This window comes from Pseudarthrobacter sp. NamE2, assembly GCF_005796205.1.
In the GTDB taxonomy this organism is placed as follows: domain Bacteria; phylum Actinomycetota; class Actinomycetes; order Actinomycetales; family Micrococcaceae; genus Arthrobacter.
Genome location: NZ_VAHN01000001.1, coordinates 1 through 57157, shown reverse-complemented (window position 1 = coordinate 57157; position 57157 = coordinate 1). Strand labels below are relative to the sequence as shown.

The following is a 57157-nucleotide window of genomic DNA, read 5'->3' as shown; positions in this document are numbered from 1 at the left end:
CCAGCGACCCCGGGCGGGCCTGCTGCAGCATCTCGTGGCTGGGGTCGCCGGCAGCCCGGTGTACGTACGGAACGCCCAACTGCGAGGCAATCTCCCGCAGCCGCCCTTCATCGATCATGGACAGCGCGTCCCTGCTGCCGTCCTGGACGTAGGGCGTGTCCTGGGCGCCGCCGTTGGACTCCAACCCCGTATTTTCCTTCATCCGTCCTCCGGCCGGGGTGCCGTAGCCCAGCACCGCTCCCCCGTCCACCAGGCCGTTGCCCATGTGCAGAGGTTCGGGCGCTGCGGAACTGGTCTGTTCGCCGTCGCCAAGATAAAAGACGAGCCGCGGCCGGTCCGGATGGCTGGTCCGGGCTGCATTGAGGCGCTCAGCCAACGCCTGCCGCGCGGCTGTAATGCTGCTGCCCTTGGCATAGCCGGTCACCTGGGGTTCCAGGACGGACGTGATGGTTTCCAGGGCCAAGGTGTCTGTGGTCAATGGCATCCGGACATGACCCTTGGTATCGAAGGTGATCACGGAGAAGCGCGCGCCGGGCAACTCTTCCGCAATGGCCATGATGTCGTCCCGCACCCCCTCAAGCCTGGGCCTCCCGTTGCCGTAATCCTCGGCAACCATGCTGGTGGTGGTGTCCACAACGAAGAACACGTTGAGGTCCGACGTCGCCGCCTGCGCCGACCCATCGGGCAGGCCCGGTCGCAGCAGCGCGATGAGGAGGAAGGCAACCAGCAGGCCGCGGCGGAGCCAGGAGAACCCCGGCATGCGGGGCAAGAACTTGCGCCCGGTCACAGCCGCAACCGCCACAGCGAGACGCACAGGGCAAGACCGGACAGCAGGGCAGCACCCAGGGCAAGTCCCGGCTCATCCGAGACCACCGCGCGCGGCGCACCCTTGATGGCTGCGGTTGCCGTTTCCTCCACGGACTCCACGATGCCGGGCACGGCTTCCGGGCTGTCCAGGGCGTGATAGGCGCCGCCCGTAGACTCCGCGGCGATCCGCAACTGTGCTCCCGGCTGGTCAGCCCCGGGTCCATAGTCAAGGTCCCCGGGGTTCAAAGCGTACACGCGCACGGCCCTTTCCTTTGCCAGGGCCGCAGCCTCTTCCAATGCCATGATGGGGTCTCCGGACAGCAGGTTGTCCGTGGCCAGGACCACTGACCGCGAGCGCTGGGGAACGCCCCTATCCCCTTTGGCGCCCCGGCCAGCTTCCGTGGACCGCGGAAAACTGTTCAGGCAGGAGGCCAGGCCGTCCCCGATCAGCGACGAGCCGCGCCCGCTCCACGTCCCGTCGAGGAAACCTGAACTGCCGGGCCTGCCGTCAAAGGCGTCCCGTGCCAGCATCAACTGCTCCTGGGCATAGTCGTAATCGTCGGTCAGTGGAAACACCTGGATGGCGGTGCTGTCGAAGATGGTCAGGCCGATCCGTTCACCATCGAATTCCCGGGCCAGGCCGGCGAAGACGTCCACCACTGCGGAATCTGCACTGCTCATGGACCCGGAGGCGTCCAGGCACAGCATGATGTCCCGGTTGTGTTGCTCCGGCCGGATGGTGGTGAAATCCACCGGGCGGGCTGCGGCCACTGCGGAGGTGGCCAGGAGCGAGGCGCAGGCGAGCGCAGCCGCCGCCAGCCACCTCCTGTGGCGCCGGAGCGCCGCCTGGTACTCAGGCAACGTGGTGAGCCGGTCTGCATGGGCTGCCGGCCGCCGTCGTGCATTGGCGCGGTTGCTGCGACGAAAGGCCACCCACGCGGTCCCTGCCAGGGCAAGGGCGGCGGCGGACAGGATCCACCAGTACATCAGGCCCATGCGCGCACCACCTTCCGTGCAACCTCTGCCGATGCGGAAGCGGAAGGCAGCGGTTCCGGGCCGAACTCCCCCGGATACAGTGCCCCCACGGCTGCCGCGGCGGCAGGAAGCGGGTGCCGCTCAAGGTCCTGCCGGGTCATCCGCAGCGCGTCCACGCCGGTGGCGTCGCGGATGAAGCTGCGCAGGACCAGGCTGATTTCCTGGTGGGCAGCCCGAAGGCTCAGCCGGCCCGCCGCTGCGCTGCGTTCGGCGTTATCGATGCGTTCGAGGTAGGCGGCCTTGAGCGCGGCTAGATCAGTCAAGGCAACAGGGCGCCGGTCCCCGGGCAGGTGACGACGACGGCGGGTGGCGGCAAGAACGGCGGCGTACCACCCTGCCACCAGGGCAAGGAGCGCAACGCCGGCCCACAGCCAGGCCGGACTGTACTGGAACGGGCCATGGAAGCCTAGTTCAGCCTGCACGTCGGTGCCTCTCCAGGAGGGTGAACAGTGCGGCGACCACGTCCCTGCTGCCCTCCACTTCGCCTTCGGTGATGCCCGCCTGCGCGAGCATGGCTTTGCGGCCCGCATCCCTTTCGGCCACAGCTTGGGCGTAGGCGGCCCGGACAGCCGGAGACTGTGCCAGCTGTGCCGGAAGGAAGGTTGAGTCGGCCACGCTGTAGAAGTTCGCGTCCGCACTATCTCCACCGCTGTCTGGCGGTACAAGATCCGCGTCCCGCACCGTGAGCCAGAGGATTTCATGCTGTGCGCGGAGACGCCGGAGGAGCCGGGACATTTCCGGGGCCGCGGCCAGCTCGTCTGCGACGACGAACAGCAGGTTCCGCCCCTTGACGGTCCGCACCACATGGTCCAGCTGGTCCTCAAGCCTGCTGGGTGCGGCGGCGGGGCCTGCTGCATCGTTGACCACCCTGAGGAGCCGCTCGAGGTGGGCTTCTCCCGCTTTGGCCGGGACCGTCCTGGTGGCGGCGGAGTCCCCGCTGACCAGGCCGACCGCGTCGCCGTGCCGGTGGGCAAGGTAGCCCATCACACCCAAGGCCATGACGGCGATGTCCCGCTTGGTGTCTCCCGAGCGGGAAACGGCGGCCATGTTGCGGCCGGTGTCGGTGAGCAGGATCAGGGTCTGCCGCCGCACGGCCACGTACCGTTTGATGAGCGGCGAACCGTGCCGGGCGGAAGCCTTCCAGTCGATATCCCGCACCTCGTCGCCCGGGACGTAGGTGCGGAGGTCGTCGAAGTCCAGGCTGCGGCCGCGGAACACCGAACCGTATTCGCCGTCGAGCGAGCCGCGGGCCTTGCGGTGCGCGAAGATCGCCATTTTCGACTTCACGCGCAGGAGGAGGCCGGCCATGCGGGCGTCAGGGAGTCTGGACGGCGGACACGACGGCGTCGATCACCGATTCCACCGGCACCTGGTCGGCCACCGCATCGAAGTTGAGGATCAGCCGGTGGCGGAGTACCCGGTGGGCCAGGGCCTTGACGTCCTCGGGAATGACATGGTCCCTTCCCCTTACCAGGGCCACCGCCCGGGCTGCCTGGGTGAAGGCGATGCTGGCGCGAGGACTGGCGCCGAATTCGATGTATCCGGCCAGCTGCTGGTCGATGTACTCCCGGGCGTTGCGGGTGACGAAGACCAGTCCCACGATGTAGTTGACGATGGCCGGATCAATGTAGACGCGCCGCACGATGTCCTGGACCTCCTTCACGGAGTCCAGCGACGCCGCGGCAGCAGGTGCCTGCTCGGGGGTGAAGACGCCCGCGTCGATCCGCCGGATGATTTCCACTTCCTCGGCCGGCGACGGATAGTCCAGCACATCCTTGAGCATGAACCGGTCCATTTGGGCTTCCGGCAGCTGGTACGTGCCTTCCTGCTCGATGGGGTTTTGGGTGGCGAGCACCAGGAAGGGCGCCGGCAGCCGGTAGTCCTGGCCGCCAATGGAGGTCTGGCGTTCCTGCATGGCCTCCAGCATGGCGCTTTGGGTTTTTGCGCTGGAGCGGTTGATCTCGTCCAGCAGCACAATGTTCGCGTGCACCGGCCCAAGCCGGGTGATGAACGTGCCCTTGGCCGCGTCGTAGATCTGGGTGCCCACGATGTCGCTCGGCAGCAGGTCCGGGGTGCACTGGATACGGCGGAACTCGGCGCTGACGGCCTCTGCCACCGTCTGCGCTGCGGTGGTCTTGGCCAGCCCCGGAACACTCTCCAGCAAGATGTGGCCGCCCGTCAGCAGCCCGACCAGCAGCGATTCGCGAAGCCGGGTTTGCCCCACTACCTTGGCGTCGAAGCTCCTGGAGATGTTGTCCACCACCCGCTGCGCCCGCGCCAGTTCCGCCGGTTCTATCCTTGCGGACGCACTGGTTTGAAGCACTTCTAATCCCCCTGGTGGCTGTTCATGGCCGCGCTCGCCGGACGGCTGCACTCCGCCGCCATCCTATCCAAGACCATGCCCCTGAACCCGGCAATGGGGACCCCTCCCCATGGAACGCGCGCAGGTCTATCCTTTTGCCATGATCGAGCTTCCAGCCAGTTACAAGGAGTTCCTCGCTGACAAGAACGAGATGTTCGTCAGCACCGTGAGGCCGGTCCTGATGCAGTCCGCGGCGGACAAACTGCATGGGGTCCGGGTCACCTACAACCCCGGCTCCACGGGACACCAGGCCCACCTGGACGACAGCATCCCCTATGGAGTGGTGGTCGAGGACATCGACTAGCAGGGGTTATCCCCGCACCGCTCCGGACAGGGCGAAAGAGCTTCCGGCACCTTTTGACACGATGACGTACAACGCCAGTACCGGAAGTGAATACAGGATGGAGAAGGCGGCCAGCTGGCCGTACGCAACTGCTCCGTGCTGGCCAAAAAAGCTGTAGATGGAGACGGCTGCGGGCTGCCGCGCCTCGGACAGCAGCAGCACGAACGGGACAAAGAAGTTTCCCCACGCCTGGATGAATACGAAGATGAACACCACGCCCAAGCCCTGGCGCATCAGCGGCAGCACGATGGTGCGGAGCGCGGCCATTCTTGAAGCCCCGTCCACCCACGCGGCCTCCTCGAGGGACAGCGGCACGCTGTCCATGAAGTTCCTGGTCATCCAGATGGCCATGGGAAGCGTTGTGGTGGCCATGAAGAAGATCGTGGCCGGCATGGAGTCCAGTAGTTCCAGCTGGACGAAGAGGCCGTACACGGGCACCATGATCGCGGTAACTGGGAGGCAGGTGCCGAACAGGACGGCATAGAGGAACGGGGTGTTGAACCGGGAGCGGTAGCGGGACAGCGGGTAGGCGGCCAGCACGGCGGCCGCCAGCGTGACGGCGCCGGTTCCTGCGGACAGCACCAGGCTGTTCCACAATGGCTGGAACAGCAGTTCCGGGGTCATGATGGCGGCGAAGTTGTCCAGGCCCGGCGTGCGGGGCACCCTAGTTTCGTGGCCCGCTTCCGGATCCAGCGACCCCAGGACAAGCCACAACAGGGGCAGCAGGAAACACGCACCCACCAGCGTCAGCGCGGCATCAGCGGCCGTGCTTCCCTGCTTCCGTTCAGGACGGAGCACCGGTGCCCCGGCAGGCCGCCTTGTCCGAACCGGCGCGGTCATGGCCGGGGCTCCTTCAGCAGGCGGATGTACACCGCGCCAAACACCGCGCCAATCAGGATGAGCACGGACGCCACCGCCGTCCCGTACCCGATGTCGCCGAACTTGAAGGCCTCCGTGTAGGCCAGGACGGGCAGGGTGGCGCTGGCGTTCGCGGGACCGCCGGCGGTCATCACCCACACGAGGGTGAATACGGCCAGGGTCTGCAGGGTGATAAGCATCAGGTTGGTAGCGATGCTGCCTCTAATCATGGGAAGGGTGATGAAAAGCAGCCGTTGCCAGCCCCGCGCGCCGTCCATTTGTGCTGCCTCGGAGATTTCGGCGGGGACGTCGTTGAGTGCGGCCCGGTAGACAAGCATGGAAAAGGCGGTGCCGCGCCAGGTGTTGGCCAGCATCACCGCCACCATCGGGAAGGCGTACAGCCACTCCGGCCGGCCGAGCCCCAGGCTGCCGAGCAGCTGGTTCAAGGTTCCATCCTTGCTGAAGTACGCGTAGGCGGCGAAGGCGGCCACAATCTCCGGCAGAACCCATGCGGCCACCACGGCGGTTCCTGCCAGCGACGATACGGCGGGCCGGGCCCGGCGCATCAGGAGGGCGATCGCAAGGCCCAGCAGGTTCTGGCCGATCACGGCCGAGCCCCCTACGAACAGCACCGTAAGCCCAAGGGAGAGCGGGAAGGCGGGATCAGCCAGCAACCGCTGGTAGTTCTCCAGCCCCACCCATTCCGGGTTCCTGGCACTGCGGCCGGTCAGCCCCGCGTTGGTCAGTGATGCCTGAAACGCCCAGACCACGGGACCGGCAAGGAACACGAGCAGGAGCAGGACAGCAGGAAGGACCGGCAGGTAGCGGACCAGCTGCCGTGCCCTGTGATCAAGCTGCACAGACTATTTCCGGACGGTCTTGTCGGCACCCACAATGTCCGTGACGGCCGCGTCGTAGTCGGCGGCGGCCTGCTCCGGCGTACGGCTCCCGGTGATGACTGCCTCGGTCGCCTCCTGCACGGCGGCCGAGATGCGGGGATAATCGGAAGTTGCCGGGCGGTACCGCGTCACGGAAACAAGCTCCGAGACATCCTTCACGAAGGGGTTGGCGCCCTGGTAACCGGGGTCGTCGGCCACATCCGAGCGGACCGCGATCTGCGAGCTCTCCACGGTGAAGGCGAGGGAGTTCTTCTCGTTCATCGCCGTGGTGAGGAACTTGAATGCCAGGTCCGGATCCTTGGTTTCCGCACCCACCGCAAGGGTCCAGCCGCCGGACATGCTCACTGCACCCGGAGCCTCGCCGTTCTGCGTCGGGAACGGGGCCACGCCCATCTCCTGTTCGTAGGCCGGCCATGCGTAGCTTCCGCCTTCCTGCCAGAACGACGGCGCGTAGGAGCCTTCCACGGTGGCGCCCAGTTTCCCGTTGGGGAACCATTCACCGAACACCTTCTTCCAGACGTTCGCGTCCAGCGCCTCGGCGGGGGTCACGGCGAGCCCCTCGTCGTAAAGAGTCCTGAGGAAGGCCAGGGAATCCCGGAAACCGGCGGAGCCGACCACCCATTTCTTCGATTCCTCGTCGTAGAGGCTGGAGCCGGTGCCGTACAGGAGCTCGTAAAACCCCTGCATGACAGTCCCCTCCCCCGTGCCCTTGCCCGCGTACATGTTGAACGGGATGACGGACGGGTCGTTGGTCTTGATCTTCCTGGCGGTGTCGAGGATGTCCTGCCAGCTGCGCGGCTGCCAGGGGTCGCTGACGCCGGCGGCGGCCAGGACCTTCTTGTTGTACCAAATGGCCCGGGTGTCGGTCCCCAGCGGCACCGCATACGTGCCGCCGTCGTCCGCTTTTCCGGCCGCCTTCGCAGCGTCGTCGTATTTCTCCCAATCCGCCCAGCCTTCCAGGAGGGGGTCAAGCTTCAGGAGGTACCCGGCGTCGACGTCGGAGCGCACCTTGAACGTGTCCTCGTAGAACACGTCGGGCGCAGTGGAAGGCGAGCGCAGGGCGAGGGCCAGCTTGGTGCCGTAGTCGTCATCGTTGCCCTCGATGGGCTGCAGCTCAACGGTGACGCCCTGGTTGGCCGCTTCGAACTCCTGCTTTGCGGCCTGGAACATGGTGTCCAGGGCAGTGAAGGAATCGGTCTTCTGGTAGGCAACCTTGAGCGTCTTTGTCCCCTCGTCCGGAGTGCCGGGAGAGCACGCCGACAGGACTACCACCGCGGAAGCGAACAGGGACAGTGTCTTCAGGGCCCGGTGCATGATGCTCCATTCGGTACAAGGCTGCGGACCCCCCTTGTCAGCGGGCCCCAGCCGCGGCAATATGCACATGCTAGATGGGCACCGTGTTGCAGGCAAGGCACCCGGCCGGTGCGTCGGTCAGGTCTCCAGCAGGAGCCGCTGCGCACGTGGGGCAAGGGTGTGTTCCAGGACCAGCGAGGCGGCACCGATGGCACCCACGTCTTCGCCGACGCCGGTGCCCACCACCTCGATGGGATGGATCAGCCGGGCCGCGCTGTGGGCGTCCAGCAGCGCCGGCACCTTCCGCAGGAACCGCTCGGCCATCCCGCTCCAGAAGGGCCCGCCGAAGACCACCCGCTCCACATCCAGGGCGTTGGTGACTACCGAAACCGCCCGGGCAACCAGCACGGCCGACTTGTCGATGATGGCGGCGGCCCGGTCATCCCCCTGGTCCGCCAGCTCGCAGAGCCGGGCGAAGCTTTGCTGGATTTCGGCGCCGCTGTTTCCGGAACGGGAGCCGTCCAGGATGCCCGCCACCTCGGCTTCGGCGACCAGGACCTGGGGAATGCAGGATGATTTCACGCAGCCGCGCTGCCCGCAATCGCACGGTGGCCCGTCCGGGTCCACCACGATGTGGCCGATCTCACCGGCGTTGCCGGACGTCCCCCGCACCACCTCGTCGTTGAGCACGATACCGCAGCCAATGCCGGTGCCCATGTACATGAACACGAAGCTGCCGGCGCCGCTGGGCCCGCCGGCCCAGGTTTCCGCGACGGCGGCGCTGGTGACGTCCTTGTCCACGAGGACCGAATAGCCGGTGGCGTCGGACAATGCGTTACGCAGTTCCACCCGGTCCCAGCCAGGCAGCAGCGGCGGATCCACCACCGTTCCGTTGTCCAGGTCGATGGGACCGGGGGCGGCGACGCCAAGGCCTGCGATCTTCTCCCGGTCCACGCCGGAATCGGCCACCAGCTGGTTGATTTCGCCGGCGATCGTCCTGATGACGGCGGAAGGATCATTCCCTCCGGGTGTCCTGATCCGCGAGTGGTGCACCACGGCTCCCACCAGGTCCAGGACCACGAAGGTGCTGACGGCGGGATCGAGGTGGACGCCCAGGGCGTACATCCCGCCGGGGTTGAGCCGGAGGATGGTGCGTGGTTTGCCGGGGCCGCTGCCCTCCTTGCCTGCTTCGACAATCAGGTTCTGGTCGAGGAGGCGGCGGGAGATGTTGGAGATGGTCTGCGGGGACAGGCCCACGATCTGTGCGAGTTCCACACGGCTCAGCCCGCCGGAGGTCCGGCGGATGGCATCGAGGATCACTGTGAGGTTGAAGTCGCCCATCCTGGGCAGGTTGGTTCCGCGCCTCGTTGAGGTTTGGCGGATCTCGGTCACGGTGTCCCCTAAACTTCTTCGGCCACGTGGTTGTGGTGCTGCTTGAATCGTACGTTACGCGCGCACCCAGACCCATAGGGCACGACGCCGGCGCGGCCAGGCTTGCGCATACCTTTACCCGACATTGCGTTTGATGCTCCGCGTCACCAGGAATTTGGGGTTTTGGCCCTCTACCGCGGTTGGACCTACGTGCCGCTGCAGGGCCGGCAGGTACGGCAGGTGGCGGTTGAAGACTGTCCACAGCTCGCCCTCCGGGGCCAGCACCCTTCCGGCGGCTTCGATCATCTTGAGCCCTGCGCCTGCATGGACGCCTGCGCCGACGTGGAACGGCGGGTTGAGCAGGACCAGGTCCGCGCTGCCCGGTTCCACGGTGCTGAGTGCATCGTCCTGAAGGACCGTGATGCGGGCTTCCAGTCCGTTCGCGCGGGCGGTGGCTGTTGCGGATGCGACGGCGGCAGCGGACTGGTCCGTGGCCGTCACCGCCGAGCCTGGCGAATGCCGCGCGTACATGGCTGCGAGGATCCCGGTGCCACACCCCAGGTCGATGGCGTGGCGGGCGGCCTTCATAGCGGGCAGGAAGGTCAGCAGGTACCTGGTGCCGATATCCAGTTTGGCGCCGGCGAAGACCGCCCCGTGGGCCGCGACATACAGGTCCAGTTCGGCGAGATGTTCGACGACGGGAAAGCGGTCCGGCTCGGGGCTTACCCTCGGGCCGGTGGCGACGATGATCCGCGACTTTTGGCGGGCCAACTGCGGCTGGACCGACTGGAAGTACCGCTCGAGGACCGCGTTCATGCCCAGGGACATGTGCTTCACCCGGCCGCCGGCAAGCACTGTTATGCCTGCGGGAGCGTGCCGGGCAACGGCGGCGGCAATTTCCTCCAGTTCCGCCAGGGTCTTGGGCAGCTGCAGGAGGAGGACATCCGCGTCGGCGAGCAGCCCGCGCCCGAGCGGCAACTGCTCGAAGGCCGGCACCCTGGCCGCTCCGCCGTCGTTCCCGTCCCTGGCAGCCCAAAGGTCCGCGTTGAGGCGGAGGGCCCGCTCCCCCGTGATGAGATCCTGGTGCACCCGGACGGCCGCAGGTTCGAGCACTTCCAGCGCGCCCAGTGTGAGGGCGCCGTAGCGGTCACCGATAACTGCCAGCGTGCCGCCGGCCGGCGTCATGCCTGCCGCGGCGTCCAGGAGCAACCGGTCCGTGGCATCCCAGGCCTGGAGGTTGGGGGCTTCCACGTCGGGCCGCCGCCTGAGCACCGCGAAGACATCCTCAAGACTGTTTTCTGCCACCTGCTGCCTGCCGCCTTCTTCCGTACGTGCCCCTTGCCCGCTTCTACTGGTCCCGGGGCTCAGCCCCACGTTACCGGGTCCGCGGGGACCGCCATGCCGGGCAGTTTCAGGATGGCGGCCACTGCGGCGCGGCCGGCCCGGTTCGCGCCGATGGTGGACGAGGACGGGCCGTAGCCCACCAGGTGGACCCGCGGTTCACCCGCGACCTGCGTCCCGTCCATGGTGATACCTCCGCCGGGCCCGCGCAGGTGAAGCGGCGCCAGGTGTTCCAGCTCGGCACGGAAGCCCGTCGCCCAGAGGATCACGTCCGCCTTCAGGAAGTTGCCGTCGGCGAGACGGACACCGTCGGGTTCGATGGCGGTGAACATCGGCTGCCGGTCGAGGGCACCGCGGGCCGCAGCCGCACGCAGGGCAGGCGTCCACATCAGTCCGGTTACGGACACTACGCTTTGTGGCGGCAGGCCCTTCCGGACACGTTCCTCCACCAGCGCGACCGCGTCATGGCCGGCCTGCATGTCGAACTCGGTACCGCGCCAAACGGGTTCCCGCCGGGTGAACCAGCTGGTGGTGGTCACCTGCGATATTTCATCCAGCAGCCCAACGGCCGAGATCCCGCCGCCCACAACAATGACGTGCCGGCCGATGAATTCTTCGGCGGCGACGTAGTTGGCGACGTGGAGCTGCCGGCCACGGAAGGTGGATTGGCCCGGATAAATGGGCCAGAACGGGCGTGTCCAGGTGCCGGTGGCGTTGATCACGGCCCGTGCGGTCCAGGTTCCGGCAGACGTGGAGATCCTCAGCATGCCGGCAGGGTTGCTGTCCTCCCGGCTGACGGCATGCACCTTGACGGGACGGCGGACGGACAAACCCAGTTCCTCCTCGTAGTCCCGGAAATACCGGGTGAGGAACCCGGAACTCGGTTCGCGCGGGTCGACGGCGGGTTTCGCGATGCCGGGGAGGTCGCTGATGCCGTTGACGGTGGCCATACGCAGGCTCTTCCACCGGTGCCGCCATGCACCACCCGGGCCTTGCTCTGCGTCGAGGATTTCGAAGGCGAGGCCCCGCCGCTGAAGATGGTAGGCCGCCGAGAGTCCGGCCTGGCCCGCACCTACCACCACCACACCGGTCCGGGCTGAATCCACTCCCCCATGATAGTCGGGCGGGATGTTCCGGCCTTAGGGTTGGCGCATGGGAGCCAACATCAGCAGAGACCGCACCGCCGCAGCCAGGCTTGCGAAGGCCTTGGCAATCGTCCTGGACACTGACGGGATACCGATCCGCCTCCGGGCCTGGGACGGTTCCGAAGCCGGACCGCAGGATGCACCGGTGGTGGAGTTCCGGTCACGCCGCGCCCTGCGCCGGATAATCTGGTCCCCCGGCCAGCTGGGCTTGAGCCGCGCATACGTGGCCGGTGACATTGACACCCCGGGTGACGTATTCGAAGCCTTTGCCGCCTTGAGTTCCGCCGGCAAGTTTGCCCGGCCGGGACCTTTCCGGCCGCCCACAGCCACTGAGCTCCTGGCCCTGGTGGGCACGGCCCTCCGGCTCGGCGCCGTGGGGCCCAATCCTGCACCTCCGCCGGAGGAGGTCAGGCGCATCCACCGCAAGGGCCGGCTGCACTCCCGCCGCCGGGACTCGGCCGCCATCTCGCACCACTACGACGTCGGCAACGACTTCTACGCCCTGGTGCTCGGATCCTCCATGGTCTACTCCTGCGCCGTCTGGCCCGGGGACAGCGGGGGGATGCTGGCCGCCGGCGACGGCGGAAGGATTGCGGCCGGACTCGATGCCGCCCAGGAAGCCAAGCTGGACCTGGTGTGCCGGAAGCTGGGCCTGGAACCCGGGATGCGCGTGCTGGACGTGGGCTGCGGCTGGGGCAGCTTCGCCCTTCATGCAGCCGACAGGTATGGCGCCAGCGTGGTGGGCGTGACCCTTTCCTTGGAGCAGGCCATCCTGGCGCGGAAGCGTGCGGCGGATGCCGGGCTGACGGACAAGGTGGACATCCGGGTGCAGGACTACCGGGATGTCCGCGACGGGCCCTTCGATGCCATCAGTTCAATCGGAATGTCGGAACACGTGGGGCGGGCGCAGACACCCGGCTACGCCGCGGCACTGTTCGCCCTCCTGCGTCCCGGCGGCAGGTTGCTCAACCATGCCATCTCGTGGAACGCCGGGCCTGCCAGCCCCGACCCGGACTCCTTCATCCCGCGCTACGTGTTCCCCGACGGCGAGATGATCAGCCTGGGCGAGATGGTGACTGCGCTGGAGTCGGCAGGGTTCGAGATTTTGGACGTTGAGGCGTTGCGCCGGCACTACGCCCTGACCCTGCGGGCCTGGGTCCGGCGGCTGGAGGAGAACTGGGACCGGGCCGTTGAACTGACCAGCCCCGGCCGGGCGCGGGTGTGGCGGCTGTATATGGCCTCGAGTGCACTCGGTTTCGAGAACAACCTGACAGGTGTCAACCAGGTCCTGGTTCGGCGTCCGGGCGGAAACGAGCCGCCCCTGCGCCGCACCGGCTGGCTTTGAAGGCCCCGGGATAAACCAAAGAGGAACCATCCGTTGCCGGATGGTTCCTCTTCCGTGTTTTCGTGGAGCTGAGGGGACTCGAACCCCTGACCCCCTGCATGCCATGCAGGTGCGCTACCAGCTGCGCCACAGCCCCATACTTTGTTGATGCGGACCACTTCCGCGGAAATTTGTGATTCCACCGGATGTCCGGTGGAGCTGAGGGGACTCGAACCCCTGACCCCCTGCATGCCATGCAGGTGCGCTACCAGCTGCGCCACAGCCCCAATTCCTGCTGCTCCTCGAAGTTTTTCCTTCCGGACCTCCCCGAAGCAACTCAAATATCTTAGAACAGCAATTCCGAAAATTCCAAATCGGGAATATTCCGCGTGTTGTGCCCGATTAATCGATGTCGGAAGCTGCAGCGGCCTTTGCGGATGCGTCGTCGCCGAGCTGCAGGTCGACCACCGGGCAGTCCTTCCAAAGGCGCTCGAGGGCGTAGAACACCCGATCCTCCTCGTGCTGGACGTGGATGACAATGTCCGAGTAATCCAGCAGTACCCAGCGGCCGCCCGAACGGCCTTCACGGCGCACGGGCCGAAGGTCCTTTTTGGCGAGCTCTTCCTCGATGCCGTCCACGATGGCGTTCACCTGGCGTTCGCTCGGAGCGGAGGCGATGAGGAAAACGTCGGCCAGTGCCAGCCGGTCGCTCACGTCGAGGGCCACGATGTCCTGGGCAATCTTGTCCGCCGCTGCCTTGGCGGCAGTGCGGGCTATGGCGATGGAAGTGTCTGATGCAGACATGGGACTCCTTGGTGGTTTGAAAAGTTTTGGTGCCGGCCGGTCAGCCGGAGATGCCGCTGACAATCAGGAAAATGCCTGAGACAAGGGCGACAATGCCGAAGAGCAGGACGCAGAGCTGCAGGATGCGGTTCCGTTTTGCCCGTGCCAGCCCCGCGGTAGCGGCGTCAAGCGGATCGAGGCCGTAAGCCGAGCTGGCCGGAACCCGGGGCAGGTCCTCGATGAGGTCTTCGTGCTGGTTTTCCGAAAAGACCACGGGTTTGGGGCGGGTGGCTGCGCGCGCGGCAGCCTCCGCCCTGGCGATGACCTGGGAACGGCCCGGCGCCACCTCGGGCGTGGCCGTGTTGGAACGGCTCGCGGGGCGCCGCTTCGCCGCCCCCGGCTGGACCTTCGCATCTGGTTTGACCTTCGAACCCGGGCGCGTGCTCACAGGAACATGCGAGGTTGCCGGCGGCTTCATCACCGGCCGGTCAACGCCGGGCACCTTCACGAATTCCAGCGGGGTGACCATCGCCAGATTATCCGCGGTGGACGGTGATGGACGGTCCTTGGCTGCCGGCGCCTTGCCGGTTGCATCCTTTGCGGCCGGATCCACCGGCGTACCGGCCTGTTCGGCAAGCTTTTGTTTCGCTATAGCGCGCCGGTTCATCACCGCTGCGCGTTCAGCGAGGGCGATCTGTTCCGCGAGGATGTCGGGGTCGACGGCCTCGGGGTCCAGGGAGGCGATGTGCTCCATCTTGGCGAGCTGGTTCTTGGCCTGCTCGGCGATGAGCGCGCGCGCTGCCAGGGCCTGTTCAACAGTCATGCCCTGCGGACCGGCGCCTGGGCCTGTTGCCGGCTTCTTCTCTGCTGCCGGCGCCTTGGCCTGGGGCGCAGGAGGGTCACCAGCCGCCCGTTGACCGGACGCGTTGCCTCCTGCAGCAGCGGGCTGGCGGGCTGCGGGTCCGGATGCCGGCGCCACGATGGGGTTTGCCGCCGTCAGGGCCTGTTCCTTCAGCTGCTGCAGCCGCAACTGGCGCCGGGTGGGCGGACCGCCCCCGGCGAGCTGCCCCTCTTTTTCCTCAAGTTCCTTGATGGTGCGCAGCGCAGCGCGGTCCCTGGCACGGATTTGGGAGGACCGCTGGGTATGGGTGCTTTCGGCCGCACCGGCGGCCTCAGGCTTGCCGGCGGCCGGGCCTGCGGGAGGACGGTCCGCGGGCGGAGCCGCCTGCTGGGCGTCCCTCGCCTTGCGGAGTTCCCGGCGGCTGCGGATAGGGGGCTGTTCCTGGCTCATTGAGGACTCATTCAGTACTGGCTGGTTCACGTGCTTCTGAGGACGGCCCGTTCCCGCTCGCCGGCTGGGCGTAGAGGCCGTACTTGGCGATGTACTGCACCACCCCGTCCGGCACCAGGTACCAGACGGGATTGTTCGCGGCCACGCGCGTCCGGCAGTCCGTGGAGGAAATGGCCATGGCCGGCACCTCGAGCAGGCTGACGTCGTCCCGTCCCATGCCGTCCAGGACATGACCGGGCCGGGTCACGCCGACGAAATGGGCCAGGGACCACAGCTCGTCGATGTCCTTCCAGGACAGGATCTGGGCCAGGGCGTCCGCGCCAGTGATGAAGAACAGGTCCGCATCAGGGCGCTGTGCCCGCAAATCACGCAGGGTGTCGATGGTGTAGGTGGGCCCTGGCCGGTCAACATCAACGCGGCTAACCGTGAACCGCGGGTTGGAGGCCGTTGCGATAACCGTCATCAGGTACCGGTGTTCGGGCTCGCTGACCTTTTTATGGGTTTTCTGCCACGGCTGGCCGGTGGGAACGAAGACCACCTCGTCCAGGTCGAACTCGGCAGCCACCTCGCTGGCTGCGACCAGGTGGCCGTGATGGATGGGATCGAACGTCCCGCCCATCACGCCCAGGCGCAGCCTGCGGTTGGAACCGTTGTGGCGCAGAACGCGGGAAATGTTAGTGGCCCTGCCCGTGATCGTGCTTGTTCGGGTGCTGGCGGTGCGGATCCGCGTGCTCTTCAGTGGGAGCGTGGCGGTTGCCCAGGTTGGTGTAGGACAGCGTGACGAACATCAGGACCAGCAGGATGGCGAAAATCACCACGCCGAAGACCCACGGCTCAGCCCACAGCGGCGCGAGTTCGTGTTCTCCGCCTTCGGCGACGGTTGTGGCGATCTGCTGGAACAGCATGTTCTCCCCTAGGGTTCAAGGTTTGGAGGCAGCGGAAGTTTCCGCCGCCTTCTGGCGTCTGGTCTATGTTACCGCGTCGCTACGCGCGGACCTGGCCTTCGCCCTGCACGATCCACTTGGTGGTGGTCAGCTCGGTCAGGCCCATGGGACCGCGGGCGTGCAGCTTCTGCGTGGAGATGCCCACCTCTGCGCCCAGGCCCAGTTCGCCGCCGTCGGTAAACCGGGTGGAGGCGTTAACGATGACCGCTGCGGAGTCCACCTCGGCGACGAAGCGTTCGGCGTTGGACAGGTTGTTGGTGAGGATCGCTTCGGTGTGTCCGGTGGACCAGGTGCGGATGTGCCTGACGGCCTCGTCCAGGCTGTCCACCATCGCCACGGCCAGGTCAAGGTCCATGTATTCCGTCCCCCAGTCCTCGTCGGTGGCGGGCTCGGACTCGATGGCGGCGGGAAGCGCGGCGCGGATGCGTTCGTCCGCGTGCAGCCGGACGCCTGCCTTGGCCAGGGCGGTGGCGACGGCGGGAAGCACCGTGGAGCCCGAGTGCACCAGGAGCGTCTCAACGGTGTTGCAGACGCTGGGCCGTTGGGTCTTGGCGTTGAGCAGGATATCCACTGCCATCTCCTCACCGGCGGATTCGTCGATGAAGATATGCACGTTGCCCTCCCCCGTCTCGATGACGGGGACGGCGGAGTTGTTGACGACGGCCTGGATAAGGTCCCGTCCGCCCCGGGGAATCAGCACGTCCACGCGGCCGCGGGCCCGCATCAGCACGTTGGCGCCGGCCCGGCCGTACTGGTCCACGGTCTGCACGGCGTCCGCGGGCAGGCCCACGGATTCCAGCGCCTCGCGCAGCACCCGCACCAGCACTCCGTTGGTGTTCTCGGCAGCGCTGCCACCGCGGAGGATCACGGCATTGCCGCTCTTGAGCGCCAGCCCGGCGATGTCAACGGTGACGTTGGGGCGGGCTTCGTAAATCGCGGCCACCACGCCCATGGGCACGTTGACCTGGCGCAGACGGAGCCCGTTGGGCAGGGTTTGCCCGCGGACCACATTGCCCACGGGATCGGGAAGGCTTGCCAGGTTTTCGAGTGCGGCCACCAATCCGGCGATGCGTGCTTCAGTCAGGGTCAGCCGGTCCAGCAAGGCGGTGGAGGTGCCGTTGGCCCTGCCGGCGGCCACGTCCTGGGCGTTGGCAGCCAGGATGGCCTGGGTATTCTCCTGCAGGGCGGTGCCAACGGCGCGCAGGGCGCGGTCCTTCCAGGCACGGTTGGCCATGGCCATCCGGCGGGCGGCGTGCCGCGAACGGTCCGCGATGGCGTGCACGGCGGCCTGGATGTCCGCTTCCGCGGCAACAGCCCCGGCTGATTCCGGCGCTGCTGCGGGCGTGACCGGCCGCGCGCCGGCGGCGGCAGCGTTTACGGAATTTTCAGCAGTGGTGGAGATCAGGGCCTCAGTCATGGTTCAAGTTTAGGCGAGGCGGCGAGTCAGACCAGAACCAGGTCGTCAACATGAACAACTTCGCGGTCGTAGCCGCTGCCCAGTTCCTCCCCCAGGTCCCGGGTGGAACGGCCCAGCATCCGGGGCAGCTCCTCGGAGGAATAGTTCACCAGGCCGCGGGCAACGACGGTGCCGTCGGCACTCGCAATCTCGACGGCGTCGCCCGCTTCGAAATCGCCCCGCACCGCCGAGATACCGGCCGGCAGCAGGGACGTGCGGTGGTGCCGCACGGCGCGGACGGCGCCGTCGTCCAGCACCAGCCGGCCCTGGACGGAGGCGACGTGCGCGAGCCAAAGGAGCCGGACAGGCTTGCGGGCGCCGTTGACAGTGAACCAAGTGCCCACGTCCTCCCCGTTCAGCGCGGCGGCCGCGTTGGAAGTGGAAGTCACCACCGCATGGATGCCTGAACCTGCCGCCATGCCCGCGGCTTCCACCTTGGTGAGCATCCCGCCGGTGCCAACCCCGGCCTTGCCGGCCTTGCCGATGGTGACGCCGTCAAGATCGTGCGCGCCCGTTACCAGGGGAATCCGTTTGGCGCCAAGGGAAGGCGGGCCGTCATAGAGGGAGTCGACGTCGGACAGCAGCACCAGCGCGTCCGCGCGCACCAGGTGCGCCACCAGGGCCGCAAGCCGGTCGTTGTCTCCGAACCGGATCTCGTGCGTTGCCACGGTGTCGTTCTCGTTGACAACCGGAACCACCCCGAGGCTCAGTAGCCGGTCCATGGCGCGCAGGGCGTTGGTGTGCTGGCTGCGGCGCATCAGGTCCTCGGCGGTCAGCAGCACCTGGCTCACCGTCACGCCGTGGGCGCCGAAGGCCTGGGTGTACCTGGCCATGAGCAGCCCCTGCCCCACGCTCGCCGCAGCCTGCTGGGTGGCAAGGTCGCGGGGCCGCTTGGCCAGGCCCAGCGGCGCCAGTCCGGCTGCAATGGCGCCTGAGGACACCAGGATAATCTCCGTGCCCGTGTTCCGCTTGGCGGCCAGGGCGTCGGCGAGGGCGGTAAGTGATTCCTCCGAGATGCCGCCCTTGATGCTGGTCAGGGACGACGAACCGACCTTGACCACCACCCGGCGGGCATTGGCGAGCACGCTTCTGTCCACCGGACCGGCCAGCGGTTCCGCTGCGGCGGTCCTAGAAGTCATCGTCCCCGTCCAGTCCGCTTTCATTGACGGGTCCTGCAGCACGCCGTCCGCTCACGGACTCCGTCCAGATGCCGGCTTTCCGCTCTGCTTCGAGCTCGGCGCGGGCGGCGGCCTTCGCATCGCGCCGTTCCTGCTGTTCCTCGCGCTTCTGGCTGCGGGTGGGCCGGTCACCGATGTCGGCGAACCGGATGTCCGTGCCGCGCGGGGAACCGAGCAGTTCCGCGCCCGCCATCATGGTGGGCTCCCAGTCGAAGACCACGCCGTCATCCCCGCCGATCACAACAGTGTCTCCGGGCTTGGCGCCGAGCTTGAACAATTCGGTTTCGACGCCAAGCTTGGCCAGGCGGTCGGCGAGGTAGCCAATGGCTTCCTCATTGGTGAAGTCGGTCTGCTTGACCCAGCGCTCAGGCTTCTCACCAAGGACGCGGAACAGCGGCTCCAGGTTCTTCTCCTCGCGGCGGATCTTGAACCCGCTCTCGTTGACGGCGCGCGGCCGCAGCACAGCGGGCTTGACCTTGGGCGGCGCTGCGGCCACTGCCTCACGTGCCGCCTTGACGATTTCCGCCATGGCGAAGCCCAGCTGGCGCAGGCCTTCGTGGCTGGTGGCGGACACTTCGAACACCCGGTATCCGCGGGACTCGAGTTCGGGGCGGACAAACTCCGCCATGTCCTTGCCGTCGGGCAGATCCACCTTGTTCAGCGCCACCAGGCGGGGGCGGTGGTTCAGCGGGACCACGTCGCCGTCCTGCCCGGCGTAGCTCATGTCGACGGCGTACTTTTCCAGCTCGGCCTCGATGATGGCGAGGTCCGAGAGGGGGTCGCGGTCAGATTCGAGGGTTCCGCAGTCCAGGACGTGGACCAGGGCAGCGCACCGCTCAACGTGCCGGAGGAAGTGGTGGCCGAGCCCCTTGCCTTCGCTGGCGCCCTCGATGAGCCCCGGCACATCGGCGATGGTGAAGCGGACGTCCCCGGCCTGGACCACGCCCAGGTTGGGAACAAGCGTGGTGAACGGATAATCGGCGATCTTCGGGCGGGCCGCGGACATCGCGGCGATGAGGCTCGACTTGCCGGCGGAGGGGAAACCCACCAGCGCAATGTCCGCGATGGACTTCAGCTCCAGGACGATGTCCTGGGACTCGCCTTCAATGCCCAGGAGGGCAAACCCGGGCGCACGGCGTTTCTGGGACGACAGGGCAGCGTTGCCCAGCCCGCCAATGCCGCCGGCAGCCGCGACAAACTCGGCACCTTCACCCACAAGGTCGGCCAGGACCGTGCCGTCCTTGGACTTGACCACGGTGCCCTCCGGCACCGGCAGGATCAGGTCCTCGCCGTTTTTGCCGCCACGCCAGTCGCCCATGCCGGGGCCGCCATTGCTCGCGTGCCGGTGCGGTGAGTGGTGGTAGTCGAGGAGGGTGGTGGTCTGGTGGTCCACGCGGAGCACCACATTGCCGCCGTTGCCGCCGTTGCCGCCGTCGGGGCCGCCGAGCGGCTTGAACTTCTCCCGGTGTACCGAGACGCACCCGTGGCCGCCGTTACCGCCGGATACATGCAGTACTACCCGGTCTACAAAGCTGGCCACGTATATCTCCTCAGTGCTGTTTCACCGGCGCCGCGGGACGCCACAACGATTGTAATGCGGTTAAAAGAACAGTGGAGCGGGCCGCCTGGCCCGCTCCACCGCTTCAGAACTGGTTGTTACTCTGCAGCTGCAGCAGCAACGATGTTGACGACGCGACGACCGCGGCGGGTACCGAATTCAACGGCTCCCGGGGTCAGTGCGAACAGGGTGTCGTCGCCACCGCGGCCGACGCCTGCGCCCGGGTGGAAGTGGGTGCCGCGCTGGCGGACGATGATTTCGCCGGCGGAAACTACCTGGCCGCCGAAGCGCTTGACGCCGAGGTACTGCGGGTTGGAGTCACGACCGTTGCGAGTGGAGCTCGCGCCCTTTTTATGTGCCATCTCAAATGCCTGCCTTCAAATTCTGTGGAGCTGTTGAAAAACCTGGACAGTAACCGCTGGGGTCAGCTGATGCCGGTGATCTTGACCTTGGTCAGTTCCTGGCGGTGACCCTGGCGCTTCTTGTAACCGGTCTTGTTCTTGAACTTCTGGATGACAACCTTGGGACCGCGGAGGTCCTGGAGGATCTCAGCCGTGACGGTCACCTTGGCCAGGTCGGCGGCGGCGGAGGTGACCTTGTCACCGTCTACCAGGAGCAGTGCAGGCAGCTCGATGGTGCTGCCGGCGCCACCGGCGACGCGGTTGAGGGTAACGAAGTCTCCGACGGAAACCTTCTCTTGGCGGCCGCCTGCGCGGACAATCGCGTACACCACTTGGGGACTCACTTCTCTCGACGTTTCTAACAAAATTTGCGTGCGGAACAAGCACATAACTGGCTGGTTTCTCGCTGTGCCTCAACGCCGTGGGGTCATAACCCAAGTGTTGGCGTAAGCACCGAAGAACTAGACTACGCTAATTCCGTCTTCGGCCGCAAATGAGGCTGGCTCCGGCGCGTCGCTTGTGGTAGGAACCACAGCAACCCGTGGCGGGACCGCGCCTTTCCATTTTACAGACGGCGCAGTCCCGGCGGCTCAGGCGTAAAGCCTCGGCGCGTCAAAGAACTCCACTTCCAGGCGGCAGGACTGCCTGAAGGCGGTCACCATCCCCGCCCGTTCCTGCCCGGAGGCGTTGCGGCCGGCTTCGTCGACGATCGCGATGGCCTTGCGGGTCGCTTCGGCAAAATCTTCATCGGCGTAGGTCCGGAGCCAGTCCGCGTAGGGGTGTCCGGCCGGTTCCCCCGCGGCAACGAACTGCGCATGGAGCGTCTTTCCCACTTCGGCGTAGAGCCAGAAGCAGGGCAGGACGGCCGCGGCCAGCACCGCGTAGCTGCCCGACGCCGATGCGGCGGTGAGGTGGTCAACGTACGCCTTGGTGACGGGGCCAAGTTCAGGCCGGACCGGCCGCTTGCTCAGCCAGGAGCGGTGGAGTTCGGATTCCACCTCAAGGCACTGCTGGGCCGAGCGGGCCCAGAACAGCTGCTCCGCCTCGGTTGGGGCAAGGGCACTTGCGCGGGCCAGGACGCGTGAGTAGCCGTTGAGATAGATTGCGTCCTGCGCCAGGTAATAGGCGAACTCTTTTTCCGGCAGGCTGCCGGACGCCAGTCCGCGGATGAAATCCAGGGCGTAGATGGCCTCGAGGTCCGGGTCGGTTGCGGCGCGGAGCTGCTGGGCAAACTCTCCCGCCAGCGGAACCGGCCGCAGGTGGTGGAAGTGGTGGACAGGACCGTTGCCCGATCCCACCTCCAGGCGCTCCGCCGTTTGAAGTGCTCCGGCCAGCCAGGGTTTGACCGCACGCAGGGTGGCCTCCCAGTCGCCCAGCCGCGCCTGGACGGTAGCCATTGCCGACGACAGGGAGCACCCGGTGCCATGGCTGTTGCGGGTTGCCACCCGCTCCCCCGGCACCTCCACAACGTCTTGGCCCAGCAGGCCGCCAGTATTGACCAGCGCATCCGGGCATTCGGCACCGGCCAGGTGGCCGCCCTTGACCAGGACGGTGGCGCCGGTAGCGGCAGCCAGTTGCCTGCCCTGCGCCAGCGCCCCCTCCCAGGTTCCCTGCGGCTCTGCGCCCACGAGCATGGCCAACTCGGCGAGGTTGGGGGTGATGAGGTGGGCGAGCGGCAGCAGCCCGCGAAGCGCCTCTTCTGCGGATTCCTCGAGCAGCCTGTCACCGCTGGTTGCCACCATGACCGGGTCCAGGACCACGACGGCGGGACGCACCTTCTCGAGCCATTCCCGGACCGTGCCGATAACGCCGGCGTCTCCCAGCATGCCGATCTTGACGGCGTCGATGGTGATGTCGTTGCTGATGGCGTGCAGCTGGCTGGCCAGGAACGGTGCCGGCGGGACATGGATCGCGGACACGCCCCGGGTGTTTTGCGCTGTCAGGGCGGTGATGGCGGCCATGCCGTACCCGCCGTGCGCGGCGATGCTTTTGAGATCGGCCTGGATCCCGGCGCCGCCGGACGGATCGGACCCGGCGATGGACAGGACGCGGGGCACGTCACGGCCGGTTCCGGGGTGGCTGCCGGTGGGCTGGAGGGTTTGTGCGGGCATAACAAGTGTCGAGGACAATGGACATCCCTTCGCCGGTACTAACCGGACAGGTTCAACGGGTCTGGATCTCAGCCGGCCCTTCGCGCGGCACCCCGTGTCGGTTCCCCAGCCTAGCCGTTTTGCTTCCCCGGCCTAAATGGTGACGCGGCGGCTTGCGTACGGGGACTGGAAACCGCGTTTAACGACGAATGCCCGGTACTGCGGCGTGTGTGGCAGTACCGGGCATCCGGAAAAGGCGGCTAGAGCTCGGAGGCCGGAACCCCTACGCCCAGGATGATGGGCTCGTCGACGGGTCTGGCGTCGGACGTCCTGCCGGCTTCAGCCGGTTCGGGAGCCTTCGCTGCATGCGAGTGCCCCGCAGTGGCGGCGGGGACGCTCTCGTGCTGCTGGACGGTGGTCTCGTTGGCAGCGCCCTGGGCACGGCTGGCGCTCCGGTTGCGCCGCGGCCGCCGCTGGCGCGGCTGGTCCGCCGTGTAGTCCTGCCAGTCCTTTTCAGCTGCTGCGGGGGCCTGCTGTGGTGCAACCTCTGCCTGCCCGGCTTCGTCCCGGCCGGCTGCCTGCTCTTGCATGCCGGCCCCGGCCGCAGCGCTCCCGGCAGGTTCCGGTTCAACTTGCGCCGGTTCGCCCAAATGCGCGAAAGCCTCCGCGAGCCGGTCGAGGGTGAGGGCAGGCTTGGGCTGCGGTTCCTGCGCGTGCTCCACGAACGGCAGGACAACTTTTTCGCCGCCGAAGGTCAGGACAGCCGCGGGACGGGCCGGTGCGCCGCCGTCGTTCTTGTCCGCAGCCTCCGGCGCCGGCGGCTGGACGGACTGTGCCTGCTTGGCCGCAGCAACCTCGTCGTCGTGCAGGTGCGCTGCGTGGGCCGCGGCAGCGATGTTGGCGAGGGCGAGGCGGGCGGCCTCGGCCTTGGCGTGCCGCTCGGCGTCCGACGGATCCGGGTGGACTGTGTGGACGTGGACTGCCGCGGGCGCAACGTCGGCCTGCTGCCCGCCGCGTCCGCGCCGCCGCTTGCGGTCCGGCCGGCCGCCGGGCTGGCTGCTGTCGGCCCGCTGGCCCTCATAACGGTGGTTTTCCCCGCGCGCCTCGGGCCGGTTGTCGGAACGCTGCACGTGGTGTTCGGCGGCCACGATGTTGGCACGGCGGTGTTCCACGGGGTCGTCGTGGGTCACCATGCCGCGCCCGCCGCATGCTTCGCACTGCTCACCGAAGACTTCCAGGAGTCCGGTACCCATGCGCTTGCGCGTCATCTGGACCAGGCCAAGCGAGGTGACTTCGGCAACCTGGTGCTTGGTGCGGTCGCGGCCAAGGCATTCCACCAGGCGGCGCAGGACCAGGTCCCGGTTGGATTCCAGCACCATGTCGATGAAGTCGATGACGATGATGCCGCCGATATCGCGGAGGCGGAGCTGGCGCACCACTTCCTCAGCGGCTTCGAGGTTGTTCTTGGTGACGGTTTCCTCGAGGTTGCCGCCGCTGCCGGTGAACTTGCCGGTATTGACGTCCACCACTGTCATGGCCTCGGTGCGGTCGATCACCAGGGAACCGCCGGAGGGCAGGAAGACCTTGCGTTCCAAGGCCTTGTGGATCTGCTCGTCAATGCGCCAGGCAGCGAAGATGTCCTGGTCCGAAGTCCACTTCTCGAGGCGTCCCACCAGGTCCGGTGCCACGTAGGTGACGTAGGCCTCAATGGTGTCCCACGCCTCTTCGCCGGAGACGATCAGCTTGGAAAAGTCCTCGTTGAAGACGTCGCGGACCACCTTGATGGTGAGGTCCGGCTCGCCGTACAGCAGTTCGGGGGCGAGGACCTTGGTGGACGTGGACTGGCTCTCGATGCCCTCCCACTGCGCCCGCAGCCGGTTGATATCGTGCGTCAGCTCTTCCTCGGAGGCACCTTCAGCAGCCGTGCGCACGATGACGCCGGCCTGCTCCGGCAGGCGGTCCTTGAGGATGCGCTTGAGCCGGTTGCGCTCGACGTCCGGCAGCTTGCGCGAGATGCCCGTCATGGAGCCGCCGGGGACGTACACAAGGTAGCGCCCTGGCAGCGAGATCTGGCTGGTCAGCCGCGCGCCCTTGTGGCCGACGGGGTCCTTTGTCACCTGGACCAGGACGGTGTCGCCGGACTTGAGGGCGTTTTCAATCCGGCGCTGCTTGCCCTCGAGGTTGACGGCTTCCCAGTTCACTTCGCCCGCATACAGGACGGCGTTACGGCCGCGTCCGATGTCGACGAAGGCCGCCTCCATGGAGGGCAGCACATTCTGGACCTTGCCCAGGTAGACGTTGCCGATGAGCGAGTCCTGCTGGGTCTTGGACACGAAGTGCTCAGCGAGGACCCCGTCCTCCAGCACCGCGATCTGGATTCTGTCGTCGCGCTGCCGGACGATCATCTGGCGGTCCACCGACTCGCGGCGGGCCAGGAACTCGGCCTCGGTGATTACGGTACGGCGGCGGCCGGTGTCCCGCGATTCACGGCGGCGCTGCTTTTTCGCTTCGAGCCGGGTGGAGCCCTTGACGCTGGCCACGCGGTTGCTGGCGGCCTGTTCGCCCACGGTGCGGGGCGCGCGGACACGGGTCACAGTGTTGGGGGGATCGTCCTCCCCGCCGCCGGTGAGCTCCAGGTCCTGGTCGCCGCGGCGGCGGCGACGGCGGCGGCGGGAGGTGACGCCCTCTTCCAGGAGCGCGGCCTGTCCGCCTTCGGTGTCCGGTTCTTCGCCGTCCTCGCTGTCCGCAGCGGCTTCCGCGTCCTTCTCGTCCAGCCGGCTGCGTCCGCGGCGTCCACGGCTCCGGCGCCTGCGGCGGCCGGACGAATCGTCAGCGTCGTCGGCTTCATCGTCCTCTTCTTCGACCGCCGGCACGGCCGGACGGACAACGGTGCTGAGGTCCGGCGCCTGGAACAGCACAGAGGTGGGGGAAGCCGGCTCCATGAAGAGGGATGCGAAGGGGCTGTGTGCGGCGGCGGGAGTACCGGCGTCTTCGCCTGCTTCTTCCGTGGCAGCTACGGCGGGGACGGGTTCAGCGGGGGTTCCGGCAGGATCGTCCGACGGCGATCCGCCGGCTTCAGCTTCCACGCGCGCCTCCGGCTCCGGGGCTGCCGGCTCCTGCGGTTCATGTTCCTGGACTTCGGCCTGCGGAACTATGGCTTCCGGAACTACAGCTTCCGGAGCTTCGGCTGCGGGTGCCACAGCCTCCTCCGCGGGTGCGGACGTCTTGCGGGTGGCCACCCGACGGCGGCGGACGGGTTTGGCCTCGGGCTCCGGCTCAGGGGCGGCAGCCGGAGCAGCCGTGGTTTCGGCGCCGGAACCGGCCTGGACGGCGGCCTCGTCTGCGAAGGCAGGAAGGGGCCCGGCCGCTTCCACTTTCTTCCGCGCACGGCTCCGCTGTGCCGGAGCCGTGGCGGCCGCGGCCTCCACGTTCTCAGCAGTGGCCTCATCAGCCGGAACGTTCGCTTCCAGCTGAGGGCCGGCGTCGTCCACGGATGCAACCACCTTCCGCCGCGTCCGCGGAGCCTTCTTCGGTGCCGGGGCGGCTTCCGGGGCCGCCGCATCCTCGTTAACGGCCGGATCGTGTTCGTTGTCCATATGCAGCTACACTCCTGCCCCTGACGTGCCGCCACATCCGGCACCCATTGGGGCACATATTGCCAAAACCCGCAGGCGTTGACAGAAGTCAAGTGGATACTCCCAGGTTCGCACCGGCGTTGGGGTGCGGCAGCCCATGGGAGCCGGGGGGATGTTCTGAAAACCCGTTGTTCTACATGCCACAACCAGGTGCCGCCCAATGGAGTTGCGGGAGGCATCCGTAGCCTGCCCTGCTCAGCATTGGCGGTCTTGGGAACAAGCCACCGGACCGGAGTCCGGATGTGGACCGGCTTCCAGCCACGTTTATTCTCTCATACCCGGACTAAATCGCGGCGGAGGCGGGCGGCAACTGTCCTGTAGCTGGGGATGCCTCCCAGCATCCGGCGTTACAATCGGGCAAGGAGCACCTGACGAAAAGGACGCCACACCAATGCCCAGCATCTCCTCCAGCGGTACGCATGCCCCGGACCGGACCAGCGACGAGTCCGACAGCCCCGCAACCGTACCGGCCATAACCCGCAGCCGCCCCTTCGGGTGGCTGCTCGTGATCACCGGTGCCGTCGGCTGGCTGGCGTCCGGAACCCTGGTCCTGGAGAAACTGGCGATGCTCCAGGATCCCAACCACACCACGGTGTGCGACGTGAATCCCTGGATCTCCTGCGGCGACGTCATGAAGACCTGGCAGAGCTCGCTGTTCGGCTTTCCCAACATGTTCATCGGGATTGTGGCGTTCGCCGTGGTCATCACGGTGGGCATGGCGCTGCTGGCCGGGGCCACGTTCACCCGGTGGTTCTGGGTGGGCCTGCAGACCGGCGTCACGCTCGGTTTCATCTTCGTGGCGTGGCTGTGGTCCCAGGCCCTGTACGACATCCACATCCTCTGCCCGTTCTGCATGATCGTCTGGGCGGCCATGATTCCCCTGTTCGTGTGGGTGACCATCCGGAACATCACTGCGGGAATAATAGCGGTCCCCTCCGGTGCCGCCCGCGTTCTCGGCGAGTCCGGCTGGATCATCGTGGCACTGCTCTACGTTGCAGTCATCGCCAGCATCTTCTTCGCCTTCATCCAGGTGTTTGCAGGCACGTCGGGGTTCTAGGAGCCCCCTCCCCCGCCTGCTAGAACCAGATCTTGATCTCGCGCTCGGCGGAGTGGGTGGAGTCGGAGCCGTGGACCAGGTTCTGCTGGACCTTCAGGCCCCAGTCCCTGCCGAAGTCACCGCGGATGGTGCCCGGCGCCGCCGTCGTGGGATCGGTGGTGCCTGCGAGCGATCGGAAGCCTTCGATGACCCGGTCGCCTTCCACGATGGCCGCCACAACCGGGCCGCTGAGCATGAACTCCACCAGGGGCTCGTAGAAGGGCTTGCCCGCGTGCTCCTCGTAATGCTGTTCCAGCAGTTCGCGGGAGGCTTCCACCTTCTTCAGTTCGGCCAGGGTGTATCCCTTGGCTTCGATCCGGGCCAGGATGGCGCCGGTGAGGTTACGGGCGACGCCGTCGGGCTTGATCAGGACGAGGGTGCGCTCAGTAGTCACAACTGCTCCAATGCGTTGGTGGGGTGTCGGGATAAGTCTACGGGGACTGGCTTGCGGGGACGCCCTAAGGCTGGGACTGGGCTCCGGGGCCGGCGTCCTGGTCCGGGTGCGCGGCCTCCCACTCAGCCTGCTCACGCTCGCGTTGGGCAGCCTCGCGGTCCAGCCGGATGCCGGAACGGATGCCATACCACCAGGCAAGCCCGAACAGGACGCCCACCAGGAACATCGCCGGTTCGAAGATGCCGGTCAGGAGCAGCACGACCTGAAGGATCCAGCCCAGGCCGATGCCCCACGGCCTGGTGAGGAACGCACACGCCACCACCATGACCACGCTGAAGCCAATGCCCACGCCGAGGATGATTTCCGGGGGAAATTCCCCGCGGCGCAGCCCGAACACGGTCAGGGTGGCGAAGAACATCACGAATGCTTCCAGGAGCAGCACCGTGGAGGCGAACATCACCTTGGTGGAGCGCCGCTTCTTCGGCATGCCGGGCCGCCACTCGCGCTGCGCCTTGGTCAGTCGGGCCATGTCCTACGCCTCCGTCTTGCCGAGCAGGATGCGAGCTTCTGCCACCAGCGTGATGGAACCGGTGACCAGCACTCCGCCGGCGAGGTCGTCGTTTGCTTCCGCCCGTTCGACGGCCCACTCCAGGGCGTCGTCGAGCTTCCCGGCGATGTGGACGTTGTCCTCGCCGAACCCGAGATCCACCGCCAGTTCGGCCAGTTCGGCGGCGGGAACGGCACGCGGCGAGTTGGACTGCGTGAAGCAGTACTCCTCCGCCACCCCGCCCAGGGATTCCTTGAGCTGGCGCAGGATCTCCTCTGCGTCTTTCTCCTTCAGCACGCCCACCACGGGGACCAGCCGGCTGAAGCTGAAGGCCTCCTGCAGGGCCGCGGCGGACGCTTGGATGCCGCCGGGGTTGTGGGCTGCGTCCACAATGATGGTGGGCGCGGTCCGGACCACTTCCAGCCGGCCGGGGGACGTTACCGCCGCGAAGCCCTCCTGAAGCACCTCGAAGTCGAGTTCCTTTTCGCCGCCGAAGAACGCCTCGAGGGCGGCAATGGCTACAGCGGCGTTCTGGGCCTGGTGGGCGCCGTGCAGCGGCACCAGGAGGTCCTGGTAGCGGCCGGCGATGCCCTGGATGGTGACCATCTGGCCGCCGACTGCCACGGTGCGGGACTCGACGCCGAACTCCACGCCTTCGAACCGGAAGGGGACGCCGACCTCTTTGGCCTTCTCCAGCAGGACCTGCGCGGCATCCAGTGGCTGGGCGGCGCTGACGAGGTAGCCGCCCGGCTTGATGATGCCGGCCTTTTCGTAAGCGATGTCCGCGGTGGTGTCACCGAGCAGGTCGGTGTGGTCCAGGGAGATGGGCGTGACGACGGATACCTGTCCGTCGCCGACGTTGGTGGCGTCGGTGATGCCGCCCAGGCCCACTTCGATGATGGCCACGTTGACCGGCTGGTCCGCGAAGATGGCGAAACCGAGGATGGTGAGGCATTCGAAGTAGGTCAGGCGCTGCTGTCCGTCCGCTTCCAGTTCCGCGTCCACAATCTGCAGGTAGGGGCGGATCTCGTCCCAGATCCGGACGAAGGTTTCGTCCGGCACCGGATGTCCGTCGATGCTGATCCGCTCGGTGACCTTTGACAGGTGCGGGCTGGTGTAGCGGCCGGTGCTGAGACCGTGGGCCCGCAGCACCGACTCGATCATGCGCGAGGTGGAGGTCTTGCCGTTGGTGCCGGTCACGTGGATGATCGGGAACGCCTTGTTGGGTTCGCCGAGCACGTCCATGGCTCGGAACAGCGGCGCCAGCCTGGGCTCCATCTTGTTCTCGGGCGCCCGTCCCAGCAGTTCTGCGTAGACGCTTTCCACGGAAAATTCGTCGGTCATCGCTCAGGCCTCCACTTTTTCTACGGCGACAGCCGGCTCGTCCACGTCGGCCGGTGCGGTGGCCAGGTCCACGGTCAGTGTTTCGCCCTTCACCAGGTCCGCGTTGGCCAGCAGGGCGTCAACGACGTCCTGCCGGGCAGTGACGGATGTCAGGATCCGGTCACTGACGTTGAGTCCGGCGTCCTTGCGCGCCTGCTGGATGGCGCGGACCATGTCGCGCGCCAGGCCTTCGGCCTCCAGCTCCGGCGTGACCTCGGTGTTGAGGACCACGAAACCGCCTCCGGGGAGGACTGCCACGGAGGCCGAGCCGGCGTCGGACTCCGCCACGACGGTTTCCAGGTTGTACTCCTGCGGTTCCAGCTGCAGGCCGCCGGCGGTGACCACTCCGGCCTCGTCCACGGACCAGTCGCCGGACTTGGAGCCCTTGATGGCAGCCTGCACATTCTTGCCCAGGCGGGGACCGGCGGCGCGGGCGTTTACCACCAGCTTCTGCTGGATGCCGAACTCCTCCGGAGCGGCAGTGGCGGCATCAAGGAGACGCACGGAACGGAGGTTGAGCTCGTCGGCGACGACGGCGGCGAAACCTTCCAGCGCATCAGCACCGGGTGCCACCACGGTGAGTTCCTGCAGGGGCAGGCGGACGCGCAGGTTGGCTGCCTTGCGGAGGGAGGAGCCGGTGGAGCAGATCTGCTGGACGCGGTCCATTGCCTGGACGAGGTCCGGGTTGGCAAGGAACAGGTCCGCGTCCGGCCAGTCGGCCAGGTGCACGGAGCGGCCGCCGGTGAGTCCGCGCCAGATCTCCTCGGTTACGAGCGGAAGCAGCGATGCGGCGGCCCGGGACACCGTCTCGAGCGCGGTGAACAGCGCGTCGAAGGCGTCCTGGTCCTCGTCGAAGAACCGCTGGCGGCTGCGGCGGACGTACCAGTTGGTGAGCATGTCCAGGTAGCTGCGCAGCGCATCGCAGGCACCGGAGATGTCGTATTCGTCCAGGCGCCCGGTCATCTTCCGGACCAGGTCGCCGGTGTTGGCCAGGAGGTACTGGTCCAGGGTGTCCTGGTACCCGTCGTAGCGCAGCTGCGCGTCATAGCCCTCGCCGCCATTTGCCGCGTTGGTGTAGAGCGTGAAGAAGCTGTACACGTTCCACAGCGGCAGGATGACTTGCCGGACGCCGTCGCGGATGCCCTGCTCGGTGACGATCAGGTTGCCGCCGCGCAGGATGGGGCTGGACATCAGGAACCAGCGCATGGCGTCCGACCCGTCGCGGTCCAGCACTTCGGACACGTCCGGGTAGTTGCGCAGGCTCTTGGACATTTTCTGCCCGTCGGAGCCGAGCACGATGCCGTGGCTGATCACGTTCCGGAATGCAGGCCGGTCGAACAGGGCCGTCGAGAGGATGTGCAGCATGTAGAACCAGCCGCGGGTCTGCCCGATGTATTCGACGATGAAGTCTGCAGGGTTGTGGGTGTCGAACCAGGCTTCGTTCTGGAACGGGTAGTGCACCTGGCCATACGGCATGGAGCCGGAGTCGAACCAAACGTCCAGGACGTCCTCCACGCGGCGCATGACGGACTGGCCCTCTTCGGGGGTGCGGGGATCGTCCGGGTTGGGCCGGGTGAGGTCGTCGATGAACGGCCGGTGCAGGTCCACTTCGCCGTCCTTGTTCCGCGGCAGCCGGCCGAAGTCGGCTTCAATCGCGGCGAGCGATCCGTACACGTCGGTGCGCGGGTATTCGGGGTCGCTGGACTGCCAGACCGGGATGGGGCTGCCCCAGTAGCGGTTGCGGCTGATGGACCAGTCGCGGGCGTTTTCCAGCCATTTTCCGAACTGGCCGTCCTTGACGTTGCCGGGGATCCAGTTGATCTCCTGGTTCAGTTCGGACATCCGGTCCTTGAACTTGGTGACCTCCACGTACCAGGAGGAGACGGCGCGGTAGATCAGCGGGTTGCGGCACCGCCAGCAGTGCGGGTAGCTGTGCTCGTAGCTGGCCTGCTTGACCAGGCGGCCCTGGGCACGCAGTACCTGGGTGATGGGCTTGTTGGCCTCGAAGACCTGCAACCCCACAATGTCGTGGAGGTCGCCGTGCTTGAACAGGGGCAGGAACTTTGCGCCCTCATCTACGGAAAGGATGACGGGGATCCCGGCCTCTTCACAGACCTTCTGGTCGTCTTCGCCGTAGGCGGGTGCCTGGTGCACGATGCCGGTGCCGTCTGTGGTGGTGACGTACTCGGCAGCCAGGATCCGCCAGGCGTTTTCCATGCCGTACTTTTCGTTGTCGGCGAAGTCCTGCCACAGCGGCCGGTAGGCCAGGCCTTCCAGCTCCGCGCCGGTGTGCGTGGACACGACGGCGGCCTGGGCGTCTTCGAAGCTGTCGTAGCCGAGGTCCTTGGCGTACGCACCCACCAGGTCGGCCGCCAGCAGGAAGCTTCCGGTGACGGGGGCGTCGGCGGAAGCTGCCTTGATGCCGTTGGGTCCGGCCGGAAGGACGGCGTAGGTGATGGAAGGCCCGACGGCGAGCGCGGCGTTGGTGGGCAGCGTCCAGGGCGTGGTGGTCCAGGCGAGCGCCTGGACGCCGTCGAGCTGCCGGGACAGCTCCGAATCCCCTGCCGTGATGGGGAACGTGACAGTGACGGTCTGGTCCTGGCGGTTCTTGTAGACGTCGTCATCCATGCGGAGCTCATGGTTGGACAGCGGCGTCTCGTCCTTCCAGCAGTAGGGCAGGACGCGGTAGCCGTTGTAGGTCAGGCCCTTTTCGTGCAGCTGCTTGAATGCCCAGAGGACCGACTCCATGTACTCCACGTTGAGCGTCTTGTAGTCGTTGTCGAAGTCCACCCAGCGGGCCTGGCGGGTGACGTAGCTGCGCCATTCGTCGGCGTACTTCATCACCGATGCCCGGCAGGCGTCGTTGAACTTGTCGATGCCCATGGCCTCGATCTGGGTTTTGTCCGTCATGCCAAGCTGCTTCATGGCCTCCAGCTCAGCGGGCAGGCCGTGCGTGTCCCAGCCGAAGCGGCGTTCGACGCGCTTGCCGCGCTGGGTCTGGTACCGGCCCACCAGGTCCTTGGCATACCCGGTGAGCAAGTGGCCGTAGTGCGGGAGTCCGTTGGCGAAGGGCGGGCCGTCGTAGAACACGAACTCGTTGCTTCCGGGTTCGCCGCCGGGGGTGTCGGCGCTGCGCTGGTCGATGCTGGCCTGGAACGTGCCGTCCTGGTCCCAGTACTTCAGGATGCGCTCTTCGATCTCCGGGAACTTCACGGAGGCGGACACACCGCTGGAGTTGGTGCCGTTGCTGGAGGCTGAGGCCTTGGGGTAATACGTCATTCTCTTGACATCCTGGGTTGGCGTGGCGAACCGCCGGCGGCTGCCGGCTGTTCGATACAGGATGCGAGGACGGCTCCCGTGCTGTCCGCCGGACTGCACGCTTACCGCGGTACCACCTCACTTACCGCCGCTGCCCATTCCGGGAACCGGCCGCGACGGCCGCTCATTACTGCTGTGACGGGCTTACCCGTCCGGTTCTACTGGCGCGGAAGGCCAGGTACAGGTTTTCCGCGTGTTCTTCCGGAAGCTCACCGGTGATTGCCGGGTCTTAGCCGGTTTCGAGTCTACTATCGATCGGCCGAAGGTTTCCATTCAGCCCGGTTCGGTTCCGCCCGCCCGGTCCTAGAATCGGAGGCATGAATGCCGAAGGGCCGAAACCGGTGTTCCGCCGGCTGGCGGGCCTGGCCGCTGCTCCCGTGGCCGGGGTCGCTGTGGTGCGCGCTGTGCCTGCCGACTGGCCCGTCCTGGCAGTGCAGCTGCTGGCCTTTGTTCCCTGGTTTACAGTGCCTGCGGCCGTGGCTTTCGGCCTTGCGCTGGCCTCCCGCAGCAGGCCGCTGCAACTGGTGACCGCGGTGTTGTTGGCCGTCCAGGTGTTGTGGCTGTTTCCGCCGCCAACAGCGGGGTATGCAGCGGCCCACGCCGGCCCACCCTCCGTTCAGGTAAAGGCAATGGCGATCAATGCCGAGCTGGGCGAGGCTGACGCTGAGGGCATCGTTGACCTGGTCCGGGAACAGGGCGTGGAGCTGCTCACGGTTGAGGAGTACACCCAGGAACTGGCAGACAGGCTGGCCGACGCCGGTCTGCCGGCCATCCTTCCCTATCAGGTAGCGCACCCACGCGGCAGGGCTGCCGGCGCGGCCGTCTATTCCTCGTTTCCGCTGGTGGACGCGGGAGTGGTGCCCGGCACCCGCTTCACCATGCCTGTTGTCCGTGTGGCTTTGGGTCCGGCCGGGAACGGCGCGGACCTGCAGGTGGTGGCCGTGCACACCCTCGCGCCGGTGGGTGACGGCCTGGGGCAGTGGCGCAGCGATTTCGCGGCGCTGGGCCGGGCTGATCCGGGCTCCGGGCCGCTGCTGCTGGCCGGCGACTTCAACGCAACGCTGGACCACCGGGAGTTCCGGACGCTGCTGGCCGGAGGGTATGGGGGCCGGCCGCTGGTGGACGTAGCCGCGGCGGCGGGGAGCCGGCTGGTCCCCACCTGGCCGATGCGCGGCTACCACCTTCCCGGCGTCACGTTGGACCACCTGGTGACCAGCCAGGACATCAGGGGCTCAAGCTACTCGGTCCACCGGTTGCCGGGCACTGACCACGCGGCCGTGGCGGCTGCCCTTGAAATCCACGTGGGCTAGTACAGCTCGCCGTCAGCTTTTCCTGATCAGTTTGTGGTTGGCTGCCTGCGCCACCGGCCGGATGACTATCTGGTCCAGGTTGACGTGGTGGGGTGCGCTGACGGCATAGCGGACCACGTCGGCGACGTCCGCGGCGGTGAGCGGCTTTTCCACGCCCTGGTAGACCTTGTCCGCCGCCTCCCGGTTCCCAAGCCGGTTCAACGCGAATTCCTCGGTATGGACCAGCCCCGGCGCCACCTCGATAACGCGGATGTTGTTCTCGGCTTCCTCGAGCCGGAGCGCGCCCGTCATGGCATGCTGGGCGAACTTTGCGGCGTTGTAGCCCCCGCCGCCTTCGTACGCCGCGATGGCCGCCGTCGAGGTCAGGTTAAGCACCGTGCCTTTCCCGGTGGCGCGCAGCATGGGCAGGAAAGCGCGGGTAAGTTTCATGGTGCCCAGCACATTGACGCGGTACATCCATTCCCAGTCCTCCGTGCTGGCCGCGCTGACCGGGTCGGCGCCCCTGGCGCCGCCGGCAATGTTGATGAGGGTGTCCACGCCCCCGGCTTCGGTGACGTGCGCCAGGAGCCGGGACACGTCGTCGTCCTCCGCGACGTCCGCCGGGAGGGCAACGGCGCCCGTCCCGGCCGCCAGGGCCTCCAGCCTGTCCGCCCGGCGCGCCACGGCGTACACCGTCCACCCTTCAGAACGCAGGGCACGCACGGTCGCTTCACCGATGCCGCTGCTCGCGCCCGTCACCAGAGCTGCCTTGTTATGCACGTCCTCAGTCATGGCACCACCCTAGCCGGGTGCGCCTGCGTGCTGCTGCTCCCCCGCGCGTTCCGCGGGAGGCAGCGGAACATGAAAGAATTGCCCAATGGCTGAAGACACGCAGGGTACAGACACGCCCACCACCGCCCCCATTAACGTCCCGGACAAGCCGGCTTTGGAAGGGCTGGAAGCCGCCCTCACGCAGCGCTGGCTGGCCGAAGGCACGTACAAGTTCAACCCCGACACCACGCGGGAGCAGGTCTACTCGATCGACACTCCCCCGCCCACCGCATCGGGTTCCCTGCATGTGGGGCACATGTTCTCCTACACCCAGACCGATGTCCTGGCCCGCTACCAGCGCATGACGGGCAAGAACGTTTTCTACCCCATGGGCTGGGATGACAACGGCCTGCCCACCGAGCGCAGGGTCCAGAACTTCTACGGTGTCCGCTGCGATCCCGCCATCCCGTACAACCCCGACTACCGGCCGCCGGCACAGCCTGCCAAGAACCAGCGGGACTTTGACGTGGTCTCGCGCCGGAACTTCATCGAACTGTGTGAAGAGCTCGCGGTCGAGGACGAGAAGGTTTTCGAAAACCTCTTCCAAACGCTGGGCCTGTCCGTCGACTGGCAGCTGACCTACCGCACTATCGACGACAACTCCCGTGCCGCATCCCAGCGGGCGTTCCTGGCCAACCTGGCCGCCGGCGACGCCTACATGGCCGAGGCCCCCACCCTGTGGGATGTCACGTTCCGGACTGCCGTGGCCCAGGCTGAACTGGAAGACCGCGAGGTGCCAGGCGCCTACTACCGGTACCCCTTCTTAACCGGGGACGGGGAGAAGATCTACATCGAGACCACCCGGCCCGAACTCCTGGCGGCCTGCGCCGCTCTAGTGGCGAACCCCGACGACGAACGGTACCAGCCGCTGTTCGGCAAAAAGGTCACGTCCCCGGTTTTCGGCGTCGAGGTTGAGGTCAAGGCCCACCCGCTGGCCAAGGCGGACAAGGGTTCCGGCATTGCCATGGTCTGCACGTTCGGCGACCTCACGGACGTCACCTGGTGGCGTGAACTTCAGCTGCCCACCCGCGCCATCGTCGGCCGCGACGGCCGGATCGTCAGCGACACTCCGGAATGGATCACCACCGAAGCGGGCCGCGAGGCCTTCGCGAAAATCGCCGGCAAAACCGTCTTCAGCGCCAAGGAAGGCGTCGTGGAGCTCCTGGCTGACGCGGACCTGCTCGACGGCGAGCCGAAGAAGATCATGCACCCGGTGAACTTCTACGAAAAGGGCGACAAGCCGCTCGAAGTGGTCACCTCGCGCCAGTGGTACATCCGCAACGGCGGACGCGACGAGGACCGCCGGGAACGGCTTATTTCGCGCGGCCACGAGATTGACTTCCACCCGCCCTTCATGCGTTCCCGCTATGAGAACTGGATTTCGGGGCTGAACGGGGACTGGCTGGTCTCGCGGCAGCGGTTCTTCGGCGTGCCCATTCCCGTCTGGTACCCCCTGGATGCGGACGGAAACCCGAACTACGACGCCCCCATTGTCCCCTCCGACGAGCAGCTGCCCGTTGATCCCATGGCCGATGCCGCCCCGGGGTACGAGGAGTCGCAGCGCGATGTGCCGGGTGGCTTCACCGGTGACGCGGACATCTTCGACACCTGGGCGACCTCTTCGCTGACGCCGCAGATCGTGGGCGGCTGGAGCCGCGATGAGGACCTGTTCGCCAAGGTATACCCGTTCGACCTGCGTCCGCAGGGCCACGACATCATCCGGACCTGGCTGTTCTCCTCCGTGGTACGCGCTGACGCCCTGCAGAAGAACGCACCGTGGAAGCATGCGGCCATCTCCGGCTGGATTCTGGACCCGGACCGCAAGAAGATGTCCAAGTCCAAGGGCAACGTGGTGGTCCCCACCGACGTCCTGGACGAGTACGGATCGGACGCCGTGCGCTACTGGGCCGCGTCCGCCAGGCTCGGCGCGGACACCGCCTACGAAATCGCCCAGATGAAGATCGGTCGGCGCCTGGCCATTAAGCTGCTCAACGCTTCCAAGTTCGTCCTCAACCTGGGCGCCACGGAAGAGTCGGTGCTGCGCACAGACCTGTCGGCGCTCACCAATCCCCTGGACCGCGCCGTGCTTGCACAGCTGGCGGACGTGGTGCGGGAAGCCACCAGGGCCTTCGACAACTACGACTACGCACGTGCGCTGCAGCTCACCGAAAGCTTCTTCTGGCAGTTCACGGACGACTACGTGGAGCTCATCAAGGACCGGGCCTACGGCGGGGCCGGTGATGCCGAGCGGGCCTCGGTCCTGGCGGCCCTGGCCACCACGCTGGACACCCTGCTGCGGCTCTTCGCACCGTTCCTGCCCTTCGCTACCGAGGAAGTCTGGCGCTGGTGGCGCAACGGCTCCGTGCACCGGGCGGAATGGCCTGCTGCGCTGGAGGTACCCGGCGGCGACAGCACCATGCTGGCGACCGTGGGCATTGCGCTCAGCGGGGTCCGCAAGGCAAAGTCCGAGGCCAAGGTGAAGCAGCGTACGGAGGTGCTGTCCGCAACCATCACGGCTCCGGAAGCTCTCATCGGGCAGCTCCGGGCCGGGCTGTCCGACCTGCGGGCCGCGTCCAACGCCCGGGACATCACCCTGGTGGCCGGCAACGGCGAACTGGCGGTCAGCGACGTGGACCTGGCGGTGACGGACGAGCCTGCAAAGGCATAGGAACCGCGGGCCCTGTTTCAGGGCAAAGGGGAAGCCCCATCAGCGTTTTGCCGTTGGTGGGGCTTCGACTTTTCGGCCATCTGGTGACGCTCTTGATGGTCTGGCAGGATCCTTGGACTTTCAGGTCTTCCTACGTCGTCACTGGTAGCTTGTTTCCGGCTTTGCCAAAGGCTGCGTCGGATACATATCACTGAATCTTCGGTTCCTGCGTCCCGCTTCTTTCGAAGTGGGTAGAAACTATTTTTGTACGCGCCAGGGGTATGCGCAAGGGCCCCTGGAGAACTACAAACGGGTAGTTCTCCAGGGGCCCTTGGTACCCGGATTGGGGCGGCGCTAGTTGGATTCGGGGCGCTCTGTCCGGCTGCGCTTAAGCTCGAAGAAGTGTGGGTAGGCTGCCAGTTCGGTGGTGGCGTCCCAGATTTTGCCTGCCTCTTCGCCGCGCGGGATCCGGGTCAGCACGGGTCCAAAGAACGCCGTACCGTTGAAGGCCACTACGGGTGTGCCCACGTCCTGGCCCACCAGGGAGATGCCTTCCTCGTGGCTGGCGCGGAGCTGTTCGTCGTACGCGTCCGTCGTGGCGGCGCCGGCCAGGGACGCAGGAAGGCCGCACTCCGCGAGAGCCTTCGTGATCACCAGGTTGCGGTCCTTTTCGCCGCCGTCATGGATCAGCGTGCCCATGGCGTCGTAGAGCGCCTTGACCGTGTCCGGTCCGTGCTCCTGCTGCGCGGCGATGATGACGCGCACCATGCCCCAGGCGTTGTCCATGGACTCGCGGTAGGCCGGTTCCAGGTCGCGGCCCTCGTTGAGGACGGCCAGGCTCATGACATGCCAGACAGTCTCGATGTCCCGGACGCCCTCCACCTCGCCGATCCACCGCGAGGTGATCCACGCGAACGGGCACAATGGATCGAACCAGAAGTCGGCCCGGTTCCTAGTGGTTTCACTCATAGCTGTTCCTTAGGGTACGGGCAGCTGCGCAGGGGGCAGCCACGACTGTCAGGGGGTGATGGGAGTGGGCGGAAGTGTGCTACGCGGACTTCCGGCGCTTGGCGGCGTGCGGGATCATGGTGGGCTCGGCGCCCTTGAGGACCACGTCCGCCGTGATCACCACGCTGGCCACGTCCTCGCGGCTGGGAAGATCAAACATGACCGGAAGCAGGACTTCCTCCAGGATGGCCCGCAGGCCGCGGGCGCCGGTGCCGCGCTCCAGGGCCTGGTCCGCGACGGCATCGAGGGCGGCGTCGTCGAACACCAGTTCCACGCCGTCGATCTGGAACATCTTCTGGTACTGCTTGACCAGTGCGTTCTTGGGCGTGGACAGGATCTGGATCAGAGCCTCGCGGTCCAGGTTTGAGACCGTGGTGATAACCGGCAGGCGGCCGATGAATTCGGGGATCAGCCCGAACTTGAGCAGGTCCTCCGGCATCACCTCGCCGTAGGAGTCCACTTTCTTGCTGGCCTCGTTCAGGGGCGCGCCAAAGCCAATCCCCTTCCGCCCGGAGCGCGACCCGATGATTTCTTCCAGCCCGGCGAAGGCGCCGGCCACAATGAACAGCACGTTAGTGGTATCAATCTGGATGAATTCCTGGTGCGGATGCTTCCGTCCGCCCTGCGGCGGGACGGACGCAACGGTGCCCTCAAGAATCTTCAGGAGAGCCTGCTGGACACCCTCACCCGAAACGTCCCGGGTGATCGAGGGGTTTTCGCTCTTGCGTGAGATCTTGTCGATCTCGTCAATGTAGATGATGCCCTGTTCGGCCTTCTTGACGTCGTAGTCCGCGGCCTGAATGAGTTTGAGGAGGATGTTTTCCACGTCCTCGCCCACGTACCCGGCCTCGGTCAGGGCAGTGGCGTCCGCAACGGCGAACGGCACGTTCAGTCGGCGTGCGAGGGTCTGGGCAAGGTAGGTCTTGCCGCAGCCGGTGGGTCCGATCAGGAGGATGTTCGACTTGGCGATTTCGACGTCGTCGTGGTGCCCGCCGTCGCCCAGGCTGCCGGACTTGGGAGCGTGACCCGCCTGGATGCGCTTGTAGTGGTTGTAGACCGCGACGGCGAGGGAGCGTTTGGCGGGTTCCTGGCCGATGACGTATTCCTGCAGGAAGTCGAAAATCTCACGGGGCTTGGGCAGTTCGAAGCTGCCCAGGTCGGCGACTTCCGCGAGTTCTTCCTCGATGATTTCGTTGCACAGTTCTATGCACTCATCGCAGATGTAGACTCCCGGCCCGGCAATGAGCTTCCGTACCTGCTTCTGGCTCTTTCCGCAGAAAGAACACTTCAGCAGATCCGTGCTCTCGCCAATCCGAGCCATATGTGAACCCCTTAGTATCTTGCTGCCATGCAGCCTTGCACCGTTGCTGGAATATTCACCAGCCTGCGAGGACCGGTTTGTGACAACTTCCACTCTAGGTCACATTGGGTCCCAAGGGTGGAAGGAAAAGGCCGGTGGGGCCAAATGAACTGGCCCGCACCGGCACTTTACGTACTGCTACCTCGTGATTGCCTGAGGTTTGATCTTGCGCGAGTCCAGGACCTGGTCGATCAGGCCGTACGCCTGGGCCTCGTCAGCGGTCAGGATCTTGTCACGCTCGATGTCGTTGTTGACCTGCTCGGAGGTCCGGCCCGAGTGGCGGGCCAGGGTGTCTTCGAGCCAGGACCGCATGCGCATGACTTCCGCCGCCTGGATTTCGAGGTCGGAGGCCTGCCCGCCCTGGCCGCCGGACAGGGCCGGCTGGTGGATCAGGACGCGTGCGTTGGGAAGCGCCAGGCGCTTGCCCGGAGTTCCGGCCGCGAGGAGGACGGCTGCGGCGCTGGCAGCCTGGCCAAGGCAGACGGTCTGGATCTCGGGCCGGATGTACTGCATGGTGTCGTAGATGGCCGTCATGGCAGTGAAGGATCCGCCCGGCGAGTTGATGTAGATGGTGATGTCGCGGTCAGGGTCGGTGGATTCGAGGACCAGCAGCTGGGCCATGATGTCGTCAGCGGACGCGTCATCCACCTGCACGCCGAGGAAGATGATGCGGTCCTCGAACAGCTTGGTGTAGGGATCCTGGCGCTTGAAGCCGTATGGGGTACGTTCCTCGAACTGCGGCAGGACGTAGCGGCTGGACGGAAGATTACCGGCGGACCACCCGAAGTTGTAGTTCATATTGTTGCTCCTGATCTGAGTGTTCTTGATGCCGGATTAGTTTTCGGAAGCTGACGGACCGGTGCCGTTGGACGTTCCGCCGCCGCCGGCAACGGAGCCTGCGTGCGCGGCGATCTTGTCGAAGAATCCGTACTCGAGGGCTTCAGTGGCGGTGAACCACTTGTCGCGGTCGTTGTCCTTGAGGATGGTCTCAACGGCCTGGCCGGTCTGTTCGGCGGTCAGCTCCGCCATGACCTTCTTCATGTGCAGGATCAGTTCAGCCTGGATCTTGATGTCCGATGCGGTACCGCCGATGCCGCCGGAGGGCTGGTGCATCAGCACGCGGGCGTTGGGGGTGGCGTAGCGCTTGCCCTTGGTGCCGGAGGACAGCAGGAACTGGCCCATGGAGGCAGCGAGACCGGTGGCGACTGTCACGACGTCGTTCGGAATGAACTGCATGGTGTCGTAGATGGCCATGCCCGCCGTTACGGATCCGCCCGGGGAGTTGATGTAGAGGTAGATGTCCTTGTCCGGGTTCTCGGCGGACAGCAGGAGCAGCTGCGAGCAGATAGCGTTGGCGTTGTCGTCACGCACCTCCGAACCGAGCCAGATGATCCGCTCCTTCAGCAGGCGGTTGTAAATGTAATTGTCCTGGGCTGCAGGATCGACGGTCGCCATCCGGGGGGCCTCTGGGTGCTGTGACATGGTTACTTACCTCTCGCTGGTGACAGTGACATCACTGAAAATCACTACTTGGACACTAACCGGTTTCACCGACATTTTGTTCGCGCCCTGACGGCTGTTCGCTGACGGCGCACGATCGGCAAAGGGGCGTCCTTTGCCGCCGGACGAAACGCGAACGGCCCCCGGATCTGGCGATCCAGGGGCCGTTGCATAGCTCGTGCGGCTAGGCCTTTGCCTCGGCCTTGTCGGCCCCGTCAGCGGTCTCTGCGGCGTCGGCTTCGACGGCCTCTGCGTCAGCTGCTTCGGCAGCCGGTGCTTCCTCGCCTGCAGGACGGACGAAGTCGGTGAGGTCCACGGCGTTGCCCTCGGTGTCGGTCACCTCGGCCTGGCCGAGGACGACGGCGAGTGCCTTGCGGCGGCGTACCTCGGAAACCATCATCGGGACCTGGCCGCTCTGATCGATGATCTGGGCGAACTGGTTGGGGTCCATGCCGTACTGGCCGGCGGTGGTGACGATGTAGTCGATCAACTCGTTCTGGCTGACGTTGACTTCTTCCTTCTCGGCGATGGCGTCGAGGATGATCTCGTTCTGGAAGGCGCGGGCGGTGTTGGCCCGGACCTCTTCGCGGTGCTCCTCGGTGTCGTGCTCGCCGTCACCGTGGCCGTTGCCCTCCTTGAAGTGGGCTTCCAGCTGCTCTTCGACGACGGACTCGGGAACCGGAACCTCGACGAGTTCAACAAGCTTGTCCAGCACCTTGTCGCGGGCTTCGACGCCCTGCTCCACGATCTTGGAGCTGGCGGCCTGCTTGGCCAGGTCTTCGCGCAGTTCGGCCAGGGTGTCGAACTCGGAGGCGAGCTGGGCGAAGTCATCGTTCGCTTCGGGGAGTTCGCGTTCCTTGACGGCCTTCACCACGACCTTGACCTGCGATTCCTGGCCGGCGTGGTCGCCGCCCACCAGGGTGGTGTTGAAGATGGCGTCTTCGTCGGCGCTGAGGCCGGTGACGGCTTCATCGAGGCCTTCCAGCATGGTGCCGGAACCCACCTGGTAGGACAGGCCGGACGCGGAGTCCACCTCTTCGCCGTCGATCGTGGCGGTGATGTCGATGGTGAGGAAGTCGCCGTCGGCGGCGGGACGGTCAACGGACTTGAGCGTGCCGAAGCGGCCGCGCAGTTCGTCCAGGGCCTTGTCCACGTCCTCGTCGGAGGACTGGGCGGCGGCAACTTCGACCTTGATGCCGGCGTAGTCGGGCAGCTCGATCTCGGGGCGGACGTCAACTTCGGCAGCGAACTTGAGGCCGCCTTCGGTGGCGGAGGGGTCCGGAACCTCGGTGATTTCAACCTCGGGACGGCTCAGCGGACGGATGCCGGATTCCTGCACGGCAGCCTGGTACCACCCGTTGAGGCCCTCGTTGATGGCGGTCTCGAGGACGTAGCCGCGGCCGACGCGCTGGTCGATGAGCTTGGCGGGAACCTTGCCCTTACGGAAGCCAGGGACCTGGATCTGCGAAGCAACAGTCTTGTAAGCCGAGTCGATGCTGGGCTTCAGTTCCTCAAAGGGAACCTCAACATTGAGCTTGACCCGCGTGGGGGTGAGGTTCTCGACAGCGCTCTTCACGGTCTAAGTACTCCTGGGTTTGTGGGATGGGTTTCTGCAAACGCAATGTTTCTTGTCCAGGCCGTGCGGTCCGGGCGGCAGAGTCGGGGTGACAGGATTTGAACCTGCGACTTCCTGCTCCCAAAGCAGGTGCTCTAGCCAAGCTGAGCTACACCCCGTTAATGCACAGGCAAGTCTACGGTGATACGCGCCGTGTTTGCACATTTGACACGTAGCCCATGGATTAGGTTTAGTTATATCCGGCTTGAACAGCCAGCCCGAAGTTTCCGCCTGCTAGTGTTGCAGGAGGTCCTTCCTCCGGGGACGTAGCTTAATGGTAAAGCCTCAGTCTTCCAAACTGATTACGCGGGTTCGATTCCCGTCGTCCCCTCTCCGGAACAAAAAAGCCCCTCATCCGAGGGGCTTTTTTCGTCTACTCCTTCTGGCAGTTCGGGCACCAGTACAGGTTGCGCCCGGCCAGCTCCGCGATCAGCACCACGGTGCGGCATACCCGGCAGGGCAGGCCGTGCCGCTTGTAGACGAAGTGCGCGTCCTCCTGCACAGGGAAGCTTGCGCTCCTGGGCGGCACGGCGAGACCGGCGGCGGCCGCTTTCGCGGCGGTGGTCCCGTGGACCTTCCAGTACCGCGGCGGGGTGGTGATGATCCGGCCGTCGGCCACACCGTCGTTCATGAGGGAAACAACGTCGCGCCACAGTTTCCGGGCGGCGGCATCCGTGACGGCGGAGCCCGGCAGCCAGGGGTGCAGACGGAGGCGGAAGAGGACCTCCGCGCGGTACACGTTCCCGATGCCGGCGATGATTTTCTGGTCCATCAGCAGCGCCGCGACAGGGGTTTTGCGGCTCTGCAGGTTTGTTGCGAAGCGTCCGGCGTCGCCCCGGCGGTTGCGCAGGGGGTCCGGGCCCAGCCGGGCAAGCACCGCATCGGCCTCGGCGGCGGTGATGGTTTCGCACGTCGTGGCGCCGCGCAGGTCAGCCCAGCCGTGGCTGCTGACCAGCCGGACCCGGACCGCGCCCACAGGGGCGGGCGGCCCGGCGTAGGAGGTGCCGGCGTCGTCCTCCGCGAACGCTTCCTGCTCCCCCACCCGGCGGGGCGCCCCAATGCTGGAGGAGCCGGTAAACGTGCTGTCGCCGCCGAAGCTCCAGGCACCGTACAAACCCAGGTGGACATGCAGCACCAGCGCGTTGTCAAAGTGCAGGAACAGGTGTTTGCCATGCGCTTCGGCGCTGACCAGGGTATGGCCGTCCAGCAGCGCTGCTCCCCCGCTGAACCTGCCCTGCGGACTGGACACGCTGAGGGTTTCACCGGCGAAGACGCCACCGAACTGCCGGGCGAGGCGCCGGACTGAATGCCCTTCCGGCACTACTCGATGACCTCGCCGGTCGCCTCGTAGGCAGCGATCTTGCCGATCCTGCGGACGTGCCGCTCGTCGTTGCTGAAGGGCTCGGCCAGGAAGGCTTCGATGAGCTCCGTGGCCTCATCCACGGTGTGCTGGCGGCCGCCCACAGCCACGACGTTCGCATCATTGTGCTCCCGCGCCAGCGTGGCGGTGGAGTGGTTCCATACGAGCGCGGCGCGGACGCCCTTGACCTTGTTGGCTGCGATCTGCTCGCCGTTGCCCGATCCGCCCAGCACGATGCCGAGGGCGTGGACGCCCGCCTGCTGGTCCGCCACCACTGCGAGCGCGGCGTTGATGCAGAAGGACGGGTAGTCGTCCTGCGCGTCGTACACCTTTGGCCCGTGGTCCACCACGTCGTACCCCTTGGCTGTCAGGTGGGACACCAGGTGGGCGCTGAGTTCCATTCCGGCGTGGTCGGTGGCGATGTGGACCCGCGGGAAGGCAGGGGAAGAGGTCACGAGCAGAATCCGTTCGGTTGGCGGCGCTGGCGGCCAGGCAGGGAGGCGCCGGGGAGGTAGACAACACGGACAAGGATACTAGGAGTCCGCCTGTCCGGGCTGGTGCGCCGGCCCTCCGTCCCGGTGCGCCCTGTCAGCCACCCGGGTGAGGACTTCGGCGAGCCTCGCGGCTGAATCCTGGCTGCCGCCGCTGACCGCGAGGCGGCGCCCGTCCGTCTTGCTGACGACGACGGCGGGTCCGCTGCTGACAAGCATTGCGGCGGTTTCGCCGTGGTTCCGGTAGCCCCACCCGCCGAAGTCCGCTGCCCGGACTTCCGCTGCGCTGGCCTTCGAGATGGACCCGGCCGGTATGTCCATGACTGGCACCACTCCTGCGAGCAGGACCTTCAGCCCGGCGCGGTCGGCCTTCACGCGGGCGCACAGGAACGCGGCCCCAAAGACGGCCGCGGCAACAAGCAGCACGCCGAGCCACGGCACGGCAATGGCAATCAGCGCCGCCGGGAACAGCGAGGCGATGCCGATCATGATGAAGACGGAGCTCCTGGCGTGGACCCACAAGCGGATGCTGTCCCTGGTCAGATCCGGGTCGAGTTCATTCGCGATAACCGCCTGGAGCGCGCGGTCATCATCCGCCGACCATTGCTGGTCCGCCTTGTAGACGAAGCCCATGATTACGCCGAGTGACACGGCGGCACCGCTGCCGAGGGCCAGGACGGTGAGGTCAACGTGTGATTCGCGGGCGTCGGCCAGGCCGGCCTGGCCCATCAGCCCCGCGGCCAGGGCTGTGGCAATGAACAGGCTGAGGAAAAGCCCCGCGCCCATCATGATCCGCCGCATGAGCACCGGCCGGCCCAGCGGCACGGCCTGGTAGAAAACCAGCCAGCCGAACAGCAGGATCATCGCAGCGCCCCCGCCCACGTAGGCACCGAAGGGCGCGAAGGCCGCGCCGCCGTCGTCCGTCCAGCGGACCGCGAGCGGCTCCGGAAGCTCCCGCCGCAGCAGGAAAGCGCACAGGACAAAGGCGCCGGCCAGGACCAGCGGAAACCCGACGGCGAAACGCAGGGCCTTGGCGTCCACCGAATCCAGGAACTTTCCCATGAGTTAACGCTACTCCGGACCGGCTGCCACGACGCCCGGGAAACCGCCGCGCGGATGTGATGCGCGCAACCCCCGGCGCCGGGGAATGCAAGAATGATCAGTGCCGGAGCTGGGGACCGCCAGCTCCGCCGCCGCAACTTTTCTGGAGGTCCCCTTGCCAGGCATGAACCTGACGCGCGCAGAAGCCCGCGAACGCGCCCGACTGATTGCTGTTGAGTCCTATGACGTCAGCCTGGACCTGACAAGGGGCTGGGAGGTTTTCGGGACCACCACCACCGTTAGGTTCACAGCCGCGCCAGGCTCATCCACGTTCATCGACGCCGTGACCCGCACCGTGCACAGTGTCACCCTGAATGGACGCACCCTGGACCCGGTTGACGTGGCGGACGGCGTGCGCATCCAGCTCCCCGGGCTCGAGGAGCACAACGAACTCACCATCGTGGCCGAGGCGCCGTACATGAACACCGGTGAGGGCCTCCACCGGTTCGTCGACCCCGTGGACAACGAGGTCTACCTCTACACGCAGTTCGAGGTTCCGGATTCGAGACGAATGTTCGCCGTCTTCGAGCAGCCGGACCTGAAGGCGACGTTCGCGTTCACGGTCATGGCGCCGTCGCATTGGGACGTCGTGTCCAATTCCCCCACGCCGGAGCCGGTGGAGGCCCCTCCGGCCGAGGACGGCGCGGCCCGGTCCGTGTGGACATTCGCCCCCACCCCTCGGCTGTCCTCCTACGTTACGGCGCTGATTGCCGGCCCCTACCAGTCCGTCCGCAGCGAAGTATCCAGCTCCGACGGGCGCGTCATTCCGCTGGGCGTCTTCGCGCGGAAGTCGCTGATGCAGTACCTGGACGCCGATAACATCTTCGAGCTGACCCGGCAGGGCTTCGCCTTTTTTGAGGCCCAGTTCGGCTGCCCCTACCCGTTCGAAAAGTATGACCAGTTGTTCGTGCCGGAATTCAACGCCGGAGCCATGGAGAACGCCGGAGCCGTCACCATCCTGGAGGGCTATGTCTTCCGCAGCAAGGTCACGGGCGCGCAGATCGAACGCCGCGCCATCACGGTGCTGCACGAGCTGGCGCACATGTGGTTCGGTGACCTGGTCACGATGCGCTGGTGGAATGACCTGTGGCTGAACGAGTCGTTCGCGGAGTACATGTCCCACCTTGCCGCGGTGGAGGCCACCTCCTTTACCAGCGCCTGGACCACGTTCGCCTCCGTGGAAAAGTCGTGGGCGTACCGCCAGGACCAGCTGCCAACCACCCATCCCATCTTCGCTGAAATCAAGGACCTGCAGGACGTTGAGGTGAACTTCGACGGCATCACCTACGCCAAGGGCGCCTCCGTCCTCCGCCAGCTGGTGGCCTGGGTTGGTCCGGAACAGTTCATGGCCGGCGTCCGCGAATACTTCGCCAAGCACTCCTGGCAGAACACCGAGCTGGGCGACCTGCTGGTGGAGCTGGAGAAGGCCAGCGGACGCGACCTGGAGGTGTGGGGCCGGCAGTGGCTCGAGACCGCCGGGGTGAACACGCTTACCCCGGAACTGGAAGCGGATGAAGACGGCACCCTCCGGTCCTTCGCGATCGTCCAGTCCGCCGTGCCGGAATGGCCCACCATCCGTCCGCACCGGCTCGCCGTGGGTTTCTACAACCTGAACGGCGCCGGCAAGCTGGAGCGGGTGCACCGTGAGGAACTGGACGTGGACGGCGAACGCACGGAGGTGCCTGGACTGGTGGGCCTTGCCCGGCCGGACCTGATCCTCCTCAACGACGACGACCTTGCCTACGCCAAGGTGCGGCTGGACCCGAAGTCGCTGGCGACGGCCACGGCGCACCTGAAGGACTTCGAAGCGAGCCTGCCGCGGACACTGGTCTGGAACTCGGCCTGGGACGCCGCGCGCGACGGCGAGACGCCGGCGCGGAAGTACGTGGACCTGGTCCTGGCCAACGTGGCCGCGGAGTCGGACTCCTCAGTGATCCTGGTGCAGCTTCGCCAGCTCGCCACTGCCCTGAACTTCTACGTGGCCGAAGAGCACCGCGAGGCCACCACCGTGGCCGCCGCAGGCACGCTCTGGAAGCTGGCTTCCGGGGTTCCGGGCGGTTCCGACGCGCAGTTGCAATTCGTCAAGTCGTTCGCGCTGCTGGCGCGCAGCCCGGAGCAGCTGGACAGCGTGGCCGGGCTGCTGGACGGTTCGGTGACGCTGGAAGGCCTCCCGGTGGACCAGGACCTGCGCTGGGAGCTGGTGGCTTCACTCGTTGCGGGCGGCCGCCTCGGGCAGGACGGGATCGACGCCGAACTTGCCCGCGACAACACATCCAGCGGCCAGAACGCTGCCGCCCTGGCCAAGGCTGCCATCCCCACCCCCGAGGCCAAGGCGGAGGCCTGGGAGTCGATCGTGGTCAAGGGCGAGCTGTCGAACGCGCTGCAGGGTTCGGCGGTGACGGGCTTCATGCGCGTCCACGACCGGTCGCTGCTGGAGCCCTTCGCTGAGAAGTATTTCGCGGCGGTGCCGGGAATTGTCGAGAGCCGCACGCACGCACTCGCCCAGCAGATCGTCGTCGGGCTTTACCCTGCGCTGCTGACCACGCAGTCCACCATCGACCGGACGGACGGGTTCCTTGCGGCCCTTCCGCCGGAGAACGCAGCCCTCCGCCGGATGATGCTGGAAAACCGCGACGGCGTGGCGCGGGCTTTGCGGGCCCGGGCCGCCGATGTCTAGCACCCTTCCGGGAGGAGGCAGCTGATGAACATTTCTGAACACCGGTACGCCCTGGCCGTGCAGTGGACCGGCAACCTGGGCGCGGGGACCTCGTCCTACCGCGGCTATTCGCGGGACCACGACGTGATCATCCCCGGCCTGCCCGTTCTCAAGGGCTCGGCGGACTCCACGTTCCATGGCGACAAGGAACGCTACAACCCGGAACAGCTGCTGCTGGCCGCGCTGGCACAGTGCCACATGCTTTCGTACCTGCACGTGGCGGTGAAGCACGGCGTGGTGGTGACGGACTACCGCGACGAGGCATCGGGGCTGCTGCGGCTGAACCGCGACGGCAGCGGCCAGTTCCAGAAGGTGACGCTGCGGCCGCGGGTGACGGTGGCGGACGCCGGGCAGGCAGAGCTCGCCGGGCGGCTGCACCACGAGGCCAATCGGGTCTGCTTCATTGCCCGGAGCGTGAACTTTCCCGTGGACCACGAGCCTGTGACGGTGGCTGCCTAGTTTCCCGGGCTACCGGTGAGGGAGCGGACCAGGCGGGCCCCCCGCGGCAGGTGACAGTCCAGCTTTGCGGCGGTGGTCCGAGCCGTCGCCCCGGGCGTAGGAGGGATGCCGCGCGGCGGGGTGCCTGACGATCCCCAGGCCAGGCAGGTGACTTGGTGTCCTGACGCCACGGCCTGGCGGACGATTCCTGCTGACAGGAAGGCGGTCCGCCGAGCACAAGGATGCGCATTGCTCCACGCTACGGCGCTAGGGTTAAAGCAGAACAGAGCCGCGCTTCAAGGAGTTTTTCCAACTTATGGTCAGCATGTTGTCAGTCCTGCCGTCCGCCACCACCGACCCCAACGGCATCAGCATCACGGGCATCGTGATCAGCCTCGGCGTGGGGGTCACCGTGTGGCTGGTGGCAACGTTCATCATTTCCCGGATCACGTCCCGGGTGGCATCCGGAAGCAACTTCTTCAAGAAGCGCACCTTCAAGTGGGTTGCACCGGCCCTCCGCGCCCTGGACCATGAGCGGCGGGTGCAGCGCGCCGAAACCATCGGCTCGCTCCTGAACAGCGTGGTGGGCGTGCTGGTGGTGATCATCACCGGCATGTACGTGCTGCAGAACCTGGACATCAACATCGCCCCGCTGCTCACCAGCGTGGGAATATTGGGTGTGGCCATCGGTTTCGGTGCCCAGCAGCTGATCCGCGACTTCCTTGCGGGTATCTTCATCACCATCGAGGATCAGTACGGCATCGGTGACGTCATCGAAACCAGCGAGGTGGTGGGCGTAGTGGAATCCATGGGCCTGCGCATCACCCGGGTCCGGTCCGAGGACGGCGCCATCTGGTACCTGCGCAACGGCGAGATCCTGCGTGTGGGCAACCGCTCGCAGGGCAACTACGTGCCGCCGCAGGAAACGCCTGACGCACCCGCCGGCCACGGCCTGGACCATGGAGCCGAGCACACCAAGACGCAGCAGAAAGCCGGAGAGTAGCAATGAACATTCCCATCGAACCGCAGCGGCCCCAGTTGATGCAGAACGATCCCTTCAGCAAACCCGGATATACCGACAACTTCTACGACGCTGTGGGCGGCCGCGATACGTTCGTGAAGCTCATCGACGTCTTCTACGACGGCGTGGCCACCGATCCCCTGCTGCGCCCGATGTACCCGGAAGAGGACCTGGAGCCGGCCAAGCGGCGGTTCCTGATGTTTCTTGAGCAGTATTGGGGCGGCCCCACGACCTATGGCGAGGAGCGGGGCCATCCCAGGCTCCGGATGCGCCATATGCCGTTCAGGGTGACGCCCGAGGCCAAGGAGCGGTGGCTGTTCCACATGCGCCGGGCCGTGGACGCGCTGGAGCTGCCGCCGCTGTACGAGGGAACCCTCTGGGACTACATGGAGCGTGCTGCGCTGTCCATGGTCAACAGCCCGTCGGGGCAGTAACGGCTTTCTGCCCCTGTCCGCAGAAAGCCGGTTAGAGCAGGCCGCTTCCGGTCCTCGCCAGGACGTGGCCGCGGTTGCCGGTCAGCCGGAACCAGCGGCCGGCCCGGTACAGCTGCTGGTCACCGTCAGCCAAAAAGCCAAGGGCAAAGGCTGCGAAGGCGGCTCCCGCGGGCAGGCCTGTGCTGTCCAGTTCCCGTCCCCAGACGGCGGCCCGCGCGTTGTTTACGATCAATGCTCCGGGCCTGTCCGGCACGATCCCCGCGACTTCAGCGATACCGGTTTCCGCGGCCTGCCTCAGCTCCACGTCGCTGACTGACCCCAGCAGTTCCCAGCCCCCGCGGGGCGCGCCCACGCCCGTCCAGGATTCGGTGACGGTGGTGGGGGGAACCGGGAACTCGACGTCGTTTTCCCCTGCACGGGCGAGCCGGTCCAGGACGGCCGACAGCGTGACCGTGACGTCCGTCGTGGACGGTTCCGCCAGTGCCATTGTGCGCAGGCCCAGGATGGTGGGGGTGGCTTCGCCGAGCACCCGCGGGCGGAGCACGCACACATACGCCGCGAGGACGGAACCTGCGGCCTGCAGCCGGATGGCGCCGTCGTCAATCGCCTTGGCACGCGTGGTGAAGGTCTTCAGGTCGGCGAGATCACGGGGATCGGCGAAGCGGAAGGACGAGGTGAGGAGATCAGACACACCAAGAACACTACCGGCTGGAGCTTTGTTGAGCAGTCCCGGGGCGCCGTCTAGAGTCGAACCATGACTGAAGCCGAAGCCGGACTCCTGGCGCCTCCGCAGGGCGACCCAACGTCGTCGCTGATCACGCTCCTTGACCTTGGCCAGCTGGAGGGGGCCCGCACCGACGAGGACATCTTCCTCGGCCCCTCGCAGCAGCAGCCGCACCACCGGGTCTTCGGCGGCCAGGTCCTGGCACAGTCACTCATCGCCTCCACCCGCACCGTCGATCCGGAGCGATTTGTCCACTCCATGCACGGCTACTTCCTGCGGCCGGGTGACGCCAACAAGCCCATCACGTTCGGTGTCCAGCGCCTTCGCGACGGCCGGTCATTCTCGGCACGGCGTGTCCACGCGTACCAGGACGGCGTGCCGATCCTGTCCATGATCGCGTCCTTCCAGGGCGAGGACGAAGGCATCGAGCACGAGTCCGGGATGCCAACCGGTATCCCCGATCCCGAGTCCCTGCCCTCCACCGCGGACCTGCTGGGAAAGTTCGACCACCCTGTGGCACGGCACTGGGCCTACGAGCGGCCCTTCGACATCCGGCACATCGATCCCCCGCTCTATGTCTCCGCGAAGGGCGCCAAGGAAGCGCGGAACGCCGTGTGGATGAAGACGTTCGGGCCGATGCCGCCCAACGCCAACCTGCACCGGGCTGCCCTCGCCTACGCCAGCGACTACACGCTGCTTGAATCAATCCTCCGCAGGCACGGCCTGAGCTGGATCACGCCGGGGATGAACGTTGCCAGCCTCGACCACGCCATGTGGTGGCACCGCCCCGCCCGCGTGGACGAGTGGCTTCTTTACGTCCAGGAGTCTCCCAGCGCCCAGGGCGCACGGGGGCTGGCCACGGGCAAGATCTTCAACCGCGCCGGGCAGCACGTGGCGTCTGTGGCGCAGGAGGGCATGGTCCGGGTGCCCACCGATGTGAAAAGCAAAGTGGTGGGCGCCTTCCAGTCCAAGGTGATGGAGCACCAGATCCGCAAGGCTGTGCGCGACTGACAGCTCCGGCCGATCTCTTGCGGGGGCGAAGACCCCCGCACAGGAGACCCCGGGCATGAAGGAGGCCGGCACCCGAGCGGGTGCCGGCCTCCTTGTGTTGCCTGTAACTAGTCGCGCGTCAGGCGGCGGTGGGTCACGCGGTGCGGCTTGGCAGCATCGGGACCAAGGCGCTCCACCTTGTTCTCCTCATAGGATTCGAAGTTGCCCTCGAACCAGTACCATTTGGAGGGGTTCTCCTCATCGCCCTCATAGGCCAGGATGTGGGTCGCCACGCGGTCCAGGAACCAGCGGTCGTGGGAGACCACAACGGCGCAGCCGGGGAACTCCAGCAGCGCGTTTTCCAGGCTGCTGAGCGTCTCGACGTCGAGGTCGTTGGTGGGCTCGTCAAGCAGCAGCAGGTTGCCGCCCTGCTTGAGGGTCAGCGCGAGGTTGAGCCGGTTGCGCTCACCGCCGGAGAGCACGCCGGCTTTCTTCTGCTGGTCCGGTCCCTTGAAGCCGAACGCGGCAACGTAGGCGCGGGACGGCATTTCCACCTGGCCCACCTGGATGAAGTCGAGCCCGTCGGAGACAACCTCCCACAGGGTCTTGTTGGGGTCGATGCCGCCGCGGCTCTGGTCCGCGTAGGAGATCTTGACCGAATCGCCGATCTTCAGGTCGCCGCCGTCGAGCGGTTCAAGGCCGACGATGGTCTTGAACAGCGTGGTCTTGCCGACACCGTTCGGACCGATCACGCCCACAATGCCGTTGCGGGGCAGGCTGAAGGACAGGCCGTCGATCAGGACCCGGTCCTCGAAGCCCTTTTGCAGGTTCTTCGCCTCGAGGACCAGTCCGCCCAGGCGCGGTCCCGGCGGGATCTGGATTTCTTCGAAGTCGAGCTTGCGGGTCCGGTCCGCCTCAGCGGCCATCTCCTCGTAGCGGGCCAGGCGGGCCTTGGACTTGGTCTGGCGGCCCTTGGCGTTCGAGCGGACCCACTCCAGTTCCTCGGCGAGGCGCTTGGCCTGCTTGGCGTCCTTCTTGCCCTGGATCTCCAGGCGGGCACGCTTCTTCTCCAGGTAGGTGGAGTAGTTGCCCTCGTACGGGTACAGGTGTCCGCGGTCCACCTCGGCGATCCACTCAGCCACGTGGTCCAGGAAGTACCGGTCGTGCGTGACCGCCAGGACTGCGCCCGGGTAGGTGGAGAGGTGCTGTTCGAGCCACAGGACGCTCTCGGCGTCCAGGTGGTTGGTGGGCTCGTCGAGGAGCAGCAGGTCCGGCTTCTGCAGGAGGAGCTTGCACAGCGCAACGCGGCGGCGCTCACCACCGGAAAGGTTTGTAACGTCGGCATCCGCGGGCGGGCAGCGGAGCGCGTCCATGGCCTGTTCCAGCTGGGAGTCGAGGTCCCAGGCGTCGGCGGCGTCGATGGCTTCCTGGAGCTTGCCCATCTCCTCGAGGAGGGTGTCGTAGTCCGCGTCCGGGCTTGCCATTTCTTCGGAGATTTCGTTGAAGCGCTGGATCTTGCCGTAGATCTCGCCCACGCCTTCCTGGACGTTGCCCAGGACGGTCTTTTCTTCGTTCAGCGGCGGCTCCTGCAGCAGGATGCCCACAGTGTAGCCGGGGCTGAGCCTGGCCTCGCCGTTGGAGGGGGTGTCGAGTCCGGCCATGATCTTGAGGATGGTGGACTTACCGGCACCGTTCGGGCCCACAACGCCGATCTTGGCGCCCGGGAAAAAGGACATGCTTACGTCATCAAGGATGAGTTTTTCGCCAACGGCTTTGCGGGCCTTGGTCATTGTGTAGATAAATTCCGCCATGGTTCCAAATCTAGTGGGTTGGCGGCCTAACTCATATTTGCGGCGGAATCAGGACCCCACAAAGCACTTGCCGCTGGCGAGCACGGGAAGGACCGTGACCGTAACGGTCCCTTCCCGCACCTGGCCGATAACGCAGTCGCTGCCCTGCAGCACTGCGGCTTCAATTGCATCAGCCTCCAGGCCCGTGGGGGTGCGGCTCTGTGAGACCTGGAGCGCGGCGGGCGCGATGCCCGCACCGGTCAACGCATCGGTCACTTGGGCGGTGGCGGGCTTCGGTGCACCGGAGGCCAGCTGCGTTAAGGCATCCGTCACTGTCCGCCTGACAGTTTCAGTGGCTGCAGCATCCGGCGCCGGTGGTTGTGCAGAAGTGTTTGCGAGCGCTTCCGCGGAGGCGCCGATCGACGGTTCCGCCGCGGCGGCTGGCGGCTCGGGGATGTGGGACGTTGGCCGGGGCGCCGGAACTGCGGGAGTCGGAGTGCAGGCGGCCGCGGCGGCAACGAGGACAGCGGATGCGGCGAAACCGGCCAGTGGGCGGAGTCTTGGAAAGGGTGAGGGGGCCGCCGGTGAAGCACCGGCCGTGGACTTCTGCCGGTTATCAGGGGTAGGCCGCATGCTGTCATTCTGCCACGGGCGGCATGTGGGGTTTTGCATTCCGGGCGGACAAGGCGTGGCCGGGGGTGCCCTGGCCTTGCCCGCCCGGAAACCTGTGGCAGCGTCGATGGCGTTACTGGACTCCTGATTCGGCGAGCTCCCCCGTTTCCAAGTCGAGGGAAACGATGCCGCCGTCACTGTCCTCGATGACGACGGCAGAATGCCCGTCGTCATCGGGCTGGCCCTCCTCATGGTCCTCTGGCTCGTCCATGGGCTCGTCCATAACGCCCGGATGCTCGTTATCCGGGACGCGGGGCGGCTCCACGAGGGAAAGGACAGGCTTTGACGAAGTGCGGGTGAAATTCGCCGATCCGAAGGTGAGGTCATGCCCTACGGCAACGGCGTCGATGATAGTGGAGTGGTAGACACGCCCATCCTTCTCCCACGTGCTGAGCTTCAGTCTGCCGACCACTATGACCGGCTGACCCTTCCTGATGCTGCAACCGATGGTTCCCGCAAGCTGGCGGTAACCCTTCACGGTAAACCAGTTGGTGTGCCCGTCCACCCATGACTTGGCTGGCTCATCGAAGCGGCGTGAGGTGACGCCGACGCGGAAGGATGCCGTGGCAGTTCCGCCGGCAGTGGTGGAGCTCGTTACATCCGTGGCCACAAAGCCACGGATGGTGATCAAGTCTTTCATCTTTACGTCCTGTCTCAATGTTGTGCCTTGCAGGCATGACCAGCATGGCGCTCCGTACCAGCTGCCGGGGAGGACAGGATTCGCGTATGTGCACAACCAGAGCCTAAGTGTGATTGTGGGGGACCAGTGGGCGCGCCCGCAGGCCAGTGACAGCGCCCCGAGTCCCGGCAATGTAGACTTTTTGAGGCGCCGGTTCTGTTCCGGACGCACCCGCCTCAGTAGCTCAGGGGATAGAGCAGCGGCCTTCTAATCCGCCGGTCGGGGGTTCGATTCCCTCCTGGGGCACACACGTCAGGGCACCCCCGGTCTTCGGACCGGGGGTTTTCGTGCTTTTGCCGGTTGACCTACTGCTGCAGCAGGTGGGGCGCGTCGATAAGCGAGCGGACCACGCTGCCGGCTGCCCCCAGCAGCGCACCTGCCTGGCCCAGGGTCGAAGCGGTGACCTGGTCGGGCGGAAGCCTGCCGGGGGCATGTTTCTCGAGACTTGCGAGGAGGGGCTCGCGGAGCCAGGGGTCAATGACGGCGAAGTGCCCGCCGAGGACCACGGCGCCGATGTTGACCACGCGGGCGGTCGAGGCGAGTGCCACTCCGAGGTAGCGGCCGGCGCGCTCCACGCTGGACAGCGCGGAAGGAACCCCGGATTGCAGCGCCTGCACCAGCACGGCCATTGACTGGGACCGTGTCCGGGCCTCCGCATCGATACCGGCAGCGACAAAAATCGCATCCTGGCCCGCCACGGTCTCCAAGCATCCGGCCCCGCCGCAGGAACAAGGCAATCCGTCCGGCTCAACTACGACGTGCCCCACTTCGCCGGCATGGCCCTCCGGGCCGGTGAACAGTTCCCCGCCGATGACGAGGCCTCCGCCCACGCCTACCTCACCTGAAACAAACAGGAAGGTGGAGCTGCCGGAGGGCCGGTGCCGCACTTCGGCCAGGGCGGCCGCGTTGGCTTCGTTGAACAACGAGACCCCTAACGGCGTGTCCGGCAGCAGAGCATCGAGGTCCAGGTCAACGTCGCTCCAGCCCAGGTTGGGCGCGGTGAGAACGCGGGAGGCTGCTGCGTCCACCAGCCCCGGCACCGCGAGGCCGCCGCCGAGCACCTGCACACCGCTGCCCGCCGCTTCAGCGCGCACTTTGGCGGCGAGGCGCGCAAGCGCGGCAAGTACCGTCCCCTCAGCGGCGGGGCGGTTGTCCCGCTCCTGCGTCTCGAGGGCCAGCAGGTTGCCCGTCAGATCCGTAACACCGGCTGAGATGTAGTCGACGTTGATCTCCATACCCAGGACAGCTCGGGCGGAGTTCAGTTCAAGTCCCACGCCGGGCCTCCCCCGCCCCTGCTGGCTGAGGCCTACCTCGCGGATGACTCCGGCGTCCAGGAGATCGAGTACCAGGCTTGAGACCGAAGCCTTAGTGAGGCCCGTGGCGCTGGCCACCTGCGCCCGGCTGGGGTGCACCCCGGCGGGAGCATAAGCGATCCTGCCCAGCACCAGCGCCAGATTGCTCCGCCGGACGTCGCCCATGGTGCCGGGCCCGGCCGCCTCGGATGCGGCCAGGGGGGATGCCGTTGCCACAGGATGCTCCTTCATGAACTCAAAATTCGTGTCTGGTTGCTGTTGACTCACCCTACGTCGGCTCATATAGTTTAGGCAATAAACTATTACCGCCAGGCGGCGGTACCTGA

General features: G+C 66.5%; 50 protein-coding genes, 5 tRNA genes and 1 riboswitch (1 of these 56 cut by a window edge). Of the genes, 12 read left to right on the top strand and 43 right to left on the bottom strand.

Annotated features, from left to right (window positions below; all coding sequences use genetic code 11):
* The 5 genes in view from FDW83_RS00280 to FDW83_RS00260 are tightly spaced (at most 23 nt apart) and all read right to left on the bottom strand, a layout consistent with a single transcriptional unit that may run on beyond the window.
* On the bottom strand, positions 1 to 760 hold the 5' portion of the coding sequence (locus FDW83_RS00280) for a vWA domain-containing protein (RefSeq protein ID WP_138135638.1). Its footprint begins 152 nt before the window's first position; only the first 760 of its 912 coding nucleotides appear in the window; its start codon is at positions 758 to 760; the stop codon falls past the left edge of the window.
* Positions 761 to 783: 23 nt separating this feature from the next.
* Positions 784 to 1803 carry a VWA domain-containing protein gene (locus FDW83_RS00275; RefSeq protein ID WP_138135637.1) on the bottom strand — a complete coding sequence of 340 codons (1020 nt, stop codon included), beginning with the start codon at positions 1801 to 1803 and terminating at the stop codon, positions 784 to 786.
* The gene (locus FDW83_RS00270) at positions 1794 to 2264 is read right to left on the bottom strand and encodes a hypothetical protein (RefSeq protein WP_138135636.1); all 471 of its coding nucleotides are present in this window, start codon (positions 2262 to 2264) and stop codon (positions 1794 to 1796) included. The genes FDW83_RS00275 and FDW83_RS00270 overlap by 10 nt, the downstream gene beginning before the upstream one ends.
* Positions 2254 to 3150, bottom strand: coding sequence for a DUF58 domain-containing protein (locus tag FDW83_RS00265; protein ID WP_138135635.1), 897 nt, complete (start codon positions 3148 to 3150; stop codon positions 2254 to 2256). Before FDW83_RS00265 ends, FDW83_RS00270 begins: the two co-directional genes overlap by 11 nt.
* A gap of 7 nt (positions 3151 to 3157) precedes the next feature.
* Positions 3158 to 4165, bottom strand: coding sequence for a MoxR family ATPase (locus FDW83_RS00260; RefSeq protein ID WP_138135634.1), 1008 nt, complete (start codon positions 4163 to 4165; stop codon positions 3158 to 3160).
* Positions 4166 to 4304: 139 nt separating this feature from the next.
* Here FDW83_RS00260 and FDW83_RS00255 point away from each other — a divergent pair, with 139 nt between their 5' ends.
* Entirely contained in the window at positions 4305 to 4508 is a 204-nt protein-coding gene (locus FDW83_RS00255; RefSeq protein ID WP_240720784.1) for a hypothetical protein, read from the top strand.
* Positions 4509 to 4514: 6 nt separating this feature from the next.
* On the opposite strand, the gene FDW83_RS00250 is transcribed toward FDW83_RS00255, so the two are convergent.
* The 6 genes from FDW83_RS00250 to FDW83_RS00225 form a co-directional block, all read right to left on the bottom strand.
* Entirely contained in the window at positions 4515 to 5387 is an 873-nt protein-coding gene (locus FDW83_RS00250) for a carbohydrate ABC transporter permease (RefSeq protein WP_138135632.1), read from the bottom strand.
* Positions 5384 to 6265 carry a carbohydrate ABC transporter permease gene (locus FDW83_RS00245; protein WP_138135631.1) on the bottom strand — a complete coding sequence of 294 codons (882 nt, stop codon included), beginning with the start codon at positions 6263 to 6265 and terminating at the stop codon, positions 5384 to 5386. The genes FDW83_RS00250 and FDW83_RS00245 overlap by 4 nt, the downstream gene beginning before the upstream one ends.
* A 3-nt stretch (positions 6266 to 6268) precedes the next feature.
* A complete protein-coding gene (locus FDW83_RS00240) occupies positions 6269 to 7618 on the bottom strand; it encodes an extracellular solute-binding protein (RefSeq protein ID WP_138135630.1) in 1350 nt (449 codons plus the stop codon).
* A 117-nt stretch (positions 7619 to 7735) separates the two neighbouring features.
* Positions 7736 to 8938, bottom strand: a complete 1203-nt coding sequence (locus tag FDW83_RS00235) for an ROK family transcriptional regulator (protein WP_138136077.1) — start codon at positions 8936 to 8938, stop codon at positions 7736 to 7738.
* A 165-nt stretch (positions 8939 to 9103) separates the two neighbouring features.
* On the bottom strand, positions 9104 to 10273 hold the full coding sequence (locus FDW83_RS00230; RefSeq protein ID WP_138135629.1) for a class I SAM-dependent methyltransferase: 1170 nt from the start codon (positions 10271 to 10273) through the stop codon (positions 9104 to 9106).
* 59 nt (positions 10274 to 10332) lie between these two features.
* Complete coding sequence (locus FDW83_RS00225; RefSeq protein WP_138135628.1) at positions 10333 to 11415, bottom strand: FAD-dependent oxidoreductase; 1083 nt, start codon at positions 11413 to 11415, stop codon at positions 10333 to 10335.
* Between the two features lie 46 nt (positions 11416 to 11461).
* Between FDW83_RS00225 and FDW83_RS00220 the strand changes: the two genes are divergently transcribed.
* Positions 11462 to 12799 carry a class I SAM-dependent methyltransferase gene (locus FDW83_RS00220; protein WP_138135627.1) on the top strand — a complete coding sequence of 446 codons (1338 nt, stop codon included), beginning with the start codon at positions 11462 to 11464 and terminating at the stop codon, positions 12797 to 12799.
* 63 nt (positions 12800 to 12862) lie between these two features.
* Here the strand turns inward: FDW83_RS00220 and FDW83_RS00215 are convergent.
* From FDW83_RS00215 to FDW83_RS00155, 13 genes are all read right to left on the bottom strand, one after another.
* Positions 12863 to 12935, bottom strand: a tRNA-Ala gene (locus tag FDW83_RS00215).
* 57 nt (positions 12936 to 12992) lie between these two features.
* Positions 12993 to 13065 (bottom strand) — tRNA-Ala (locus FDW83_RS00210).
* A 115-nt stretch (positions 13066 to 13180) separates the two neighbouring features.
* Entirely contained in the window at positions 13181 to 13582 is a 402-nt protein-coding gene (gene rsfS, locus FDW83_RS00205; protein ID WP_138135626.1) for a ribosome silencing factor, read from the bottom strand.
* A gap of 40 nt (positions 13583 to 13622) precedes the next feature.
* Positions 13623 to 14852 (bottom strand): hypothetical protein, encoded by a 1230-nt coding sequence (locus FDW83_RS00200; protein ID WP_138135625.1) that lies wholly within the window; start codon positions 14850 to 14852, stop codon positions 13623 to 13625.
* A 7-nt stretch (positions 14853 to 14859) separates the two neighbouring features.
* Positions 14860 to 15486, bottom strand: coding sequence for a nicotinate-nucleotide adenylyltransferase (gene nadD, locus FDW83_RS00195; protein WP_255469930.1), 627 nt, complete (start codon positions 15484 to 15486; stop codon positions 14860 to 14862).
* Positions 15487 to 15526: 40 nt separating this feature from the next.
* A complete protein-coding gene (locus tag FDW83_RS00190; RefSeq protein WP_138135623.1) occupies positions 15527 to 15757 on the bottom strand; it encodes a hypothetical protein in 231 nt (76 codons plus the stop codon).
* A gap of 79 nt (positions 15758 to 15836) precedes the next feature.
* Positions 15837 to 17213, bottom strand: a complete 1377-nt coding sequence (locus tag FDW83_RS00185; protein WP_138135622.1) for a glutamate-5-semialdehyde dehydrogenase — start codon at positions 17211 to 17213, stop codon at positions 15837 to 15839.
* A gap of 26 nt (positions 17214 to 17239) precedes the next feature.
* Positions 17240 to 18391: a glutamate 5-kinase gene (gene proB / locus FDW83_RS00180; protein ID WP_138135621.1), complete on the bottom strand. Its 1152-nt coding sequence runs from the start codon at positions 18389 to 18391 to the stop codon at positions 17240 to 17242.
* Complete coding sequence (obgE, locus tag FDW83_RS00175; RefSeq protein ID WP_138135620.1) at positions 18381 to 19970, bottom strand: GTPase ObgE; 1590 nt, start codon at positions 19968 to 19970, stop codon at positions 18381 to 18383. The genes proB and obgE overlap by 11 nt, the downstream gene beginning before the upstream one ends.
* 116 nt (positions 19971 to 20086) lie before the next feature.
* The gene (gene rpmA, locus FDW83_RS00170) at positions 20087 to 20350 is read right to left on the bottom strand and encodes a 50S ribosomal protein L27 (RefSeq protein WP_138135619.1); all 264 of its coding nucleotides are present in this window, start codon (positions 20348 to 20350) and stop codon (positions 20087 to 20089) included.
* Positions 20351 to 20412: 62 nt separating this feature from the next.
* On the bottom strand, positions 20413 to 20721 hold the full coding sequence (gene rplU, locus FDW83_RS00165) for a 50S ribosomal protein L21 (protein WP_138136076.1): 309 nt from the start codon (positions 20719 to 20721) through the stop codon (positions 20413 to 20415).
* Positions 20722 to 20979: 258 nt separating this feature from the next.
* Positions 20980 to 22500 (bottom strand): bifunctional hydroxymethylpyrimidine kinase/phosphomethylpyrimidine kinase, encoded by a 1521-nt coding sequence (gene thiD, locus FDW83_RS00160; protein WP_138135618.1) that lies wholly within the window; start codon positions 22498 to 22500, stop codon positions 20980 to 20982.
* 7 nt (positions 22501 to 22507) lie between these two features.
* Positions 22508 to 22605, bottom strand: a riboswitch (TPP riboswitch).
* 134 nt (positions 22606 to 22739) lie between these two features.
* Positions 22740 to 26075: an Rne/Rng family ribonuclease gene (locus FDW83_RS00155; RefSeq protein WP_138135617.1), complete on the bottom strand. Its 3336-nt coding sequence runs from the start codon at positions 26073 to 26075 to the stop codon at positions 22740 to 22742.
* A 430-nt stretch (positions 26076 to 26505) separates the two neighbouring features.
* Between FDW83_RS00155 and FDW83_RS00150 the strand changes: the two genes are divergently transcribed.
* Positions 26506 to 27171, top strand: a complete 666-nt coding sequence (locus FDW83_RS00150) for a vitamin K epoxide reductase family protein (RefSeq protein WP_138135616.1) — start codon at positions 26506 to 26508, stop codon at positions 27169 to 27171.
* A 19-nt stretch (positions 27172 to 27190) separates the two neighbouring features.
* Here the strand turns inward: FDW83_RS00150 and ndk are convergent, their stop codons facing one another.
* From ndk to ileS, 4 genes are all read right to left on the bottom strand, one after another.
* On the bottom strand, positions 27191 to 27604 hold the full coding sequence (ndk, locus tag FDW83_RS00145) for a nucleoside-diphosphate kinase (RefSeq protein ID WP_138135615.1): 414 nt from the start codon (positions 27602 to 27604) through the stop codon (positions 27191 to 27193).
* Positions 27605 to 27668: 64 nt separating this feature from the next.
* Positions 27669 to 28133, bottom strand: coding sequence for a DUF4233 domain-containing protein (locus FDW83_RS00140; protein WP_138135614.1), 465 nt, complete (start codon positions 28131 to 28133; stop codon positions 27669 to 27671).
* A gap of 3 nt (positions 28134 to 28136) precedes the next feature.
* Complete coding sequence (locus tag FDW83_RS00135) at positions 28137 to 29495, bottom strand: folylpolyglutamate synthase/dihydrofolate synthase family protein (protein WP_138135613.1); 1359 nt, start codon at positions 29493 to 29495, stop codon at positions 28137 to 28139.
* Between the two features lie 3 nt (positions 29496 to 29498).
* Entirely contained in the window at positions 29499 to 32813 is a 3315-nt protein-coding gene (gene ileS / locus FDW83_RS00130) for an isoleucine--tRNA ligase (RefSeq protein ID WP_138135612.1), read from the bottom strand.
* Positions 32814 to 33169: 356 nt separating this feature from the next.
* On the opposite strand from ileS, the gene FDW83_RS00125 reads away from it, so the two are divergent.
* Positions 33170 to 34162, top strand: a complete 993-nt coding sequence (locus tag FDW83_RS00125) for an endonuclease/exonuclease/phosphatase family protein (protein WP_171027393.1) — start codon at positions 33170 to 33172, stop codon at positions 34160 to 34162.
* 12 nt (positions 34163 to 34174) lie between these two features.
* Here the strand turns inward: FDW83_RS00125 and FDW83_RS00120 are convergent, their stop codons facing one another.
* Positions 34175 to 34933 (bottom strand): SDR family oxidoreductase, encoded by a 759-nt coding sequence (locus FDW83_RS00120; RefSeq protein ID WP_138135611.1) that lies wholly within the window; start codon positions 34931 to 34933, stop codon positions 34175 to 34177.
* Positions 34934 to 35018: 85 nt separating this feature from the next.
* Between FDW83_RS00120 and valS the strand changes: the two genes are divergently transcribed.
* Entirely contained in the window at positions 35019 to 37640 is a 2622-nt protein-coding gene (valS, locus tag FDW83_RS00115; protein WP_138135610.1) for a valine--tRNA ligase, read from the top strand.
* A 333-nt stretch (positions 37641 to 37973) separates the two neighbouring features.
* On the opposite strand, the gene FDW83_RS00110 is transcribed toward valS, so the two are convergent.
* The 6 genes from FDW83_RS00110 to FDW83_RS00085 all read right to left on the bottom strand — a co-directional run bounded on the left by FDW83_RS00110 (position 37974) and on the right by FDW83_RS00085 (position 43221).
* Entirely contained in the window at positions 37974 to 38588 is a 615-nt protein-coding gene (locus tag FDW83_RS00110; protein WP_138135609.1) for a DsbA family protein, read from the bottom strand.
* Positions 38589 to 38667: 79 nt separating this feature from the next.
* Positions 38668 to 39948: an ATP-dependent Clp protease ATP-binding subunit ClpX gene (gene clpX / locus FDW83_RS00105; RefSeq protein ID WP_138135608.1), complete on the bottom strand. Its 1281-nt coding sequence runs from the start codon at positions 39946 to 39948 to the stop codon at positions 38668 to 38670.
* A gap of 177 nt (positions 39949 to 40125) precedes the next feature.
* Entirely contained in the window at positions 40126 to 40785 is a 660-nt protein-coding gene (locus tag FDW83_RS00100) for an ATP-dependent Clp protease proteolytic subunit (protein WP_138135607.1), read from the bottom strand.
* Positions 40786 to 40821: 36 nt separating this feature from the next.
* Positions 40822 to 41442, bottom strand: a complete 621-nt coding sequence (locus FDW83_RS00095; protein WP_138136074.1) for an ATP-dependent Clp protease proteolytic subunit — start codon at positions 41440 to 41442, stop codon at positions 40822 to 40824.
* 229 nt (positions 41443 to 41671) lie between these two features.
* Positions 41672 to 43063, bottom strand: coding sequence for a trigger factor (gene tig / locus FDW83_RS00090; RefSeq protein WP_138135606.1), 1392 nt, complete (start codon positions 43061 to 43063; stop codon positions 41672 to 41674).
* Positions 43064 to 43146: 83 nt separating this feature from the next.
* Positions 43147 to 43221 (bottom strand) — tRNA-Pro (locus FDW83_RS00085).
* Between the two features lie 141 nt (positions 43222 to 43362).
* On the opposite strand from FDW83_RS00085, the gene FDW83_RS00080 reads away from it, so the two are divergent.
* Positions 43363 to 43433, top strand: a tRNA-Gly gene (locus FDW83_RS00080).
* 42 nt (positions 43434 to 43475) lie between these two features.
* Here the strand turns inward: FDW83_RS00080 and FDW83_RS00075 are convergent.
* From FDW83_RS00075 to FDW83_RS00065, 3 genes are all read right to left on the bottom strand, one after another.
* On the bottom strand, positions 43476 to 44423 hold the full coding sequence (locus tag FDW83_RS00075) for an Fpg/Nei family DNA glycosylase (RefSeq protein ID WP_138135605.1): 948 nt from the start codon (positions 44421 to 44423) through the stop codon (positions 43476 to 43478).
* Positions 44423 to 44917 carry a ribose-5-phosphate isomerase gene (locus FDW83_RS00070; protein ID WP_138135604.1) on the bottom strand — a complete coding sequence of 165 codons (495 nt, stop codon included), beginning with the start codon at positions 44915 to 44917 and terminating at the stop codon, positions 44423 to 44425. The genes FDW83_RS00075 and FDW83_RS00070 overlap by 1 nt, the downstream gene beginning before the upstream one ends.
* A 78-nt stretch (positions 44918 to 44995) precedes the next feature.
* Entirely contained in the window at positions 44996 to 46015 is a 1020-nt protein-coding gene (locus tag FDW83_RS00065; protein ID WP_138135603.1) for a hypothetical protein, read from the bottom strand.
* 163 nt (positions 46016 to 46178) lie between these two features.
* On the opposite strand from FDW83_RS00065, the gene pepN reads away from it, so the two are divergent.
* From pepN to FDW83_RS00040, 4 genes are all read left to right on the top strand, one after another.
* Complete coding sequence (gene pepN, locus FDW83_RS00060; RefSeq protein WP_138135602.1) at positions 46179 to 48731, top strand: aminopeptidase N; 2553 nt, start codon at positions 46179 to 46181, stop codon at positions 48729 to 48731.
* A gap of 24 nt (positions 48732 to 48755) precedes the next feature.
* A complete protein-coding gene (locus FDW83_RS00055; protein WP_138135601.1) occupies positions 48756 to 49229 on the top strand; it encodes an OsmC family protein in 474 nt (157 codons plus the stop codon).
* Between the two features lie 295 nt (positions 49230 to 49524).
* Entirely contained in the window at positions 49525 to 50211 is a 687-nt protein-coding gene (locus FDW83_RS00045) for a mechanosensitive ion channel family protein (protein ID WP_138135600.1), read from the top strand.
* Positions 50212 to 50213: 2 nt separating this feature from the next.
* Positions 50214 to 50663: a globin gene (locus FDW83_RS00040; RefSeq protein ID WP_138135599.1), complete on the top strand. Its 450-nt coding sequence runs from the start codon at positions 50214 to 50216 to the stop codon at positions 50661 to 50663.
* Positions 50664 to 50694: 31 nt separating this feature from the next.
* Here the strand turns inward: FDW83_RS00040 and FDW83_RS00035 are convergent, their stop codons facing one another.
* Positions 50695 to 51354: a hypothetical protein gene (locus tag FDW83_RS00035; RefSeq protein WP_138135598.1), complete on the bottom strand. Its 660-nt coding sequence runs from the start codon at positions 51352 to 51354 to the stop codon at positions 50695 to 50697.
* A gap of 63 nt (positions 51355 to 51417) precedes the next feature.
* Here FDW83_RS00035 and FDW83_RS00030 point away from each other — a divergent pair, with 63 nt between their 5' ends.
* Complete coding sequence (locus tag FDW83_RS00030) at positions 51418 to 52398, top strand: acyl-CoA thioesterase II (protein ID WP_138135597.1); 981 nt, start codon at positions 51418 to 51420, stop codon at positions 52396 to 52398.
* Positions 52399 to 52505: 107 nt separating this feature from the next.
* Here FDW83_RS00030 and ettA read toward each other — a convergent pair whose 3' ends face one another.
* The 3 genes from ettA to FDW83_RS00015 form a co-directional block, all read right to left on the bottom strand.
* Positions 52506 to 54188: an energy-dependent translational throttle protein EttA gene (ettA, locus tag FDW83_RS00025; protein WP_138135596.1), complete on the bottom strand. Its 1683-nt coding sequence runs from the start codon at positions 54186 to 54188 to the stop codon at positions 52506 to 52508.
* Positions 54189 to 54236: 48 nt separating this feature from the next.
* The gene (locus FDW83_RS00020) at positions 54237 to 54800 is read right to left on the bottom strand and encodes a hypothetical protein (RefSeq protein WP_138135595.1); all 564 of its coding nucleotides are present in this window, start codon (positions 54798 to 54800) and stop codon (positions 54237 to 54239) included.
* 112 nt (positions 54801 to 54912) lie between these two features.
* A complete protein-coding gene (locus FDW83_RS00015) occupies positions 54913 to 55479 on the bottom strand; it encodes a single-stranded DNA-binding protein (RefSeq protein ID WP_138135594.1) in 567 nt (188 codons plus the stop codon).
* A 212-nt stretch (positions 55480 to 55691) separates the two neighbouring features.
* On the opposite strand from FDW83_RS00015, the gene FDW83_RS00010 reads away from it, so the two are divergent.
* Positions 55692 to 55764 (top strand) — tRNA-Arg (locus FDW83_RS00010).
* Between the two features lie 59 nt (positions 55765 to 55823).
* Here the strand turns inward: FDW83_RS00010 and FDW83_RS00005 are convergent.
* Positions 55824 to 56996, bottom strand: coding sequence for an ROK family protein (locus FDW83_RS00005; protein ID WP_138136073.1), 1173 nt, complete (start codon positions 56994 to 56996; stop codon positions 55824 to 55826).
* Between the last annotated feature and the right edge of the window lie 161 nt (positions 56997 to 57157).

Coding starts and splice junctions, on each gene's coding strand:
- FDW83_RS00275 (WP_138135637.1), bottom strand. CDS start 1,803: ATGGGCCTGATGTACTGGTGGATCCTGTCCGCCGCCGCCCTTGCCCTG.
- FDW83_RS00265 (WP_138135635.1), bottom strand. CDS start 3,150: ATGGCCGGCCTCCTCCTGCGCGTGAAGTCGAAAATGGCGATCTTCGCG.
- FDW83_RS00255 (WP_240720784.1), top strand. CDS start 4,305: ATGATCGAGCTTCCAGCCAGTTACAAGGAGTTCCTCGCTGACAAGAAC.
- FDW83_RS00250 (WP_138135632.1), bottom strand. CDS start 5,387: ATGACCGCGCCGGTTCGGACAAGGCGGCCTGCCGGGGCACCGGTGCTC.
- FDW83_RS00240 (WP_138135630.1), bottom strand. CDS start 7,618: ATGCACCGGGCCCTGAAGACACTGTCCCTGTTCGCTTCCGCGGTGGTA.
- FDW83_RS00235 (WP_138136077.1), bottom strand. CDS start 8,938: ATGGGCGACTTCAACCTCACAGTGATCCTCGATGCCATCCGCCGGACC.
- FDW83_RS00220 (WP_138135627.1), top strand. CDS start 11,462: ATGGGAGCCAACATCAGCAGAGACCGCACCGCCGCAGCCAGGCTTGCG.
- rsfS (WP_138135626.1), bottom strand. CDS start 13,582: ATGTCTGCATCAGACACTTCCATCGCCATAGCCCGCACTGCCGCCAAG.
- FDW83_RS00200 (WP_138135625.1), bottom strand. CDS start 14,852: ATGAGCCAGGAACAGCCCCCTATCCGCAGCCGCCGGGAACTCCGCAAG.
- FDW83_RS00190 (WP_138135623.1), bottom strand. CDS start 15,757: ATGCTGTTCCAGCAGATCGCCACAACCGTCGCCGAAGGCGGAGAACAC.
- FDW83_RS00185 (WP_138135622.1), bottom strand. CDS start 17,213: ATGACTGAGGCCCTGATCTCCACCACTGCTGAAAATTCCGTAAACGCT.
- proB (WP_138135621.1), bottom strand. CDS start 18,391: ATGACTTCTAGGACCGCCGCAGCGGAACCGCTGGCCGGTCCGGTGGAC.
- rpmA (WP_138135619.1), bottom strand. CDS start 20,350: ATGGCACATAAAAAGGGCGCGAGCTCCACTCGCAACGGTCGTGACTCC.
- thiD (WP_138135618.1), bottom strand. CDS start 22,500: ATGCCCGCACAAACCCTCCAGCCCACCGGCAGCCACCCCGGAACCGGC.
- FDW83_RS00155 (WP_138135617.1), bottom strand. CDS start 26,075: ATGGACAACGAACACGATCCGGCCGTTAACGAGGATGCGGCGGCCCCG.
- FDW83_RS00150 (WP_138135616.1), top strand. CDS start 26,506: ATGCCCAGCATCTCCTCCAGCGGTACGCATGCCCCGGACCGGACCAGC.
- FDW83_RS00140 (WP_138135614.1), bottom strand. CDS start 28,133: ATGGCCCGACTGACCAAGGCGCAGCGCGAGTGGCGGCCCGGCATGCCG.
- FDW83_RS00135 (WP_138135613.1), bottom strand. CDS start 29,495: ATGACCGACGAATTTTCCGTGGAAAGCGTCTACGCAGAACTGCTGGGA.
- ileS (WP_138135612.1), bottom strand. CDS start 32,813: ATGACGTATTACCCCAAGGCCTCAGCCTCCAGCAACGGCACCAACTCC.
- FDW83_RS00125 (WP_171027393.1), top strand. CDS start 33,170: ATGAATGCCGAAGGGCCGAAACCGGTGTTCCGCCGGCTGGCGGGCCTG.
- FDW83_RS00120 (WP_138135611.1), bottom strand. CDS start 34,933: ATGACTGAGGACGTGCATAACAAGGCAGCTCTGGTGACGGGCGCGAGC.
- valS (WP_138135610.1), top strand. CDS start 35,019: ATGGCTGAAGACACGCAGGGTACAGACACGCCCACCACCGCCCCCATT.
- FDW83_RS00110 (WP_138135609.1), bottom strand. CDS start 38,588: ATGAGTGAAACCACTAGGAACCGGGCCGACTTCTGGTTCGATCCATTG.
- clpX (WP_138135608.1), bottom strand. CDS start 39,948: ATGGCTCGGATTGGCGAGAGCACGGATCTGCTGAAGTGTTCTTTCTGC.
- FDW83_RS00100 (WP_138135607.1), bottom strand. CDS start 40,785: ATGAACTACAACTTCGGGTGGTCCGCCGGTAATCTTCCGTCCAGCCGC.
- FDW83_RS00095 (WP_138136074.1), bottom strand. CDS start 41,442: ATGGCGACCGTCGATCCTGCAGCCCAGGACAATTACATTTACAACCGC.
- FDW83_RS00065 (WP_138135603.1), bottom strand. CDS start 46,015: ATGGGAAAGTTCCTGGATTCGGTGGACGCCAAGGCCCTGCGTTTCGCC.
- pepN (WP_138135602.1), top strand. CDS start 46,179: ATGAACCTGACGCGCGCAGAAGCCCGCGAACGCGCCCGACTGATTGCT.
- FDW83_RS00055 (WP_138135601.1), top strand. CDS start 48,756: ATGAACATTTCTGAACACCGGTACGCCCTGGCCGTGCAGTGGACCGGC.
- FDW83_RS00045 (WP_138135600.1), top strand. CDS start 49,525: ATGGTCAGCATGTTGTCAGTCCTGCCGTCCGCCACCACCGACCCCAAC.
- FDW83_RS00040 (WP_138135599.1), top strand. CDS start 50,214: ATGAACATTCCCATCGAACCGCAGCGGCCCCAGTTGATGCAGAACGAT.
- FDW83_RS00030 (WP_138135597.1), top strand. CDS start 51,418: ATGACTGAAGCCGAAGCCGGACTCCTGGCGCCTCCGCAGGGCGACCCA.
- ettA (WP_138135596.1), bottom strand. CDS start 54,188: ATGGCGGAATTTATCTACACAATGACCAAGGCCCGCAAAGCCGTTGGC.
- FDW83_RS00020 (WP_138135595.1), bottom strand. CDS start 54,800: ATGCGGCCTACCCCTGATAACCGGCAGAAGTCCACGGCCGGTGCTTCA.
- FDW83_RS00015 (WP_138135594.1), bottom strand. CDS start 55,479: ATGAAAGACTTGATCACCATCCGTGGCTTTGTGGCCACGGATGTAACG.
- FDW83_RS00005 (WP_138136073.1), bottom strand. CDS start 56,996: ATGGGCGACGTCCGGCGGAGCAATCTGGCGCTGGTGCTGGGCAGGATC.